The organism is Telluria mixta (genome assembly GCF_029223865.1).
Lineage (GTDB): Bacteria > Pseudomonadota > Gammaproteobacteria > Burkholderiales > Burkholderiaceae_D > Telluria > Telluria mixta.
Genome location: NZ_CP119520.1, coordinates 6,288,877 through 6,346,096, shown reverse-complemented (window position 1 = coordinate 6,346,096; position 57,220 = coordinate 6,288,877). Strand labels below are relative to the sequence as shown.

49 protein-coding genes and 2 pseudogenes (2 of these 51 running past the window's edge) are annotated in these 57,220 nt (G+C 66.8%); 19 read left to right on the top strand and 32 right to left on the bottom strand.

The genetic code is table 11. The features are described 5' to 3' along the window. The 3 genes from phaR to P0M04_RS27930 form a co-directional block, all read left to right on the top strand. Window positions 1-96, top strand: the 3' portion of a protein-coding gene (gene phaR, locus P0M04_RS27940; RefSeq protein ID WP_056131689.1) for a polyhydroxyalkanoate synthesis repressor PhaR. It extends 459 nt beyond the left edge of the window; 96 of the gene's 555 nt are visible here — the last part of the coding sequence; the start codon falls outside the window, past its left edge; its stop codon occupies window positions 94-96. A gap of 174 nt (window positions 97-270) precedes the next feature. After that, window positions 271-1,674, top strand: a complete 1,404-nt coding sequence (gene rimO, locus P0M04_RS27935; RefSeq protein ID WP_259451085.1) for a 30S ribosomal protein S12 methylthiotransferase RimO — start codon at window positions 271-273, stop codon at window positions 1,672-1,674. 25 nt (window positions 1,675-1,699) lie between these two features. After that, the gene (locus P0M04_RS27930; RefSeq protein ID WP_259451086.1) at window positions 1,700-2,869 is read left to right on the top strand and encodes a cystathionine beta-lyase; all 1,170 of its coding nucleotides are present in this window, start codon (window positions 1,700-1,702) and stop codon (window positions 2,867-2,869) included. Here P0M04_RS27930 and P0M04_RS27925 read toward each other — a convergent pair whose 3' ends face one another. Together P0M04_RS27925 and trxC are read right to left on the bottom strand one after the other, a co-directional pair. Beyond that, on the bottom strand, window positions 2,870-3,232 hold the full coding sequence (locus P0M04_RS27925; RefSeq protein WP_259451087.1) for a DUF4870 family protein: 363 nt from the start codon (window positions 3,230-3,232) through the stop codon (window positions 2,870-2,872). A gap of 46 nt (window positions 3,233-3,278) precedes the next feature. Then, a pseudogene (gene trxC / locus P0M04_RS27920) lies at window positions 3,279-3,721 on the bottom strand (thioredoxin TrxC). A gap of 114 nt (window positions 3,722-3,835) precedes the next feature. Here trxC and P0M04_RS27915 point away from each other — a divergent pair. From P0M04_RS27915 to P0M04_RS27905, 3 genes are read left to right on the top strand one after another with little or no spacing between them, the layout of a single operon-like run. Further along, window positions 3,836-4,621, top strand: a complete 786-nt coding sequence (locus tag P0M04_RS27915) for a DUF72 domain-containing protein (RefSeq protein WP_259451089.1) — start codon at window positions 3,836-3,838, stop codon at window positions 4,619-4,621. Continuing rightward, window positions 4,585-5,319: a Mut7-C RNAse domain-containing protein gene (locus tag P0M04_RS27910; protein WP_259451090.1), complete on the top strand. Its 735-nt coding sequence runs from the start codon at window positions 4,585-4,587 to the stop codon at window positions 5,317-5,319. Before P0M04_RS27915 ends, P0M04_RS27910 begins: the two co-directional genes overlap by 37 nt. A gap of 36 nt (window positions 5,320-5,355) precedes the next feature. Continuing rightward, window positions 5,356-5,769 carry a hypothetical protein gene (locus tag P0M04_RS27905; RefSeq protein ID WP_259451091.1) on the top strand — a complete coding sequence of 138 codons (414 nt, stop codon included), beginning with the start codon at window positions 5,356-5,358 and terminating at the stop codon, window positions 5,767-5,769. On the opposite strand, the gene P0M04_RS27900 is transcribed toward P0M04_RS27905, so the two are convergent. From P0M04_RS27900 to P0M04_RS27875, 6 genes are all read right to left on the bottom strand, one after another. Then, window positions 5,766-6,176 carry a hypothetical protein gene (locus tag P0M04_RS27900; RefSeq protein ID WP_259451092.1) on the bottom strand — a complete coding sequence of 137 codons (411 nt, stop codon included), beginning with the start codon at window positions 6,174-6,176 and terminating at the stop codon, window positions 5,766-5,768. The genes P0M04_RS27905 and P0M04_RS27900 overlap by 4 nt on opposite strands. A 181-nt stretch (window positions 6,177-6,357) precedes the next feature. Continuing rightward, the gene (locus P0M04_RS27895; RefSeq protein WP_259451093.1) at window positions 6,358-6,705 is read right to left on the bottom strand and encodes a hypothetical protein; all 348 of its coding nucleotides are present in this window, start codon (window positions 6,703-6,705) and stop codon (window positions 6,358-6,360) included. Beyond that, a complete protein-coding gene (locus P0M04_RS27890) occupies window positions 6,702-7,151 on the bottom strand; it encodes a GNAT family N-acetyltransferase (RefSeq protein ID WP_259451094.1) in 450 nt (149 codons plus the stop codon). The genes P0M04_RS27895 and P0M04_RS27890 overlap by 4 nt, the downstream gene beginning before the upstream one ends. Next, window positions 7,129-7,773, bottom strand: coding sequence for an ABC transporter ATP-binding protein (locus P0M04_RS27885; protein WP_259451095.1), 645 nt, complete (start codon window positions 7,771-7,773; stop codon window positions 7,129-7,131). Before P0M04_RS27885 ends, P0M04_RS27890 begins: the two co-directional genes overlap by 23 nt. Before the next feature lie 9 nt (window positions 7,774-7,782). Beyond that, the gene (locus P0M04_RS27880) at window positions 7,783-8,922 is read right to left on the bottom strand and encodes a DUF6136 family protein (RefSeq protein ID WP_259451096.1); all 1,140 of its coding nucleotides are present in this window, start codon (window positions 8,920-8,922) and stop codon (window positions 7,783-7,785) included. A 129-nt stretch (window positions 8,923-9,051) separates the two neighbouring features. Beyond that, entirely contained in the window at window positions 9,052-10,200 is a 1,149-nt protein-coding gene (locus P0M04_RS27875) for a sugar diacid recognition domain-containing protein (protein ID WP_259451097.1), read from the bottom strand. A 209-nt stretch (window positions 10,201-10,409) separates the two neighbouring features. Here P0M04_RS27875 and P0M04_RS27870 point away from each other — a divergent pair, with 209 nt between their 5' ends. Genes P0M04_RS27870 through P0M04_RS27860 form a run of 3 tightly spaced genes read left to right on the top strand, consistent with a single transcriptional unit; the run spans window position 10,410 to window position 14,112 of the window. Beyond that, a complete protein-coding gene (locus tag P0M04_RS27870; protein ID WP_259451098.1) occupies window positions 10,410-11,747 on the top strand; it encodes an MFS transporter in 1,338 nt (445 codons plus the stop codon). A gap of 9 nt (window positions 11,748-11,756) precedes the next feature. Continuing rightward, complete coding sequence (locus P0M04_RS27865) at window positions 11,757-12,896, top strand: glycerate kinase (RefSeq protein WP_259451099.1); 1,140 nt, start codon at window positions 11,757-11,759, stop codon at window positions 12,894-12,896. Window positions 12,897-12,945: 49 nt separating this feature from the next. After that, complete coding sequence (locus P0M04_RS27860) at window positions 12,946-14,112, top strand: aminotransferase class V-fold PLP-dependent enzyme (protein WP_259451100.1); 1,167 nt, start codon at window positions 12,946-12,948, stop codon at window positions 14,110-14,112. Here P0M04_RS27860 and P0M04_RS27855 read toward each other — a convergent pair. The 5 genes from P0M04_RS27855 to P0M04_RS27835 all read right to left on the bottom strand — a co-directional run bounded on the left by P0M04_RS27855 (window position 14,091) and on the right by P0M04_RS27835 (window position 19,623). Further along, a complete protein-coding gene (locus P0M04_RS27855) occupies window positions 14,091-14,813 on the bottom strand; it encodes an ABC transporter ATP-binding protein (protein WP_259451101.1) in 723 nt (240 codons plus the stop codon). The two genes, P0M04_RS27860 and P0M04_RS27855, sit on opposite strands and share 22 nt — an antisense overlap. Before the next feature lie 9 nt (window positions 14,814-14,822). After that, window positions 14,823-16,769, bottom strand: a complete 1,947-nt coding sequence (locus tag P0M04_RS27850) for a branched-chain amino acid ABC transporter ATP-binding protein/permease (RefSeq protein ID WP_259451102.1) — start codon at window positions 16,767-16,769, stop codon at window positions 14,823-14,825. 2 nt (window positions 16,770-16,771) lie between these two features. After that, complete coding sequence (locus P0M04_RS27845; protein ID WP_259451103.1) at window positions 16,772-17,662, bottom strand: branched-chain amino acid ABC transporter permease; 891 nt, start codon at window positions 17,660-17,662, stop codon at window positions 16,772-16,774. Window positions 17,663-17,826: 164 nt separating this feature from the next. Continuing rightward, window positions 17,827-18,984, bottom strand: a complete 1,158-nt coding sequence (locus P0M04_RS27840) for an ABC transporter substrate-binding protein (protein WP_259451104.1) — start codon at window positions 18,982-18,984, stop codon at window positions 17,827-17,829. A 231-nt stretch (window positions 18,985-19,215) separates the two neighbouring features. Then, a complete protein-coding gene (locus P0M04_RS27835) occupies window positions 19,216-19,623 on the bottom strand; it encodes a hypothetical protein (protein WP_259451105.1) in 408 nt (135 codons plus the stop codon). Between the two features lie 229 nt (window positions 19,624-19,852). On the opposite strand from P0M04_RS27835, the gene P0M04_RS27830 reads away from it, so the two are divergent. From P0M04_RS27830 to P0M04_RS27820, 3 genes are read left to right on the top strand one after another with little or no spacing between them, the layout of a single operon-like run. Beyond that, window positions 19,853-20,698 (top strand): EamA family transporter, encoded by an 846-nt coding sequence (locus tag P0M04_RS27830; protein WP_259451106.1) that lies wholly within the window; start codon window positions 19,853-19,855, stop codon window positions 20,696-20,698. 36 nt (window positions 20,699-20,734) lie between these two features. Next, a complete protein-coding gene (locus tag P0M04_RS27825) occupies window positions 20,735-21,718 on the top strand; it encodes an aldo/keto reductase (RefSeq protein ID WP_259451107.1) in 984 nt (327 codons plus the stop codon). A 1-nt stretch (window position 21,719) separates the two neighbouring features. After that, entirely contained in the window at window positions 21,720-22,730 is a 1,011-nt protein-coding gene (locus tag P0M04_RS27820; protein WP_259451108.1) for a ThuA domain-containing protein, read from the top strand. Here the strand turns inward: P0M04_RS27820 and P0M04_RS27815 are convergent. The 6 genes from P0M04_RS27815 to P0M04_RS27790 form a co-directional block, all read right to left on the bottom strand. Beyond that, window positions 22,687-25,038 (bottom strand): TonB-dependent receptor plug domain-containing protein, encoded by a 2,352-nt coding sequence (locus P0M04_RS27815; RefSeq protein WP_259451109.1) that lies wholly within the window; start codon window positions 25,036-25,038, stop codon window positions 22,687-22,689. The two genes, P0M04_RS27820 and P0M04_RS27815, sit on opposite strands and share 44 nt — an antisense overlap. Window positions 25,039-25,524: 486 nt before the next feature. Next, entirely contained in the window at window positions 25,525-26,757 is a 1,233-nt protein-coding gene (locus tag P0M04_RS27810) for an SGNH/GDSL hydrolase family protein (RefSeq protein ID WP_259451110.1), read from the bottom strand. An 84-nt stretch (window positions 26,758-26,841) separates the two neighbouring features. Continuing rightward, entirely contained in the window at window positions 26,842-27,690 is an 849-nt protein-coding gene (gene serB / locus P0M04_RS27805) for a phosphoserine phosphatase SerB (RefSeq protein ID WP_259451111.1), read from the bottom strand. A gap of 23 nt (window positions 27,691-27,713) precedes the next feature. Then, window positions 27,714-31,163: a transcription-repair coupling factor gene (gene mfd, locus P0M04_RS27800; protein ID WP_259451112.1), complete on the bottom strand. Its 3,450-nt coding sequence runs from the start codon at window positions 31,161-31,163 to the stop codon at window positions 27,714-27,716. Window positions 31,164-31,302: 139 nt separating this feature from the next. Then, window positions 31,303-31,617, bottom strand: a complete 315-nt coding sequence (locus P0M04_RS27795; protein ID WP_259451113.1) for a hypothetical protein — start codon at window positions 31,615-31,617, stop codon at window positions 31,303-31,305. A gap of 181 nt (window positions 31,618-31,798) precedes the next feature. After that, window positions 31,799-34,168, bottom strand: coding sequence for a penicillin-binding protein 1A (locus P0M04_RS27790; RefSeq protein WP_307727259.1), 2,370 nt, complete (start codon window positions 34,166-34,168; stop codon window positions 31,799-31,801). A 180-nt stretch (window positions 34,169-34,348) separates the two neighbouring features. On the opposite strand from P0M04_RS27790, the gene P0M04_RS27785 reads away from it, so the two are divergent. Next, window positions 34,349-36,616 (top strand): OPT family oligopeptide transporter, encoded by a 2,268-nt coding sequence (locus P0M04_RS27785; RefSeq protein ID WP_259451114.1) that lies wholly within the window; start codon window positions 34,349-34,351, stop codon window positions 36,614-36,616. Here P0M04_RS27785 and P0M04_RS27780 read toward each other — a convergent pair whose 3' ends face one another. Then, window positions 36,617-37,510 (bottom strand): LysR substrate-binding domain-containing protein, encoded by an 894-nt coding sequence (locus P0M04_RS27780; protein WP_259451115.1) that lies wholly within the window; start codon window positions 37,508-37,510, stop codon window positions 36,617-36,619. Window positions 37,511-37,646: 136 nt separating this feature from the next. On the opposite strand from P0M04_RS27780, the gene P0M04_RS27775 reads away from it, so the two are divergent. Continuing rightward, window positions 37,647-38,576, top strand: a complete 930-nt coding sequence (locus tag P0M04_RS27775; protein WP_259451116.1) for an NAD-dependent epimerase/dehydratase family protein — start codon at window positions 37,647-37,649, stop codon at window positions 38,574-38,576. Window positions 38,577-38,627: 51 nt separating this feature from the next. Here the strand turns inward: P0M04_RS27775 and P0M04_RS27770 are convergent, their stop codons facing one another. Continuing rightward, window positions 38,628-40,130: a peptide MFS transporter gene (locus P0M04_RS27770; protein ID WP_259451117.1), complete on the bottom strand. Its 1,503-nt coding sequence runs from the start codon at window positions 40,128-40,130 to the stop codon at window positions 38,628-38,630. A 234-nt stretch (window positions 40,131-40,364) separates the two neighbouring features. Between P0M04_RS27770 and ppnN the strand changes: the two genes are divergently transcribed. After that, the gene (ppnN, locus tag P0M04_RS27765; protein ID WP_259451118.1) at window positions 40,365-41,735 is read left to right on the top strand and encodes a nucleotide 5'-monophosphate nucleosidase PpnN; all 1,371 of its coding nucleotides are present in this window, start codon (window positions 40,365-40,367) and stop codon (window positions 41,733-41,735) included. A 172-nt stretch (window positions 41,736-41,907) separates the two neighbouring features. Here the strand turns inward: ppnN and lysS are convergent. From lysS to prfB, 3 genes and pseudogenes are all read right to left on the bottom strand, one after another. Further along, window positions 41,908-43,454, bottom strand: a pseudogene (lysS, locus tag P0M04_RS27760) (lysine--tRNA ligase). Window positions 43,455-43,478: 24 nt separating this feature from the next. Then, window positions 43,479-44,132: an HAD family hydrolase gene (locus tag P0M04_RS27755; RefSeq protein ID WP_259451120.1), complete on the bottom strand. Its 654-nt coding sequence runs from the start codon at window positions 44,130-44,132 to the stop codon at window positions 43,479-43,481. Window positions 44,133-44,136: 4 nt separating this feature from the next. Next, window positions 44,137-45,241 (bottom strand): peptide chain release factor 2 gene (prfB, locus tag P0M04_RS27750; RefSeq protein WP_259451121.1). Its coding sequence is split into 2 segments (ribosomal slippage): window positions 44,137-45,159 and window positions 45,161-45,241, totalling 1,104 coding nucleotides; the frame shifts between segments, so codons are not numbered across the junction. A gap of 111 nt (window positions 45,242-45,352) precedes the next feature. Between prfB and P0M04_RS27745 the strand changes: the two genes are divergently transcribed. Beyond that, window positions 45,353-47,329, top strand: a complete 1,977-nt coding sequence (locus P0M04_RS27745; RefSeq protein WP_259451224.1) for a bifunctional 2',3'-cyclic-nucleotide 2'-phosphodiesterase/3'-nucleotidase — start codon at window positions 45,353-45,355, stop codon at window positions 47,327-47,329. Next, window positions 47,326-47,664, top strand: coding sequence for an SEL1-like repeat protein (locus tag P0M04_RS27740; RefSeq protein ID WP_259451122.1), 339 nt, complete (start codon window positions 47,326-47,328; stop codon window positions 47,662-47,664). The genes P0M04_RS27745 and P0M04_RS27740 overlap by 4 nt, the downstream gene beginning before the upstream one ends. Here the strand turns inward: P0M04_RS27740 and P0M04_RS27735 are convergent, their stop codons facing one another. The 4 genes from P0M04_RS27735 to P0M04_RS27720 all read right to left on the bottom strand — a co-directional run bounded on the left by P0M04_RS27735 (window position 47,665) and on the right by P0M04_RS27720 (window position 49,963). Next, a complete protein-coding gene (locus tag P0M04_RS27735; RefSeq protein WP_259451123.1) occupies window positions 47,665-48,408 on the bottom strand; it encodes a GAF domain-containing protein in 744 nt (247 codons plus the stop codon). Window positions 48,409-48,507: 99 nt separating this feature from the next. Beyond that, on the bottom strand, window positions 48,508-48,828 hold the full coding sequence (locus tag P0M04_RS27730) for a DUF2288 domain-containing protein (protein WP_259451124.1): 321 nt from the start codon (window positions 48,826-48,828) through the stop codon (window positions 48,508-48,510). Window positions 48,829-48,841: 13 nt separating this feature from the next. After that, window positions 48,842-49,525 carry an RES family NAD+ phosphorylase gene (locus P0M04_RS27725; RefSeq protein ID WP_259451125.1) on the bottom strand — a complete coding sequence of 228 codons (684 nt, stop codon included), beginning with the start codon at window positions 49,523-49,525 and terminating at the stop codon, window positions 48,842-48,844. After that, window positions 49,526-49,963: an antitoxin Xre/MbcA/ParS toxin-binding domain-containing protein gene (locus P0M04_RS27720; RefSeq protein ID WP_259451126.1), complete on the bottom strand. Its 438-nt coding sequence runs from the start codon at window positions 49,961-49,963 to the stop codon at window positions 49,526-49,528. It lies immediately after the preceding gene. Window positions 49,964-50,137: 174 nt separating this feature from the next. On the opposite strand from P0M04_RS27720, the gene P0M04_RS27715 reads away from it, so the two are divergent. Together P0M04_RS27715 and P0M04_RS27710 are read left to right on the top strand one after the other, a co-directional pair. Next, window positions 50,138-50,563: a YybH family protein gene (locus tag P0M04_RS27715; RefSeq protein WP_259451127.1), complete on the top strand. Its 426-nt coding sequence runs from the start codon at window positions 50,138-50,140 to the stop codon at window positions 50,561-50,563. A gap of 104 nt (window positions 50,564-50,667) precedes the next feature. Beyond that, a complete protein-coding gene (locus P0M04_RS27710; RefSeq protein WP_259451128.1) occupies window positions 50,668-52,506 on the top strand; it encodes a rhamnogalacturonan lyase in 1,839 nt (612 codons plus the stop codon). 102 nt (window positions 52,507-52,608) lie between these two features. Here P0M04_RS27710 and recJ read toward each other — a convergent pair whose 3' ends face one another. The 4 genes in view from recJ to P0M04_RS27690 are tightly spaced (at most 44 nt apart) and all read right to left on the bottom strand, a layout consistent with a single transcriptional unit that may run on beyond the window. Continuing rightward, window positions 52,609-54,258: a single-stranded-DNA-specific exonuclease RecJ gene (gene recJ / locus P0M04_RS27705; protein ID WP_259451225.1), complete on the bottom strand. Its 1,650-nt coding sequence runs from the start codon at window positions 54,256-54,258 to the stop codon at window positions 52,609-52,611. 44 nt (window positions 54,259-54,302) lie between these two features. Further along, window positions 54,303-55,367: a hypothetical protein gene (locus P0M04_RS27700; protein WP_259451129.1), complete on the bottom strand. Its 1,065-nt coding sequence runs from the start codon at window positions 55,365-55,367 to the stop codon at window positions 54,303-54,305. A gap of 24 nt (window positions 55,368-55,391) precedes the next feature. Next, a complete protein-coding gene (locus tag P0M04_RS27695; protein WP_259451130.1) occupies window positions 55,392-56,225 on the bottom strand; it encodes a ferritin-like domain-containing protein in 834 nt (277 codons plus the stop codon). Window positions 56,226-56,241: 16 nt separating this feature from the next. Beyond that, window positions 56,242-57,220: the 3' portion of a hypothetical protein gene (locus tag P0M04_RS27690; RefSeq protein ID WP_259451131.1), read on the bottom strand. It continues 242 nt past the right edge of the window; the window shows 979 of its 1,221 coding nt (coding positions 243-1,221); its start codon lies beyond the right edge, outside the window; it ends in the stop codon at window positions 56,242-56,244.

Sequence of the window (57,220 nt, the reverse complement as noted above, 5' to 3'; positions counted from 1 at the left end):
AAGAATCTGTTCCTGCAGATGCAGGAGCAGATGCAGAGCCAGAGCAAGGCGATGTTCGGCGCGTTCCCGTTCGGCGTGCCGCCGGAGAAGAAATAAGTAGCCTCCGTCGTCCCCGCGAAGGCGGGGACCCAAGTTTGAATGCGCTCCCGCAGCGCGAAGAAAATTGGGCCCCTGCCTCCGCAGGGGCGACGTTCGAAGGCCACCGATTTCCCTCCGCCCCCGCTTCCTGTACAATCGCGGATTGCCCTGAACGTTTGCCGCAATCCGACAATGCAAGAACTCCGCCGTAATCCCCTCCCTGCCACCCTTGATGCCACCGGCACCGCGACGCCGCCCAAGGTCGGTTTCGTCTCGCTCGGCTGCCCGAAAGCGCTCGTCGACTCCGAACAGATCCTCACGCAGCTGCGCGCGGAGGGTTACGAGACCGCCAAGTCGTATGCCGGCGCGGACCTCGTGATCGTCAACACCTGCGGCTTCATCGACGCGGCCGTGCAGGAATCGCTGGATGCGATCGGCGAGGCGCTGGCTGAAAACGGTAAAGTGATCGTCACCGGTTGCCTGGGCGCCAAGAAAGATGCGTCGGGCAGCGACATCATCACCAAGGTGCACCCGAAGGTGCTCGCGGTGACCGGCCCGCATGCCGTGGCCGAAGTGATGGAATCCGTGCACACGCACCTTCCCAAGCCGCACGACCCGTTCATCGACCTGGTGCCGGACCACGGCGTCAAGCTCACGCCCAAGCACTACGCCTACCTGAAGATTTCGGAAGGCTGCAATCACCGCTGCAGCTTCTGCATCATCCCGTCGATGCGCGGCGACCTCGTGTCGCGTCCCATCCACGACGTGCTGCAGGAAGCGGAGAACCTGTTCAAGGCCGGCGTGAAGGAACTGCTCGTGATCTCGCAGGACACGAGCGCGTACGGTGTGGACGTCAAGTTCCGCACCGGCTTCTGGAACGGCCGCCCCGTCAAGACGCACATGACGCAGCTGACGGAAGCGCTGGGCCAGATGGCGAAGCAGTACGGCGCGTGGGTGCGCCTGCACTACGTGTACCCGTACCCGCACGTGGACCAGGTGATCCCGTTCATGGGCGAGAACGTCGTGCCTTACCTCGACATCCCGCTGCAGCACGCGCATCCGGACGTCCTGAAACGCATGAAGCGCCCGGCCAGCGGCGAAAAGAACCTCGACCGCATCCAGGCATGGCGCAAGATGAACCCGGACCTGACGATCCGCTCCACGTTCATCGCCGGCTTCCCGGGCGAGACGGACGCGGAATTCGAATACCTGCTGGACTTCCTGAAGGAAGCGCAGATCGACCGCCTGGGCTGCTTTGCATACTCGCCGGTCGAAGGCGCGACGGCGAACGACATCGCGAATCCGGTGCCGGACGAGGTCAAGGAAGAGCGCCGCGCGCGCGTGATGCTGCTGCAGGAAGAGATCTCCGCGCAACGCCTGCAGGCGAAGGTCGGCAAGACGATCCGCGTGCTCGTCGACGAAGTGGGCCCGCGCGAAGCGGTCGGGCGCTCGGCTGCGGATGCGCCGGAAATCGACGGCGTCGTCCACATCAAGCGCGCCCTCACGCCGGGCAAGGCCAAGCCGGCCGTGGGCGAGTTCATCGAGGTGGTCGTGACGAAGGCGGATGCGCACGACCTGTGGGCGACGGTCGCCTGATCGCCGCGGGCGGAGAGGCAGCGACGTGACGAAGAAGTCGATCCAGACCGCGCTCACCCACAGCGACTACCGCCCGCCGGAAGGCTTCGCCGCCTACCCGACGCCGATCCACCACGCGTCCACGGTCCTGTTCAAGGATGTGGCCAGCCTGCGCTCGGGCGACTGGCGCAGCAAGCAGGCCTATACCTACGGCCTGCACGGCACGCCGACGACCTTCACGCTGGAAGCGCGCCTGGCGGCCATCGAAGGCGGCACGCACTGCCTGCTGGCGCCGTCCGGCCTCGCCGCGATCTCGATGATCCTGCTCGCGCTGCTGAAGGCGGGCGACGATGTCCTGCTGCCCGATAACGTCTACAACCCCACGCGCGAGCTGGGACGCTGGCTGGCGACCGATTATGGAGTCTCTGCGCGCTTCTACGATCCCCTCGCGGGCGCGGGCATTGCAGAGTTGATCCAGCCGAACACGAAGCTGATCTGGACCGAGGCGCCGGGCTCCGTGTCGATGGAAGTGCCGGACCTGCCCGCGATCGGCGCGGCAGCGAAACAGAAGGCGCCGGGTATTCTTGTCGCGCTGGACAACACGTGGGCCGCGGGCCTCGCGCTGCGCGGCTTCGACGTCGGCGCCGACATCGTCATGCAGGCGCTGACCAAATACCAGTCGGGCGGTTCGGACGTGCTGATGGGCGCAGTGATCACGCGCGACACGGCCATCAACGACCGCATCGCGGCGTCGCACATGCGCCTCGGCATGGGCGTGGGCGCGGACGATGCGTACCTCGTCCTGCGCGGCCTGGAAACGATGAAGCTGCGCTTCGATGCACACGATGCGTCCGCGCGCAAGGTGGCGCAATGGCTCAAGGGCCGTCCCGAAATCGCGAAGGTACTGCACCCGGCATTCGAGGACTGCCCCGGCCACGACGTGTGGCAGCGCGATTTCACGGGCGCGGGCGGCCTGTTCTCCGTGGTATTCGACGCGCGTTATTCGAGCGGGCAGGTCGACCGCTTCGTCGATGCGCTGGAACTGTTCGGCATCGGGTACAGCTGGGGCGGGACGCACAGTCTCGCGGTGCCGTACCGGATGCAGGGAATGCGGCGCAACTGGCCCGATACGGGGCCGCTCGTGCGCTTCAACATCGGCCTCGAAGGCACCGAGGACCTCATCGCCGACATCGGGCAGGCCCTCGGCAAGCTTTGATCACACCGGCATCGCGCGATTGTTGTTCAGGTCGAGGAACCCGCGGATGATCCGGTAGGCCATCCATACCCAGGCGCCTGCACCGACGAGCCACGCGATCGGAATCCCGATGATCGTGATGGCAAGCACCACGGCGACCGCCATCCAGATCAGGTAGAACCAGAACGACCGGATCATCCACGTGTGGTGGCTGTACACCATCGTCCCCGCCGTGTCCGGCCGCCGGATGTAATTCACGATCAGCACCAGGATCGACAGCATGCCGAGCGAAAAGAAAAAGGTGAGCGCGTGCGCGACGTACAGGATGCGGGCGAACTGCTTGGCATCCTCGAGGCCGCGTTCGTAGACGAGTTCCTGGGCCATGATCTCTCCGGGTTTTAGATTGCCATTACGATAACCGATCGGCCGCTCAGGCGGCGCGCGCCGTCTGCTGCACCCACGCGACGAGCCGGTTCGCATCCATCGCCCCAGCCTGGCGTGCGATCTCGCGGCCGCCCTGGAACAGCGCGATGGTCGGGATGCTGCGGATGTTGTAGCGCGCGGCCAGGTCCTGCGACGCTTCCGTGTCGACCTTCAGCAGCCGTACGTGCGGCTCCAGCCGGCCAGCGGCCTGGGCGTACGCGGGCGCCATCATGCGGCAGGGGCCGCACCACGCGGCCCAGAAGTCGACGAGGACGGGGATGTCGTTGCGCCCGACGTGCTTGTCGAAACGGGGGACGAGACGTCGGTCGGCTGGGCCGTGAACAGCGCCTTCGCGCATTTGCCGCAGACGGGCTGGTCGGCCAGGCGCTCGCCCGCGACGCGGTTGACGGCGTCGCAGTGCGGACAGACGATGTGCAGGGACTCGGCCATGGTGTTTCCTCCTGTTCGTGATCGATATTCTAAGCCCGGTGGCGCGTGCGCCGTCCATCATGCTGTTCGGCATAGAATCGGATGCCGGGCGGATGCCCTCCAACATGGGTCCAGATGAGCGAATTGCAATCCACGGCAGTCAATCGGCCCCTGATCGGCTGCGCCGGCTGGGGCCTCAACAAGGAAGTGGCGGCCGCGTTCCCCGTCGAAGGCAGCCACCTCGAACGTTACGCGGCCGTGTTCCCGGCCGTCGAGATCAACTCGTCGTTCTACCGCCCGCACCAGCCGCAGACCTACGCCCGCTGGGCCGCCAGCGTGCCGGACACCTTCCGTTTCTCCGTCAAGCTGCCGAAGGCGATCACGCACGAGGCGAAGCTGCGCGACGCGGACGAGTTGCTCGACCGCTTCGTGCGCGAGGCGGGCGAACTGGGGCCGAAACTGGGCTGCGTGCTCGTCCAGCTGCCGCCCAGCGGCGCGTTCGATGCGGACACCGTCGCCGATTTCCTGCCGCGCCTGCGCGCACGCTTCCCCTGCATGCTCGCGCTGGAAGGCCGCCATCCGACGTGGTTCGGCGACACGGCGACCGCGCTGCTGCGCGAACATGGCGTCACGCGCGTGATGGCCGATCCCCCCGCCGGCCAGCCGGGACCCCATGAGCCGACGACGGCGTCGACGTACATCCGCCTGCACGGCACGCCGCGCATCTATTATTCGTCCTATCCGCCGGCGTTCCTGCGCGAGGTCGAGCAGAGGATCGCGGCGATGGCGCAGCCCGGCGCGGATCTCTGGTGCATCTTCGATAACACGGCCGAAGGCCATTCGGTGCCGAACGCACTGGACGTGCTGCGCGGCACGGACGAATCATGGTCAGCGCGACCTTCCGCTTCTACGGCGAGCTGAACGACTTCCTCGCGCGCGAGCGGCGCGGACGCTCCTTCGCGACGCCCTGCGCGCGTGCCGCCACGACCAAGCACATGATCGAGGCGCTCGGGGTGCCGCACACGGAGGTCGAGCTCGTGCTCCTGAACGGCGAACCGAGGGGCCTGGACGACATCCTGGAAGAGGGCGACCGCATCGCCGTCTATCCGCGCTTCACGTCCTTCGACGTGGCCGACGTGGCGCGGCTGGACCAGCGTCCGCCGGGCCGCGCGCGCTTCGTCGCGGATGCGCACCTCGGCGGCCTCGCGCGGCTGTTGAGAATGGCGGGGTTCGACACCATCTACCGCAATACGTTGAACGACGCCGAGGTCGAAGCGATCGCGCTCGACGATGGCCGCGCAGTGCTGACGCGCGACCGCGAACTGCTCAAGCGCCGCGGCATCGCGCACGGCTGCTACGTGCGGGCGCTGAAGGCGGAGGAGCAATTACGCGAAGTGGTCGAGCGCTTCGGCCTGGCCGAGCGCATGCGCCCGTTCACGCTGTGCCTGTCGTGCAATGCGCCGCTGCGGTCCATCGCAAAAGAAGAGGTGCTGGACCGGCTGCCGCCGCGCGTGGCTGCGACGCAGGACGAGTTCAGCACGTGCGACTGTTGCCACGGCGTGTTCTGGAAGGGCTCGCACTGGCAGCGCATGGCGGGTGTGCTGAATGAGATACACTAGCTTCCCGGACGAGCAATCCGTTGACAGCGTGAACCCATGTTGCAACAAGCATCGATACCCATCCGCACCGAATGTCCCCCCGGCGCCTGCGTCTGCGAGCGCGAGATCCTGCTCGCCGATCCGGACGCGGACCTGCGCCCGCTGCGCCTCACGCGCACGGAAGAGCAAAAGCTGCTCGACCGCATCGACGCCGTCTCCAGTTACGCCGAGCTCCAGCGCCTGCAAGACCGCATCCGCGCCAACCTCGGCGTGGAATTGAGAATCACGCCCGGCCCGAACGAAGTGCGCACCTTGCGCGGCATCCTCATCGTGCTGGAAGACCGCCCCGGCCTGTGCAAGAAGGTGCGCCAATCCGTGCCGGCGGCCGTGCGCAAGGTGCTGGAGCGTCATCCCGAGATCACGTACGCGATCCTCGATGCGCACGACCTGTTCGGGGCGTCGCGGCCCTAGCGCTGCGCGAACGATGCCGAGGTGAGTACGACTTCGGCCATGCCCAGGCCTGGCACATAGCGCAACGTCATGTCGTTGTCGTCGTTGCCGTGGCTGAATTCCATGGTCACATTGCCGTCGCCGGATACGAATTTTCTGGACGAAACCGCGAGGAGCCGCAGCGGCCTGTTCCTGTCGATGGCGACGTCCACGTGGCGCATGTCGGGACGCACGTCGATGGACCAGCCGTTCGACATCTCGTACGTGCCCGCGATCTGCCGGGCCTGTTCGTTGCGCAGGCGGTAGGGCCCGTCGAGTGGTTTGACCTGGACGACGGCGACGGGGTCGTCCGTCCGCAGGGTTTGCGCCTGCGTGCCGGACGCGGGCAGGAGCAGGGCGGGAATAAGCATCAGGGACAGGTGACGCATGATCGTTCCTTCACGAAGTGCATGGAGACTTCGGTCAGGCATCGCGTCGCAACGGCACGATGTCGGCCGCCGGTGTGGTCATCCCAGTCTAGGGCGGAGCACGCCAACCGCAAGGCGGCCGGCGCGTGTATCACGAAACAATCTGATTTCGCCGGGGACCAGATCGGCGGGAAATGACACGTTATTCGTCGAAGTCCTCGGCGAGGTTCTTCCAGCCCTTGGCTTTAGCGAACGGCGCGAATTCCTCGGGCGCTTCGAGCACGATGAGACGGCTCTCCTGCAGGCCCGGATCGCTGTGGCCGAAGTCCGGCCCCTTGTAGCCGACGGCGCGCAGCCGCTCGATGATGGCGCGCACGAGCACGGGATCCTTGTAGGCGCCGGGCTCGAGCCGGTCCTTGAATTTCACGTATACGTCGATGATCCCGTAGCCCTCGTCGAAAATGCGGATCGACTTGACGTCGAGGGTACGGCCGTTGGCGTCCTTGGCCTGGAATGGGCCGGACAGTTCAATGTCGGAATCGGTAGTCATGGCGTCAAGGATACCACCGGCCGCGCCAGCGTGTACGCGATCTCGGACTCGCCGACGGGATCGCGGCGCCAGCCCCGGGCCGCATAAAAGCGGTCCGCGCGGGTGCCGGCGCCCGTCGTCAGGCGGATCTGCGCGTGGCCTTGCGCGAACAGCCAGTCCGTCGCCTGCTCGAGCAATGCCTTGCCGAGTCCACGTCCTTCCTGGCCCGGCTGGATGAAGAGCGCCCAGATCGAAGCGTTCGCATTGTCCGCGTAGCTGAACCCGACGATCTCGCCATCCGCTTCCGCGACCCAGCCGCGGCCCGACCGTTCCAGGTAATCCTCGTACATCGCGACGGTGATCCGCGTGGGGTCGCGCAAGGCGTTCTCGGTGACGGCCAGGCGGATGCGCGACATGGCGGGGATGTCGGCGTGGGTTGCGCGTCTAAACTGCAGAGTGCACGACATGTTCACGATCCGTCAGGGTTTCGAATTCCACTACCGCCGCGCCGATCGCATCCGCGAACGCCTTGTCGTGCGTGGACATGAAGACGACCGAGCTTTCCCGCTGCGCCGCCAGCAGGTCGATGAGCACGGCGCGCGCGTCCGCATCGAGGCCGTTGGACGGTTCGTCGAGCAGCAGCACGGCGGGTTCCCCGATCCACGCTGCCGCCAGCATCAGCTTCTTTTGCGTACCCAGCGACATGGCGCCGCAGCGCGTGTCGAGATGGCGGGCGAGGCCGAAGCGCTCGACGATGTGCGTGACCTTGTCCGGGATGGCGCAGCGCTTGGCCCAGGCCACGAACGCCAGCAGTTCGCGGCCCGTGACGAACGGGTACACGGGACACTCGTCCGGCGCGTAGGACAGCCGGGATTTCGCGGCGGCCGGTTGTGCGCCCAGGGCGTGCCCGTCGATGACGATGTCGCCGCCGTCCGCCTCGTCCACGCCGGCCAGCGCGCGCAGCAGCGTCGATTTGCCGATGCCGTTCGGACCCCGCAACGCGTAAGCGCCGGCTGCGAAGTGTCCCGTTCTCCCTTGCAGGACGGGACGGGATCCATACGATTTGCTCACGTTCTCGAAGCGCAGCACGGTCTTCTCCTAAAGCAGGTACGCCATCGTCGCCGCCGTCCAGCAGCCCGCCAGCACGGTCGCCAGGACGACGGCATGCCGGTCGCTGATCAATTGGGGCGTGCGCAGTGCGCACAGCAGGGCCGCGTTCGCGGCCAGCGCCGCCGCCAGGTGCGCGGGCGGCGCGGCGCCGATGGCCCGGGCGTATGCCGTCAGCGCGGCCAGGAACGGCAGGGCGGCCGCGAGCACGGCCACGAGGTCGTACGGGCGCCACCAGTCCGCGGGCAGCGGCAGCGCGCCCACGTAGCCCATGCTTGCCCGGTGCGCGAGGTGCAGGCCGCGAAACAGGCCGCTGAACGTCAGGGCGACGCATCCCTCGGCCAGCAGCACGGTGGGAAAGCTGCGCATATCCCGGTCGAACAGGGTCACGAGGCCGATGGCCGCCGCCACGACGGCAGCGGCGCTCAAGCCTTTTGCGACCATCTCGCCGCGGCGTTCGCGTACGAGGATCGCGAGCGATATCTGCAGCGCGGCGCCATGGCGCCCGCCCAGGGTGAGCGGACTTGCACGGCGCGCGCGCGGCCGCCCTGCACGCCGCTGCGCGCGCGGGCGCGGCGCCAGGACCAGCGCAAGCAATGCCGCCGTGCCGACGAGCAGGTTCGCGGCAAGGTACAGGCGCGTGCCGAAACATGCTCCCGTCAGCATCGCCCCGGCCGCGACGCCCATCCACGCGTCAAGCCGTCGTTCCAGCACGGCCCGTTGCGCGACGAGGGCCAGCAGCGCGACGTCGCACAACAGCACGGCATGCGCGGCCGGTGCGCCGCGGCCGGCCGCGAGTCCCAGCGCGCTCGCCGTGATGAGCAGCAGCGGCGAATCGGCCAGCAGCAGTACCGCGAGATCGGCGTTGCGGCGCTGGCGCGGCGTGAACGGCAGCGATCCGGCGAAGGCCATGAACGGACCGCCCGCGATCTGGTCGCGCTGCATGGCGGCCCAGGCGACGGCAAGCAGCAGCAGGCCGAGCAGATAGCCGATCCGCCATGCGGCGCCGTGGCCCGGTGCGACCAGTGTCAGGAGCGGGCGGGCAAACGTGTCGAGGTTGCCGAATGCGGACGCGTTGGCCGACGCCAGCACGCCCATGACGAGCGTGATGGCCTGCCAGCGGCGCAGCAACAGGCGCGCCGTGCTGACGGCGTACCAGCGCAGGCGCAGGCGGAGGAGCGGTGAGCGGATGGCGGTCTCCTTGGGTCGGGGTCGCCGGATTATCGACTGGTTTTTGTTGATGCTGCAATACTTTGTCGCTTAAACCTGGCTTAGCAGCGACGACACGTACAGAAGCAGGCGGTCCTCCGCACGCGCGAGCAGCAGGCCGGTCAATTCCTCGACCCGGCGCAGCCGGTAATCGAGGGTATTCCGGTGGATGTGCAGGGCAGCGGCGGTGGCGGCCGCGCTTTCGTTGTGGGCGAACCAGGCGTCCAGCGTGCGCCGCAGGGTCGCGCCGCTGCGGTCGCGGGCGAGGCGCGCCACCGGCAGGCGCAATTGCGCGGCCTGCCAGCCGGTGTCCAGGCCCGACAGGAGTACGGGCAGCGCCAGCTCGTAATGGCTCCACACCGTACGGGCCGGATCGCGCCGGCGACCGATGCGTGCGGCCGTGCGTGCGCTCTGCCAGGACACCGCCGCCGCGTCGACGCCGCGCGCGGCCAGCCCCATCGTCAGGGTGAAGGGCAGTACGCACAGGTCCTGCACCAGCGCGGCCAGCGCAGCCTGGCGCCGCCGCGCCGCCGCTTCGACGGTGGCGGCGTCGGCTTCGAACGCATCCAGGATCACCATGTCGTACGAACCGGTGCTGGCCGACAGCAGGGCCGGCTGGCGCGCCAGCAGGGCCAGTTGCAGGCGCTGGAGCTCGCTGATCGTCTGTTCGGCGTCGGCGGGATCGGCGCGCAGCTCGAGGAGGAAGACCGCCTGCACCCGCCCGAAGTCCAGGCCGAGGCGCCGCGCCCAGGCTTCCAGCTCGGGCCGCCCGTCGGCATCGCCGCGGATCAGGTTCAGCACGAAGGCTTCGCGATAGCGGCTGTCGCGCTGCAACTCCCCGGCCAGGCTGGCCTGCTCGAGGATCATCTCGGCCGTCAGGCGCACCAGTTCGCCGAACTGGCGGACGGCGTCGGGCTCGCCGCTCAGGCCCACCGCGCCACACATCTGGCCACCCACGACCAGCGGCAGGTTGATGCCGGGCCGTGCGCCGTGCATGCGCGGTGCCGAGGCCGCGTCCACCTCGACCGTCGCACGCCGCGCCAGCGCGAGCAGGGCGCCGTCGTGCAGCTCCCCGACCCGGGCGGCGTCGCTGCTGGCCAGGATCACGCCGCGCGCATCCATCACGTTGACGTTGAACGGGATGATCCGCATCGTGCGGCTGACGATGTCCTGGGCGAGACGGGCGCTGAGTTCGAGCATGCACGCATGCTAGCCGATCGTCGCAACTGTGCCAAGCGCCAAAGACCGGCATGCGAATGTTATGCTTACATGAACACTTTTGTGCAGATGCCCAATCAGCAAGCGTAAAAAGCCGGCGTGTCTCGTGCCGCCCGCCGAGGATTTGCGGTGCCGCTTTCGTCATAATGCTGTCTGCCGCCCGACTTATGGCGGTCATCACGGAGACAAATATGAGCAACAGCATGAGCACGGGCGCGGCCCATCCGGCGGGCTTCGCCGATCCGGCCATCCTCGAACGCGGATACCGCAAGGCGACCTGGCGCCTGATCCCCTTCATCTTCATCTGCTACCTGTTCAACTACCTGGACCGGGTCAACGTCGGCTTCGCCAAGCTGGAAATGCTCGACGCCCTGAAACTCAGCGAGACCGTGTACGGGCTCGGCGCCGGCATCTTCTTCATCGGCTACGTCACCAGCGGCATACCGAGCAACCTCATCCTGCACAAGCTCGGCGCGCGCCGCTGGATCGCCGCCATGATGATCCTGTGGGGCGGCCTGTCCGCGGCGATGATGTTCGTCAGCAGCCCCGTCTCGTTCTACACGCTGCGCTTCCTCACCGGCGTGGCCGAGGCCGGGTTCTTCCCCGGCATGGTGTTTTACTTCACCAACTGGTTCCCGTCGCAGAAGCGCGGCCAGGTGATGGCCCTGTTCATGTCGGCGATTCCCGTCTCGGGCCTGGTCGGCGGCCCGCTGTCGGGCTGGATGCTGAGCCATTTCGCGACTGGCCAGGGCGGCCTGGCCGGCTGGCAGTGGCTGTTCCTGCTGCAGGGCCTGCCGACCGTGATCCTCGGCGTGGCCGTGCTGTTCTTCCTGTCCGACGGCCTGCAGCATGCGCGCTGGCTGACCAGCGATGAAAAGGCTGCGATGAAGCAGGCACTCGACGCCGACGAGCACGGCCGCCGCGCCAGCAGCCACGCCGTGCACTCTTTTTCCAGCGTACTGCGCAACGGTCATGTGTGGATGCTGGGCCTGATCTATTTCAGCATCCAGATGGGCGTCTACGCGATCAACTTCTGGCTGCCCTCGATCATCAAGGCACTGGGCTTCGACAACCCCGCGACGGTGGGCTGGCTGAGCGCCTTGCCGTATCTGTTCGCCGGCATCTTCATGGTGATCGTCGGCCGCTCGGCCGATGCCCGCCGCGAGCGCCGCTGGCACCTGGCCGTGCCGATGGCGATGGCCCTGGCCGGCCTGCTGCTGGCGGCGAATTTCTCGCACAACGTGGTGCTCGTGATGATCGGCCTGACCCTGGCCACGATGGGCGCGCTGACCGGCCTGCCGATGTTCTGGCCGCTGCCCGCCGCCTTCCTGGGCAGCGCCGCCGCGGCCGGCGGACTGGCCCTGATCAATTCGCTGGGCCAGGTGGCCGGCTTCGTCAGCCCCTTCCTGGTAGGCTGGATCAAGGACACCACCGGCAGTACCGACGTCGCCCTGTATATTCTATCGACCGTGCTGCTGGTCGGCGCGGTGCTCGTGATCCGGGTGCCGGCCCGCCTGGTCAACCGCTGAGGAACGCCCATGAAGATTGTCATCGCCCCCGATTCGTTCAAGGAAAGCCTGACGGCACTGCAGGTGGCCGACGCCATCGAGGCCGGCATGCGCGACGTCTGGCCCGATGCCAGGTACGTGAAGGTGCCCATGGCCGACGGCGGCGAGGGCACCGTGCAGGCCCTGACGGACGCGACGGGCGGGCGGCGCGTGGAGGTGCGCGTGACGGGACCGCTGGGCCAGACGGTCGATGCATTCTACGGCGTGAGCGGTGACCTTGCCGTGATCGAGATGGCGGCGGCCAGCGGCCTGGAAGGCGTGCCGCCCGACCTGCGCGATCCGCGCACGGCCACTAGCCGCGGCACGGGTGAACTCATCCGCGCGGCGCTCGATGCGGGCGCGCGGCGTTTCATACTGGGCGTGGGCGGCAGCGCGACGAACGATGGCGGCGCCGGCATGCTGCAGGCGCTGGGCGTGCGCCTGCTCGACGCGGACGGCAGGGACCTCGGTCCGGGCGGCGCGGACCTGGCGCGCCTCGACCGCATCGACGCCTCCAGGCTTGACCCGCGCGTGCGCGAGGCCGAGTTCCGGATCGCATGCGATGTCGACAACCCGCTCACCGGCCCGCGCGGCGCGTCGGCCGTGTTCGGCCCGCAGAAGGGTGCGACGCCGGCGATGGTCGCCCAGCTCGATGCCGCGCTCGCGCATTATGCGGAGGTCATCGCACGCGACCTCGATCAGGACATCGCGCAACGCCCTGGCGCGGGCGCGGGCGGCGGCATCGCGGCCGCGATGGTCGTGTTCCTGAAAGGGCAGCTCAAGCCCGGCGTCGAGATCGTGACGGAGGCCGTGGGGCTCGATGCCGCCGTGCGCGACGCGGACCTCGTCGTGACGGGAGAAGGCCGCATCGACGGCCAGACCGTGCACGGCAAGACGCCGATGGGCGTGGCGCACGTCGCGCGCCGTCATGGAAAACCCGTCGTCGCCATTGGCGGCAGTCTCGCCGTGGACGCGGATGCCGTGTACGCGCATGGCATCGAGGTCGTGGTCGCGGCGGTCGCCCGGCCGTGTTCCGTCGCGGAGGCGCTGGCCGCGGGCGCGGACAACCTGCGCCGGGCTGCACGCAATCTCGCGGCGGCGCTGGCGCTCGGGGGCCGCCTGCAGCAATGAGCGCGGCGGGCTATGATGTCGGTTGCGCCACAGCCGACAGGAGCCCGCCTTGCCCGACATCCGCCCCGACGACGAATCGTACTGGTCCACGATCCGCGCCCAGTACACGCGGTCGCCCGACTTCATCAACCTGGAAAACGGGTATTTCGGCATGCCCGCCGATCCGGTACGCGCTGCACTGAAGCGCTACCAGGACGAGGTCGACGCCGAGAACGCGTTCTTCCTGCGCAAGCGCTGGGCCGCGCGCCTCGCGCACGTGAAGGCGCTCCTCGCCGACTTCACCGGCGTCGCGCACGATGAGCTCCTGATCACGCGCAGCGCCGTCGAGTCGTTGAACATCGTGTTCCAGGGTTATCCGTTCGAACCGGGCGACGCGATCCTGATGGCGCGCCACGACTATGACTTCAGCCACGACATCGTCCGCATGGTCGCGGAGCGCAAGGGCCTGAGCGTCATCGAGGTCGACGTGCCCCACGACCTGGAAGACGAAGATGCGATCGCAGCGCTGTACGCGGACGCGATCACGCCACGCACCCGCGTGCTGCTGATCACGCACATCGTGCACCGTACGGGCCGCATCATGCCGGTCGCGCGCCTGGCCGCGCTGGCCCGCGCGCGTGGCATCGACCCCATCGTCGACGGCGCCCACGCGCTCGCGCAGCTGGACTACAGGATCCCGCAACTGGGCACGCCGTTCGCCGCGTTCAACCTGCACAAATGGGTCGGCGCGCCGCTGGGAACGGGGTTGCTGTACATCGCGCGCGAACGGATTGCCGACATCGCGCCGCTGTACGGCGACGTGACGTTCGCCCGCACCGACATCGACAAGCTGGGCGCGTTCGGTACCGTGCCCCCGGCGCCGATCATGGCGATCGAGGATGCGCTGGCGTTCCACGCGGCGATCGGCTCACGCAACAAGGAAGCCCGCCTGCGCTGGCTCGCGCGCCGCTGGATGGACCAGGTGCGCGATCTTCCGGGCGTGCGCGTCTACACGCCGCGCGATCCGCGCCTGCACGGCGCACTGGGCGCGTTCGGCATCGACGGCATCCCGGCCGCGGAGATCGTGCGGCGGCTGATGGACGAACACCGCATCTTCACCGTCATCCGCAAATTCGGCGGCACCGAGATCGTGCGGGTGACGCCGCACCTGTACAACGGCCCGGAAGACCTCGATGCGCTGGCGGCCGCGATCCGTCAGTGGGCGCCGCCCAGGTAGGCCGCGACGACCTTCGGATCGTTCTTCAGGCTCGTTGCGGGGCCGTGCACGGCGATGCTGCCGTTCTCCAGCACATAGCCGTAATCGGCCACGTTCAGCGCGGCCTGCGCGAACTGTTCGACGAGCAGCATCGTCACGCCTTCCGTCTTCAGCCGTGCGATGATGCGGAAGACTTCGTCGACGAGGATGGGCGCGAGGCCCATCGACGGTTCGTCCAGCAACACGACGTCCGGATTCATCATGACGGCGCGCGCCATGGCGAGCATCTGCTGCTCGCCGCCGGACAAGGTGCCGGCCAGCTGTGTGCGGCGTTCCTTCAGGCGCGGGAACAGTTCCAGTGCCCGTTCCAGGTCGTGCTGCACGTCGCCCTTCGGCCGTGAGCGGGTGAATCTCGGGAAGGCGCCCAGCAGCAGGTTGTCCGTGACGGTCATCGTCGCGAACACGCGCCGGCCTTCGGGCGAATGGGCGAGGCCCGCGCGCGCGATGCGGTGCGAATCCATGCCGGTGATGTCGCGGCCGGCCAGCAGCACCTTGCCGCCGCGCGGCTTGATCATGCCGGAGATGGCGCGCATGGTCGTCGTCTTGCCGGCGCCGTTGGAACCGATCAGGGTGACGAGCTTGCCCTTCGGGACTTCCAGCGAGATCCCGTGCAGCACTTCGACCTTGCCATAGGCCGCGTGCAGGTTGTCGATGATGAGCATGCGGTCTCCTCAGACGGCGGCAGTGGTGGATGCGGCCGGTTCGCCCGCGCCGCCCAGGTAGGCTTCGATCACGCGCGGATCGGACTGCACGCGTGCCGGCGTGCCTTCGGCGATCTTCTGGCCGAAATCCAGCACGGTGACGGTGTCCGAGATCGCCATCACGACGTCCATGTGGTGTTCGATAAGGACGATGGTGATGCCGTGGTCGCGGATCTTGCGGATGATGGCCATCAGCTCGCGGATGTCCGGCGCCGTCAGGCCCGCGGCCGGTTCGTCCAGCAGAAGCAGGCGCGGGTCGAGCGCCAGTGCGCGGCCGATCTCCAGCAGGCGCTGCTTGCCGTAGGGGAGGTTGCGGGCTTCCTCGTCCGCGAGGTCGGCGAGGCCGACGAACTGCAGGATCGCGGCCGCCCGCGCGCGCGCCGCCAGTTCCTCGCGCCGGCGGCGCGGCGTGTGCAGCATGGCGTCGAACACGTTCGAGCGGAAGCTGTGGTGCAGGCCGACGAGGATGTTTTCCGTCGCCGTCATCTCGCCGAACAGCTGCACGTTCTGGAACGTCCGCGCGATGCCGCCCAGCGCGATCTGCGCCGGCGTGCGGCCCGTGATGCCGCCGCCGGCAAAGAACACCTGGCCGGCCGTCGGTTTATAAATGCCGGTGAGGACGTTCATCATCGTGCTCTTGCCGGAACCGTTCGGGCCGATCAGGCCGTGCACGGTGCCGCGCGCGACGGTCAGGTCGACCTGGTTCAGCGCCTTCAGGCCGCCGAACTGCATCAGCACCTGGTCGACTTTCAGCAGGTCGCCGCTCGCGCCTTCCCCTTGCGGCACGCCGGCGAACGGATCGCCGCCATGGTCCGCCAGCGCGCGCGCATGTGTGCGGCCGCGCCCGAGCAGGTCGCGCAGGAAGCCCACGATGCCCTCCTGCAGGTAGTAGACGACGAACAGCGTCATGAGGCCGAAGATCGTCAGGCGCCAGTCGACCATGCTTTGCAGCTTGTACGAGACGACGGCCAGCGCCAGCGTGGCCACGACGGGCACGGCGATGCGGCGCACGGTCGTCTTGCGGCGCGCCAGCAGCAGGCCGGCCACGACGACGGCGAGGATCGCGGCGCCGACGGCGATGCGGCGGAACAGGTCGATGTCGGAGAGGAGGCTGGGCAGCATCACGACGATGACGGCGCCGATCAGCGCGCCGCTTCTCGTCTTGCGGCCGCCCATGATCACCGCCAGCAGGAACAGGATCGTCAGCTCGAAGTTGTACGTGTTGGGCGAGATGTACTGCTCGGAGTAGGCATACAGGCTGCCGGCGAGACCCGCGAAGCCGGCGCTGATCACGAACGCATAGACTTTATAACGGTAGACGGACACGCCCATGCAGTCCGACGCGATGGGACTGTCGCGCAGTGCCTCGAACGCGCGGCCGATGTGCGATTTCAGCAGCCGGTGCACGAGCAGCAGCGACACGATCATCAGCGCGGCGACGGCATAGTAGTACTCGACTTCCGTCAGTTCGTGGCCGGCGACGCTGGGCTTCGTCAGCATGATGCCCATCGGACCTTCGGTGAGGAAGGTCATCTCGTTGATGAGGATCTGCACGATGGTACCGAAGGCCAGCGTCACCATCGCGAGATACGGCCCCGTCACGCGCAGCGCGGGCAGGGCGAGGATGGCGCCGAACAGCGCGGCGCCCGCGATGCTGGCGGGGAGCGTGAGCCACCACGCGGCGCCCAGCTTCATCACGAGCACGCCGGTCACGTACGAGCCCACGCCGAACAGGCCGGCGTGGCCCAGCGACACCTGGCCCGTGTAGCCGACGACGATGTCGAGGCCGAACAGCAGGATCGCGTAGATCAGGATCGTCTCGACGAGGTGGATGTAATACGGGTTCGCGACCAGCACGGGGAACGCGGCCAGCAGCGCGATGCCTGCGACGGCCGCCCCGGCGATGAACTTGTTCATGGCTACACCTTCTTGATGGCGGCCTTGCCGAACAGGCCGGACGGCTTCACGGCCAGCACGAGCAGCAGCAGGACGAGGCCCGGCACTTCCTTGTAGCCGGTCGACAGGTAGAAGCCGGTCGCCGTCTCCGCGATGCCGAGGATGATGCCGCCGACGATGGCACCCATGCCCGACGTCAGCCCGCCGATGATCGCGACGGCGAACGCCTTCAGGCCCAGCGATGCGCCCATCGTGGCGCTGGTGAGCGTCAGCGGCGCGATGAGGGCGCCCGCGAAGGCGGCCGTCGCGGACGACAGCGCGTACGAGAACGTGATGACCATGCCTGTGTTGATGCCCATGAGGCCCGCGGCGTCGCGGTCGTTCGCGGTGGCGACGACGGCCTTGCCGTAGATGGACTTGCGGTTGAAGATCTCGACGGCGAACATGATGGCGAGCGCGCCGACGATCACGGCCACCTGCATCGGCTGCACGTTTGCGCCCAGCACGGTGAACGGTTCGGACGACAGGGGCGAGGGGAAGGGCAGCACGTCCTTGCCCCAGATGTTCTCGGCGACGTTCTTGAAGATGATGGCGAGGGCGATAGTCGACATGATCCAGCCGAATTCGGACTTGATGCGGATAGCGGGCCGCACGGCGATCCATTCGACGAACACGCCCTGCAGCGCGCCGAACGCGACGACGATCGGAATCATCAGCCAGTAGCCGAGGTAAGGTCCGCCGTGGATGGTGCCGACGAGCGACAGGCCGACGAGGGCGCCGAGCATCAGCGCCTCGCCCTGGCCGAAGTTGAGGGTGCCGGACGTGGCGAAGGTGAGCTGGTAGCCGAACGCGATGACGGCATAGATCATGCCGAGCGCGATGCCGGACACGACGAGTTGGAGCAGGATCTCCATGGTTCCTCCAGGGGCGGCACGTGGATAGAGCTCGTCGTTCCCGCGCAGGCGGGAACCCATGCTGAAGTGTCGAAGCCGGACCTCGGTCACACCGGGGAATGTCCGGGATACGGGATCCGGTTCGTCAGTATGGGTTCCCGCTTCCGCGGGAACGACCTGTTACGTTACTTGGCCTGCACGACCCGCCCGTCCTTCACTTCGCCGAACTTGGTGTTCTCGAAGTTGATGGCCTCGTGGTCCGTATGCGTGTACGGCTTGTTGTAGGTGGTGACGACGCCTTCGACCGGCGTCTTGAGGTCTTCCAGCGCGGCGGCGATCTTCGGCCCTTCCGTGCTGCCCGCCTGCTGGATCGCGGCGGCCAGCAGGTACACGGAGTCGTAACCCTGCGCGGCCGACACGGCGGACGGCATGCGGCCGCCCGGCGGGTTGTAGGCCTTGACGTAGGCGTCGATGAAGGCCTTGCGCTTCGGCGTGTCCGGGTTCTGGATGAAGGTCTGCGGCATGCGGGTGCCGTCGCCGTTCTTGCCCGCGTTGTCGATGAAGTTGGCCATCGCGAGCGTCCAGCTGCCGACGATGGGCACCTTCCAGCCCAGCTTCTGCATGCCGTTGGCGATCTGCGCCAGCTCGGGACCGATGCCGTACGTGAGGACGACGTCGGCGCCGGCCTGCTTGGCGCGCAGCAGCTGCGCCGTCATGTCGACGTCGCCGATGTTGTACTTCTCGACGACGACCGGCTTCACGCCCTTCTTGTCGAGCACCTTCTCGAGGTCTTCGCGGCCCAGCTGGCCGTAGTTGGTGGAATCGGCGAGGATCGCGGGCTTCTTGAAGCCGCGGCGCCCGATCGCTTCCTCGACGATCATCGCCGACTGGATGGTGTCGTTCGCGGAGTTGCGGAAGATGTAGTTCTCCGGCTGGTTCGCGAACTGCTTCGTGACGATGGAGCCGGTGGCCACGTTGTTCATCACGGGGATCTTCGCCTGCTGGTAGAAGCGCTGCGAGGCGAGGGCGACGCCCGTGTTGATGTAGCCGACGGTGGCGACGACGCGCTCCTTGTTGATCAGTTCCTGCGCGACCTGCACGCCGCGCTCGTTCTTCGCTTCGTCGTCGCGTTCGACCAGTTCGATCTTGCGGCCCAGCACGCCGCCCTTGGCATTGATTTCACTGACGGCGAGACGGACGCCGTCGCGCATCGACACGCCCATCGGCGCCGACCCGCCCGTGAACGGGCCGGACACGCCGATCTTGATCGGCTCGGCCGCCATGCCGGACATTGAAAAACCCAGAACTACCCCTGCAACCAATGCTTTCATCTTGAAATTCATTGACGTCTCCGTAGTCGTATTCTCGTTTTACGCTGGGGCGCCGCGGACCATTGCCGGGCCCATCGTGGGCCGATTGTAGAATGGCAATCAGACAACAGCAATCGATTGATGTGACGCGATGCAACATGCGTCATTCATGCAAATGCGTAAGGAAAGCGTCAGGGAGGAGGGGTACAGGCGAAAAAAAGGCCGCGCCGAAGCGCAGCCTTTTCAAGAACCGACCGGCGCGGGTCAGCGGTGACGCCACCCGCCGCGATGGCCCCAGCCGCCGCGATGGCCGCCGCTCCAGTGGCTCCAGCTGAAGCCGAGGCCGATCGAGATCGGCGGATACCACAGCGGGTCGGCATAGACGGGTGCCGGCGCGTAGATCGGCGCGGGCGCATACACCGGCGGCGCGACGTACACCGGCTGGGTGACGACGGTGGCCGGGGCCGGCGAATAGGTCACGCGGCCGGCGTCGCCGGACGCGGCGGCGGCGGCGCCGGTGCCGGGCGCCACCGGCGTCACGGACACGACCTGCCAGCCGTTGGGGTCGGGTTGCGAATAGGCGCGCGTGCCATAGTTGGCCGGCGCCGGGTAATAGGTGGCGCAACCGGTCAGGGCGGCGGCGCAGGAAACGATAATAGCGAGCTTGATCATGGCGGTTCTCCTCACCTGCCAACTATAAAGATTTCGCTGGCGCGTGCCTGTTGTTTTACAGGCTGTTACAGGTGTTCATGTTCCGGAAAAAGAGCGTTACCGGAACCGGTCCCATCGTAGCGCCGACGGACGGGCTCGGTTTGATGATATCGTTGCATGTTTCGCTTCACGCCGCTTTTCGATGTCCTCTTCCACGCGTTCGTCCGTTCTTCCCTACGCAGCCCTCCTGATGTCCCTCGTCTCGCTGACGACGGGCGCGTCGCTCGCCAAACACCTGTTTCCCGTCGTCGGCGCGGCCGGCGCCACCGCGATGCGCCTGACCTTTGCTGCCGTGATCCTCGCCGTCGTGTTCCGCCCATGGCGCATCGGCCTGCGCGGCGACGGGCGCGCGCTGCTGCAATACGGCCTGTCGCTGGGTGCCATGAACCTCAGTTTTTATACGGCGCTGGCCTACGTCCCGCTGGGGATCGCCATCGCCGTCGAGTTCACCGGGCCCCTCGTCGTGGCCGTGGCGACGTCGCGCCGGCGCCTGGATTTCGTCTGGATCGCGGTCGCGTGCGTGGGCCTCGCGCTGCTGCTGCCGCTGCGCGGCGATGCGCCGGCCGTCGACTGGCGCGGGATCGCGTTCGCGCTCATCGCGGGCGCCTGCTGGGCCGTGTACATCCTTGCCGGCAAGCGCGCCAGCGCCGCGTACGGTGCCGCCGCCTCGAGCTGGGGCACGGTGCTGGGCGCGCTGATCGCGGCCCCGGTCGGCATCGCGCATGCGGGCGCGGCGCTGCTGGAACCGTCCGTGCTGCTGTTCGGCGTGGCCGTCGCCGTGCTGTCCAGCGCGATCCCGTACTCGCTCGAGATGATCGCGCTGCGCCGCCTTCCGGCTAACACGTTCAGCACCCTGCTCAGCGCGGAACCGGCCATCGGTGCGCTGATGGGGCTCGTGCTGCTGGGCGAGCATCTCGACGTGTCGCAATGGCTCGCGATCGCGCTCATCGTCGCGTCGTCGATCGGCGCCGCGACGAGCGCGAGCCTGGCCGCGCGCCGCCGTCCCGCCGATGCGGAACCGCCCGTACCGGTGTAGAGTAGCGGTCCCCAACAACGACAATCGAGGAAGACGATGCAACGACGAGAACTGGGCCCCGATGGCCTGACCGTACCCGAGATCGGCCTGGGCTGCTGGCAGCTGGGCGGCGGCTGGAGCAACGACTGGAACGACGACATCGCGCAGCAGACGCTGCAGACGGCCATCGACGCCGGCGTGCGCTTCATCGACACGGCCGACGTCTACGGCGACGGCGCCAGCGAGCGCTCGATCGGCCGCTTCCTCGCGGGCCGGAATGATAGCGATATCGTCGTGGCGACGAAGCTGGGCCGGGCCGGTATTTACCCGGACGGCTACACGCGCGAGTCGCTGCGCGAAGCGACGCAGCGTTCGCTGGAGCGCCTGCAGGTGGACTCGCTGGACCTCACGCAGCTGCATTGCGTGCCGACCGACGTGATGCGCCAGGGCCACGTGTTCGACTGGCTGCGCGAGCTGCAGCAGGAAGGCTTGATCAAGCGCTGGGGTGCCAGCGTGGAATCCGTCGAAGAGGGCCTGATCTGCCTGGCGCAGGACGGCCTGACGTCGCTGCAGGTGATCTTCAACATCTTCCGCCAGAAGCCGGCCGAGGAACTGTTCCCGCGCGCGGCGGACAAGAAGGTCGGCATCATCGTGCGCCTGCCGCTCGCGAGCGGCCTGCTGGGCGGGAAGATCACGCGGGCGACGACGTTCCGCGACGACGATCACCGCAATTTCAACCGCGATGGCGCGATGTTCAACGTGGGCGAGACGTTCGCGGGACTGGAACTGGAGCGGGGCATCACTGCTACCGAGCAGGTCGCGGCGCTGGTGCCTGCCGGGATGACGATGGCGCAGATGGCCCTGCGCTGGATCCTCGACCACCCTCAGGTGTCGGTGGTGATTCCGGGCGCGAGCCGCCCGGAGCAGGTGCAGGCCAACGTGGACGCTGCGGCAGTGCAGCCGCTGGCGGCAGACCTCCACGAGAAACTCGCCGGCGTCTACCGCGCCCACGTGCGCGACTTCATCCGCGGTCCGTACTGATATGCACTCCCTGATTCGCGCCGGCGCGCTGGCCGCGCTCGTCCTGGCAACGACGATGGGCGGCGCGTCCGCGCAAGCCGTGTTCAAGGGCACCTGGGCCGGACCGCCCGCCAACGCGGGTCCCATTGCCGTCACGCCGCCGCCGCCCGGCGCCGCACCGGCATCCCCGGTGCCGCCCGGGATGCGTTCCCCTTCGCCCAAGCACGTGCTGGTGCTGGGTGGGGCGCGGGGCTGGCATCACGATTCGATCCCGGCCGGCATGGCCGCCGTCTACAACTGGGGCCGCGCGACGCATTGGTGGGATACCGAGATGCGCACCGAGTTCAGCCTCGTCAACGGGCGCGGCGGCCAGCCGATGACGGCCGGCTTCCAGCCCGTGGGCCTGCGCGACTTCGACGCGATCGTCGTCGTCAGCGCAACCGGGGACTGGGGATTGGACGCGGCGCAGAAGGCCGCGTTGCTCGACTTCGTGCGCGCGGGCGGGGGCCTGGTCGCGATCCACGGCGGGGTCGATGCAAATCTCGGCTGGAAGGATTACGTGGACATGGTGGGCGGCGTGTTCGTGTCCCATCCATTCAACAATCACGAGTGGTCGCTGTTCCCGTTCCCGCTGCGGACCGAGAACCGCGACACCCCGATGACGTCGTTCCTGCCGGCCCGCTGGATCCGGCAGGACGAGCTCTATGTCGTGAAGAACTTCTCGCGCGCCGACACGGAGGTCCTGCTCAGCATGGACGGCGAACGGCTGGACATGACGCGCATCCCGGACCAGCTGCCGCCCGACCGCGACATCCCCGTCGCCTGGATCAAGCAATACGGCAAGGGACGGGTGTTCGCGTCCACGATCGGGCACGCGAAGGAGGCCTTCGACGATCCCGATGTGGCGCGCATGTACACGGAAGCCATCCGCTGGGCGCTGCGCCTGTCCGGAGACGACGCGCGCCCGCATCCCGCGCTGGTTCCCCCGCTTACAGCGCCACGTCCAGGCGGGCCGACCACGAACGGCCGTTGATGCCGAACGGGCAGGTCTCCCAGCAATAGGTGAAGCCCAGCTGCGGGAACGGCGCGGCCTTGACCGGATCCCACTTGGTCGGGAACGTGTTGAAGATGTTGTTGGAGCCGACGGTCAGGCTGGTCGATTTGCTGAAGTTGTAGCGCACCGTGGCATCCACGATCCACTTGCCTTCCCAGGTCTGCACGAACGGGGCGGTGAAGCCCTGGCCCTGCACTTCGCCGTACCAGTTGGCGCGCACGTTGCCGTTCCACTGGCCGTGCGTCAGGTCGGCCGCCAGCACGTGGTGCTGGCGCGGCTGGCCGCGTTCGATCAAGGTCACCTGCGAGTCGTCGAACAGCTGGGCGCCCGTCAGCACCGGCGAATCCGAATGGCGGCCCGTCACCGACGTGCGGTTGAAGTCCAGCTGCGCGGACAGCACCAGCGTCGTGGCCGGCCAGCGCGTCGTGTGCTCGGCGACGATGTCCAGGCCCTTGGTTTCGGTGTCGATCGCGTTCGTGAAGAACTGCGCCTGGCCGACCTTGAGCGGATCGAGGATCGCCTTGATCGGGCACGCTGCCGTCGTCGCGCAGGCGCCCGATTCCGGTGCGATGTTCGACGAGAACACGATGCGGTTGTCGATGTCGATGCGCCACAGGTCGGCGGTCACCGAGAAGTTCGAGGCCGGGCGCAGGATGATACCCACGCTGCCGTTCTTCGACGTTTCTTCCTTCAGGTTCGGGATGCCGAAGGCCTTGGTGACGGCGCTGCCTTCGCGTGCGGTCAGCGTCTCGGTCAGCACGCCGGCGCCGTTCAGGTTCGTCGACACGGAGCTGTAGAACTTCTGCTGCACGCTCGGTGCGCGGAAGCCCGTCGACAGGGTGCCGCGGAAGCCCACCTGGCGGCTCGGGTCATAGCGCAGCGACAGCTTGCCGGTGGTCGTGCTGCCGAAGTCCGAATACTTTTCCCAGCGCGCGGCGGCGCCGACCAGCAGTTGCGGCGTGATGTTGTATTCGGCGTCGGCGTACAGCGCGATGTTGTGGCGCGCATCGTCGACGGCGGTGCCGGGCGTGTAGCCGGGGAAGCCCTGCGTGCCCGACGCGGCCGCGCCGCCCGTCTGGTCCTTGATCACGATGGCCGGGTTGTTCGTGCGGCCGTACTGGTACGAGACCGGATCGCCCGCGACGATCGCATAGCCGTCGCGGCGCCATTCGAAGCCGGTGGCGAAGTTGATCTTGTTGCCCATGACGTCCAGCGGGCCGCGCAGGTCGGCGTTGAACGTCGTCTGCTTGAATTTCAGCTTGCCGGTATCGGCTTCCAGCGGCGACTCTGCGTAGATGCCGCCGCCCGGTTTCGGTTCGTACCAGTAGCTGACGTTGATCGTGCTCTTTTCGTGGAAATCCAGCTCGCTGCGACCGTGGTTGAGCGAGACGTCGACCTTCCAGTCGTTGACCAGGTCGCGGCGGTACCCGACGGCCAGCGACGCGTCCTTGACCGTGGTGCGGATGTTCGGCAGGAAGCCGTTCGGATACACGGTCGGCACGTTGCGGCCGTCGCCCGTGGAGCGGAAGAAGCCGGCCGAATCGCCCGTGCGGTGCGACACGCCGCCGAAGGTGTAGAACTCGCCCTGGCTCGACACGGGCACCGCCGAGTTCCACCAGAAGTACTTGTCTTTCGCGAGGCTGTCGCCGATGCGCTGCGTGACGCGCGGCGGATCGACGCGCAGCGAGTCCACGCCCGCGCGATTGGTCTCGCCGCGGTGGCGGGCTTCGGCCGTCAGGTTGATGTAGCCGCCGTCGCCGATCGTCCAGCCCTTGTTGACGCTGCCCTGGCGCAGCTCGCCGCCGCCTTCGGTCGTGCCGCCGACGGTGCCCGAGAGCTGCGTCTCGTTGGTCTGGTTCTTCAGCACGATGTTGATCACGCCGGCGATCGCATCGGAGCCGTACTGTGCGGCGGCGCCGTCGCGCAGCACCTCGATGCGCTGGATCGCCGACATCGGGATCGCGTTGATGTCCGTACCGGCCGAGCCGCGGCCGATGGTCTGCTGCACGTTGACGAGCGCCTGCTGGTGGCGGCGCTTGCCGTTCACGAGCACCAGCAGCTGGTCGGGGCCCAGCGAGCGCAGGGTGGCGGGACGGATGATGTCCGTGCCGTCGCTGATGAACGTGGTCGAGAAGTTGAAGGACGGGTCGAGCGTCTGCAGCAGCTTGCCCAGTTCCACCGGACCGGCCATCGCCATGTCCTTGGCGCCGATCAGGCCGACCGGTGCGGCCGAGTCGAGGGCCGTGCGCGCCGTCGAGCGCGAGCCGAGCACGACGACGGATGCCATGCTCTTGTCCGCGGCCTGCTGTGCCTGCGGGGCGGCCGTTTCGGTTGGGGCGGGAGGCGCTGCGGGAGTGTCCTGGGACCAGGCGGGGGAGAAGGCTAGGAACAGCGAGGAAGCGAGCAAAGTACGGGTGAAGACGGGTACGGCACGGAGTTGGGTCATCCTTATTCTCTCGTCGAGGGTTGTTGTTGTGAGAACGCCCGGCTGCACCGGATGGGTGCAGTCGAGGCGTGGCCCAGTGTAACGAGCGCCCAGCCGTATTCACAATCGTCACCTGTCTATACTGTTGTGAAATTGATGCAAGCAGGGCAATCTTGCCTGTTCAGATAGACGAAATACGGCTATTCTGGGGAGGATGCCATCATTGTCGGCCATGACATGGACGTTGGCGAGCATGCGGATTCCGAATATACATATACGCGGAATGTCACAATGTTGCCGATTTGAGTGGTGAAAAACCCGGCGGCCTGCCGGGTTGGTGTTGTCAAACTATACACCGAACCATCCCAGCGGTATCGATTTCGCCATGGCCTCGTAGCCGAGATCGTTCGGATGGAGGTGATCCCCGCCGTCGTAAGCCGGCAGCAGGCGAGTGGGCCGCCCCGGATCGCGCAGCACCGCGTCGAAATCGGCCACGGCGTCCCAGGCGCCAGACGTGCGGATCCATGTGTTGGCGCGCTGGCGCACGGCGTCGCGCGCGGTCGTGAAATACGCATGGCCTTCGTACGGCAGCAGGGTCGCGCCGATGACGTACATGCCGCGCATGCGCGCCCGCGCGATCAGCTGCAGCCAGCCGGCTTGCAGGGTTTCCGCGGGGATGGGACTGGACGCGTTGCTGTAGATGATGTCGTTGATGCCGCTGAGGACGAACAGCCACCGTGCGCCGGCCGTGGCCAGCACGTCGCGGTCGAAGCGTTCCAGGACGTCCCGGCCCGACAGCAGCGCCGTCGGGTAGTCCGTCAGCAGCGAATTGGCGCTGATGCCCCGGTTGACGACCGCGACGGGTGGGCTGCCGGGAAGGGCTGCCGTGCGCAGTCGGCGCGCCAGATAGTCGGTCCAGCGGCGGTTGGCGTTGGTCGTGCTGCGCACGCCATCCGTCAGCGAGTCGCCGATGGCTACGATGGCGGACGGCGTACCGGCGGGACTCGTCACGTCGACTTCGGCCAGGAACGGCCACGACCCCAGCGTGCGTTGCACGGGCAGGGCGTTCGCCCCGGCGTAGTTGCCGGCGACGGACACGTAGTTCGTCTGCAGTGCGAGGTCGTGGATCGTCGTTGCCGGTGTGCTGGCGGGCAGCCACAGGCTGATGGCGAGGTCGGCCAGTGCCGGCACGGCGATATCGACGGGGTCGGAGATGAGCGGATCGCCCGGTGCGACGGTCGCGCCCGGCGATCCGCCGAACGTCAGGTCACGCCCGCTGCCGGCGACGAGGTTCGCGCCGCTCGATCGAATGCCGATATGGGCCGCGCCGATGCGCAGCGGCGTGCTGCCCATTTCGTTGGACAGCCGCACGCGCACGCGGTTGCCGGGGATGCTCGTGCGGACGATCAGGCGCAGCGTCTGGTTGCTGAACGTCTGCAGGCTGGCGGAAGGCGGCGGGCCGGCCGGTGCCGTGCCCCACGTGGCGCACCAGATGGTGGAGGACTGCGCGCGGGCCGCCGGCAGCATCAGGCACCCGGCCAGCGCTGGCAGGGCGTGGAGAAATGTGCGGCGGGACGGCATCGCGGCCTCCGTGATCGACGAGCAGACCCCATCAATCTACTCATGCGCGCCGCATAACCCTTGCGCCAGATCAGGAAGGAGTCGTCAGGCGAGGACGGCGAGCAGACCGTCGAGTCCCGTGAAATTCAGTGCCACGTCGGCCTGCGCACGTACGACCGGCTTGGCGCGGAAGGCGACGGACAGGCCGGATACGCCCATCATCTTGAGGTCGTTGGCGCCGTCGCCCATGACGATCGCCTGCTTCGTGGCGATGCCCAGCTCGGCGCACACGCGCTCCACGGTACGTTTCTTTTCCTCCGCGTCGACGATGCCGCCGACGACTTTACCGGTCAACACGCCGCCCGCCGCTTCCAGCACGTTCGCGTGGGTGTAATCGAGGTTCAGGCGCGTCTTGAGGCGCTCGGTGAAGAACGTGAAGCCGCCGGAGACGAGCAGCGTCTTGAGGCCCGCGGCCTGCACGGCCTGCAGCATCGCTTCGCCGCCCGGCGAGATGCGCAGGCGCTCTTCGTACACGCGCTCCAGCGCGGACGTGGCCAGGCCTTCCAGCAGCGCGACGCGGCGCGTGAGGCTTTCCGAGAAATCCAGTTCGCCCCGCATCGCGGCTTCCGTGATCGCGGACACCTGCGGCTTCAGGCCCTGCATGTCCGCGATTTCGTCGATGCACTCGATCGTGATCAGCGTGGAATCCATGTCCATCGCGACCAGCTTGAAATCGGCCAGCGTCAGGTCCGCGTCGACGAACGTCGCATCGATGCCGGCGGCGTGGGCTGCGGTCTCGACTTGCGCTTTCAGTTCCGGCGTGAAGTCGAAGCCGTCGCAACGCAGCGCGTGCGCGTGAACTTCGGCGGTGCGTGCCGGACGGGCGAGGGCGGCGATCTGTGCGAGTGCGGCCTGGGTGGCCTGCGGTCCCTGGAGGACGAGCTTCTTGGACATGATTTCGTTCTGCTTTTATCTGATTAAGCGAGGAGTTGTTTGATGGTCTGCTTGACCTGGTTCACGCGCGCGGCCAGGTCCGGCATGTTGGCCGCGATGCGCAGCTTGTCCTGGCCGGCCAGCTTGATGTGGCGGTTCTTCTGAATGAGCGTGATGATCTTGATCGGGTCGATCGGCGGCTTTTCCATGAACTGCAGGCTGGCGGCATCCGTGTGCGCGTCGATCTTGACGATGCCGACCGACTTCGCCGCGATGCGCAGGCGGTGCGTCTCGATCAGCGCCTTCACGGCATCCGGCAGCTTGCCGAAACGGTCGATGAGTTCTTCCTGCATGTCGTCGATGCGGCCCTGTTCCTCGCAGTTCGCGAGGCGTTTATAGATCGACAGGCGCTCGTGCACGTCGCCGCAGAAGTCCGCCGGGAGCAGGGCGGGCACGTGCAGGTTGATTTCCGTCGTCGACGACAGCGGTGCGCTCATGTCCGGCTCGCGCCCGGCCTTCAGCGCCTTCACCGCTTCGTTCAGCATGTCGGAGTACAGCTGGAAGCCGATTTCCAGCATCTCGCCGGACTGGTTCTCGCCCAGCACCTCGCCGGCGCCGCGGATCTCCAGGTCGTGCATGGCGAGGTAGAAGCCGCTGCCCAGTTCTTCCATCGCCTGGATCGCGTCCAGGCGGCGCTGCGCCTGCTTCGACAGCGCGAGCGCGTCGTTCACGAGCAGGTAGGCATAGGCCTGGTGGTGCGAACGGCCGACGCGCCCGCGCAGCTGGTGCAGCTGGGCGAGGCCGAATTTGTCGGCGCGGTGCATGATGATCGTGTTCGCCGTCGGCACGTCGATGCCGGTCTCGATGATGGTCGTGCAAAGCAGGATGTTGTAGCGCTGGGCGACGAAATCGCGCATCACCTTTTCCAGGTCGCGCTCGTGCATCTGGCCGTGCGCGACGGCGATGCGCGCTTCCGGCAGCAGTTCGCGCAGCATGGCCAGGCGGTTCTCGATCGTCTCGACCTCGTTGTGCAGGAAGTAGATCTGGCCGCCCCGTTTCAGTTCGCGCAGGCAGGCTTCACGGATGACGGAGCCGTCCTCGCTGCGCACGAACGTCTTGATCGCGAGGCGCTTCTGCGGCGCCGTCGCGATGACGGAAAAGTCGCGCAGGCCTTCCAGTGCCATGCCCAGGGTGCGCGGGATCGGCGTGGCGGTCAGCGTGAGCACGTCGACTTCGGCACGCAGCGCCTTCAGCGCTTCTTTCTGGCGCACGCCGAAGCGGTGTTCCTCGTCGATGATGACGAGACCCAGGCGCGTGAACTTCACGTCCGGCGACAGCAGCTTATGCGTGCCGATCACGATGTCGACGGTGCCGTCGGCCATGCCCTTGATCGCGTTGTTGATTTCCTTGCCGGTGCGGAAGCGCGACAGTTCCGCAATGCGCACGGGCCAGTCGGCGAAGCGGTCGGAGAACGTTTGCGCGTGCTGCTCCGCGAGCAGCGTGGTCGGCGCGAGGATCGCGACCTGCTTGCCGCCCATGACGGCGATGAAGGCAGCGCGCAGGGCAACCTCGGTCTTGCCGAAGCCGACGTCGCCGCACACGAGGCGGTCCATCGGCCGGCCCGAAGTCATGTCCTGGATGACGGCGGCGATGGCGGCGCGCTGGTCCGGGGTCTCGTCGAAGCCGAAGCTCTGCGCGAAGTTCTCGTAGTCGGTGGCGGAGTATTCGAACGAATGGCCCTGGCGCGCGGCGCGGCGGGCGTAGAGGTTCAGCAGCTCGGCCGCCGTGTCGCGCACCTGTTCCGCGGCTTTTCTCTTGGCCTTGTCCCACTGACCGGAGCCGAGCGTGTGCAGCGGCGCGTCGTCCGGCGCCGCGCCCGAGTAGCGCGAGATCACGTGCAGCTGCGACACCGGCACATACAGCTTCGATTCTTTCGCGTATTCCAGGTGCAGGAATTCCGTCTCGCCTTCGCCCAGGTCCATGCTGACCAGGCCCAGGTAGCGGCCGATGCCGTGGTTGATGTGCACGACCGGATCGCCGATCTTCAGTTCGGACAGGTCGCGCACCATCGACTCGACCTGCGAGCCCGCTTCCTGCTTCTTTTTGCCCGCGCGGCGGCCGGTGCCCGCGTACAGCTCCGTCTCGGTGATGAACACGAGGTGGCCGGCGCCTTCCTCCATCAGCTCGAAGCCGGCCTGCAGCGGCGCGACGCCCAGCACGACCTTCGCATCCGTCGCGCGCAGGCCGTCGAAGCCTTCGATGAGCGCGAGGTCCAGCTTGTACTCGCTGAAGTACTGCTGCAGGGTCTCGCGGCGGCCGGCCGACTCCGCGCAGATCATCACGCGCTTGCCGGCGGCCTGCATCAGGTACGAGCGCAGGTTCGCGAGCGGATCGTCGAGGCGGCGGTTGACGGCGATGTCCGGGACCGGTGCCGACAGCTCCGAAGCGCCCGCGGAAGGATCGCGCGCGATGGCCCAGCGGCCGTGCGGCTTGGCCTGCACGAAGAAGTCCTCGGCGCCGAGGAAGATCTCCTTCGGTTCCAGGATCGGGCGGTCGCGGTCGCTCTTGAGGAATTTGTAGCGCGATTCCGTGTCGAGCCAGAAGCGCTGGATCGCCGCTTCGATGTCGCCGACGAGGGCCAGGCTCGATTCGTCGGGCAGGTAGTCGAACAGCGTGGCCGTCTCGTCGAAGAACAGCGGCAGATAGTATTCGATGCCGGCCGACGCGATGCCGTTGCCGATGTCGCGGTAAATGGTCGACCGGGACGGATCGCCTTCGAAGCGTTCGCGCCAGCGGCCGCGGAAGGCGGTGCGCGATGCTTCGTCCATCGGGAATTCGCGGCCCGGCAGCAGGCGCACTTCCCTGACGGGGTACAGCGAACGCTGGGTGTCGGCGTCGAACGTGCGGATCGTCTCGATCTCGTCGCCGAACAGGTCCAGGCGGTACGGCAGCGCGGAGCCCATCGGGAACAGGTCGATCAGGCCGCCGCGCACGGAGTACTCGCCCGGCGACATGACCTGCGTGACGTGCGTGTAGCCGGCCAGCGTGAGCTGCGCCTTCAGCTTCGCTTCGTCCAGGTTTTCGCCCTGGCGGAAGAAGAACGTGTATGCGGCCAGGAACGACGGCGGCGCGAGGCGCACGAGCGCGGTCGTCGCGGGCACGACGAGCACGTCGCACTGGCCGTTGCGGACCTCGTGCAGCGTGGCGAGGCGTTCGGATACGAGGTCCTGGTGCGGCGAGAAGGCGTCGTACGGGAGCGTTTCCCAGTCCGGCAGCAGGTGGCAGGACAGCTTGCCTTCCGCGAACCATGGAATTTCATCGAGCAGGCGCTGGCCGTCGCTGGCGTTCGCGACGATCACGGTGAGCATCTGCTTCCTGGCTTTCAGCGCGAGGGCGGCGACGGCGAGCGCATAGGCATCGGCCGAGCCGTGCAGCTGGGGCAGGGCGAAACGGGTTCCGGGCTTGGGAAGGTGTTTGGTGAGGTCGAAGGGCATTGACGCGGTGCTGTTCGGGTTCGTCAGGACGAGCGTCCATTATAGTCGAACAACGTCCCGCTTGCCCTTGCACCGGGACGTACGTCCGGCCCCGGTCGGCCGGAGTCGTCCGGCCCAGGGTGGCCGGACGACGAAGGCGTCAGCGGTTGCCGCTGGTCTGGGCAGGTGCGGGGTTGGTGCCCTGGCCGGTGGCGTCCGAGTTGCCGGTGCCGACAGCGGAGGTGCCGGTCGGCGCCGAGCTGGAGGTACCCGATGCGCCGTTGCCCGAGGTGCCGGTCGTGCCGGATTCCGACGTGCCGGTCTGGCTCGAACCCGAGCTGCTGCCGCTCGACGTCGCAGCCGACGAGGAGCTGCCGCTCGCGCTGCTGTCGCTGGAGCTGGTGCCGGTCGAGCTGCATGCGGCCAGCGACATGGCCATCAGGCTGCCGATCAGAAGGGCTTGGTACTTTTTCATGTTTACTCCTTTTGTAAAAGTGACGCCATCATGGGGGCACACTTTTGCGTTCGAAATAGGATGAGTTCGAACAGGCGTGTAGGACTGGACGTACGATCTCCTCTATTTGTTGCAATGCGATTGTCGGTCTGCCAATGAAAACGGGCCGCACGCGGCGGCCCGTTCGTCGATGAGCGGCAAGTCAGAACAGCGTATTCGACGGCTGCTGTTGCTGCGGCACCGGCTGCACCGGCTGGCCCGGCTGCACCGTCCCGTCGACGGGTTGTACTGCATTCGGATCCGTCGCCTGGTCGAGGTCGATCCCGCCCATGGCCGGGGTCTCCGCGAACTCGGCATAGACCCAGTCGTCGTTCTCGCGCACCACGCCTTCCGGCGCCAGCCGCTCTTCCTGCTGCGGCCGCTTGGCTAGCGCCACGCGCATGTAGTCAATCCAGATCGGCAGCGCGACGGTGGCGCCGAATTCGCGCCCACCCAGCGATTTCGGATCGTCGTAGCCCATCCACGCGACGGCCACGACGTTGCCGCCATAGCCCGAGAACCAGCCGTCCACGGCGTCGCTCGTCGTACCGGTCTTGCCGGCGATGTCCGTGCGGCCCAGCGCCTTGGTCGCCTCGGCACCCGTGCCGTAGCGGGTCACGTCGCGCAGCATGCTGTCCGTGATGAACGCGTTGCGCGGGTCGAGCACGCGCTGCTCGTCCGTGTGTTCGGCCGGTGCCTTCGTCTCCTGGATGACCTTGCCGTCGGCATCCTCGATGCGGGCGATCAGGTAGGGCTGCACGCGGTAGCCGCCGTTGGCGAAGACGGCGTATGCGCCGGCCATCTGCAGCGGCGTCGCGGCCCCGGTGCCCAGCGCCAGCGTGTAGTTCGACGGCTGGCGCGTGAGGTCGAAGCCGAACTTGCTGATGAATTCGTGCGCATACGGCACCCCGACCGCGCGCAGCAGGCGCACGGACGGCACGTTCTTCGATTCGGCCAGCGCGCGGCGCATCGTGATCGGGCCGTCCCACTTGCCGTCGTCGTTCTGCGGCGACCACGTCTTGCCCGCGTCCTCGCCCGGCATGTCGAGCGGCGCGTCGAGGATGCGCGTGGCCGGCGAATAGCCCTTGTCGATGGCGGCCGAGTAGATGAACGGCTTCATGCCGGAACCGGGCTGGCGGTACGCCTGGGTCACGTGGTTGAACTTCTGGAAGTTGTAGTCGAAGCCGCCGACCAGTGCGTGGTAGGCGCCCGTGTCGGCATCGATGGCGACGAAGGCCGCCGCCACTTGCGGCACCTGCGTGACGCTCCAGTTGCCCTTGGCGTCCTTGGCCACGCGGATGATCGCCCCCGGCGTCAGCTTCATCTTTTCCTTGGCGCTGGACGACAGGCCGGCCTGCGCGAATTTCAGGCCGGCGCCGGTGAGGTCGACCGTGTCGCCGTCGACCGTTTCCACGCGCAACGACTTGCTCGTCGCCGACAGCACGACGGCCGGGATCAGGCCATCGCTGGCCGGACGCTTGCCCAGCGCGTCGCCGATCGCGTCTTCGCGCTCGACCGGATCGGACGGCAGCTCCATGCGGTCTTCCGGACCGCGCCAGCCGTGGCGCTGGTCGTAGGTGAGCACGTTGCGGCGCACGGAGGCGTAGGCGGCGTCCTGCTCGGGCTTCAGGATCGTCGTGTAGACCTTGATGCCCTTCGTGTACGCGTCTTCCTTGAACTGGCTGTAAACGGCCTGGCGCGCCAGTTCGGCCACGTATTCCGCGTGCGTGCCGAATTCCTGCACGCCGCGCTGGTTCACGCGCAGCGGTTCGGCCATGGCCTTTTCGTATTGCGCTTCCGTGATGTAGTTCAGCGCGCGCATGCGGCCCAGCACCGCGTGCTGGCGCTCGCGCGCCCGCTTCGGATTCGCGACCGGATTGTGGCGTGCCGGGTTTTGCGGCAGGCCGGCCAGCATGGCCATCTCGGCGACCGACAACTGGTCGAGCGTCTTGTTGAAATAGATGCGCGCGGCGCTGGAAAAGCCGTAGGCGCGCTGGCCCAGGTAGATCTGGTTCATGTACAGCTCGAGGATCTCGTCCTTCGACAGGGCGGTCTCGATCTTGTACGCGAGCGCGATCTCGTTGATCTTGCGCGACAGGCGCTTTTCGCGCGACAGGAAGAAGTTGCGCGCCACCTGCATCGTGATCGTCGACGCGCCGCCGGAGCCGAAGCCGCCGCGCAGGTTCGACCCGACGGCACCCATCATGCGCTTGAAGTCGATGGCGCCGTGCTCGTAGAAGCGGGCATCCTCGATGGCAAGCAGCGACTTCTTCATCAGGTCGGGGATTTTGTTGATCGGAACGAAGTCGCGGTGTTCTTCGCCGAACTCGCCGATCAGCACGTTGTCTGCCGTATAGATGCGCAGCGGGATCTTGGGCCGGTAGTCGGTGACGGCATCCAGCGCCGGCACGTTGGGCAGCACGCGGAACACGACGTAGCCGGCGATCCCGGCGATGAACAGGACGAGGATGGCGGCCGCGACGGCCAGGATGGGGAGCAGGAAGCCGCGCTGGCGGCGGGGGATAGTTGCCAAAACTGAACTCTCTTGATGCGGGTCCTGAAACCCGTTTGTGGCCGTAAGTACGGGCGATGTGGGAAATTATAATCCGCTTTTCTTAACGTACGGCATGTGAGATAGTCACGCTTTCAAGGGCTGCACGGCGATCCCGGCAGTCCTGTCTGTTAATACCCACGCCTGAAGGAAATCCCTCCGATGCCCTACGATCCCCACCCGCCCGCGGTCAAACCGTATATTCCGGCGTCGGCGAACCTGCCGGAACTGACCTGGCGCGCCCTGATCATGGGCACCGTGCTCGGCATGGTCTTCGGCGCGTCGTCGCTGTACCTCGTGCTGAAAGTAGGATTGACCGTCAGCGCATCGATTCCCGTGGCCGTCATCGCCATCACCCTGTTCGGTCTCGCGAAGAAGATGGGCGGGCGCGAATCGACGATCCTCGAGAACAGCATCACGCAGACGGCCGGTTCGGCCGGCGAATCGCTCGCGTTTGGCCTCGGCTGCACCATGCCGGCCATCATGATCCTCGGCTTCGACCTGGAGATCTCGCGCGTGATGCTCGTGGGCGTGCTGGGCGGCCTGCTCGGCATCCTCATGATGATCCCGATGCGCCGCACGATGATCGTCGACCAGCACCGCGAACTGAAATACCCGGAAGGCACCGCTTGCGCCGAAGTGCTGAAGGCCGCGGCCACGGAAACGTCGCGCGCGGCCGCCGGCGAAGTGCGCGACGCCGACTCCGACGAAGCGAAGGAAGCCCGCCGGCGCGCCTTCATCATCTTCGGCGGCTTCGGTCTCGGCCTGTTGTACAAGGTACTCAATATCTCCCTGAAGCTGTGGAAGGACACCGTCAACTTCATCTTCGACGCGCCCCTGAAATCCGGTTCGGCCGGTGCCGAGATCTCGCCGGAGCTGCTGGGCGTCGGCTACATCATCGGCCCGCGCATCGCGATGATCATGGCGGGCGGCGGCGTGCTGTCCTATCTGCTCCTGATCCCGATGATCAAGTTTTTCGGCGATTCCCTGACGGTGCCGGTGGCGCCGGGCACGATGCTGATCCGCGACATGAGCCCGGACGACGTGCGCAGCGCCTACGTGCTGTACATCGGCGCGGGTGCCGTGGCGGCCGGCGGTCTGATTTCGCTCGTGCGCTCGCTGCCCACGATCTGGAATGGCCTCAAGGGTGGCCTGGCGGGCATCGGCAAGAATGCGGGTAAAGGCGCGACGGTCGATTCCTCGCTGCGTACCGAGCAGGACATGCCGCTGAAATGGGTGGTCATCGGCTGCCTGGGCATCATCGCCGTGATCACGTTCGCGACGCCGCTGCACATGAACGTCCTGGGCGCGCTGCTGATCCTCGTGTTCGGCTTCCTGTTCTCGACCGTGTCGTCGCGCCTGACGGGCGAGGTGGGCTCGTCGTCGAACCCGATCTCCGGCATGGCGGTGGCGACCCTGCTGTTCACGTGCCTGATCTTCCTCGTGATGGGCTGGACGGGCGGTCGATACTACGTGACGGCGCTGTCGGTCGGCGCCATCGTCTGCATCGCCGCCAGCAACGCCGGCACGACGTCGCAAGACCTCAAGACGGGCTTCCTCGTCGGCTCGACGCCGAAGCTGCAGCAGTACGCGATCCTGGCCGGCGCGCTCGCGTCCGCGCTGATCCTCGGTCCGATCCTGCTGAAGCTGAACGACGCGGGCACCGTGTACGTGCCGGCTGCGCAGGTCGCGCCGCACATCAGGACCGACGCAGCGAAGCTGACGGACACCGCGCAGCTGCAGGGCCCGCAGGCCGCGTCGGACCACGCCACGTATAAAGTCTGGCAGAAGACGGACACGGTCGGCGGCCCCGCCGGCAAATACCTCGTGCGCGCCGACGGTTCGCTCGCTTATCTCGTCGACCCGGGCATCAACGGCCAGTACCACACGCGTCCGGACGGCACGGAGGTCAAGAAGTTCGATGCGCCGAAGGCCGTGCTGATGTCCTACATCATCAAGGGCATCCTCGACCACCAGCTGCCATGGACCCTCGTGCTGTTCGGCGTGATGGTGGCCGTCGTGCTGGAGATGTCCGGCGTCGCGTCGCTCGCGTTCACGGTGGGCGTCTATCTGCCGCTCGTGTCGACGTTGCCGATCGCGATCGGCGGTATCATCCGCTGGATGGTCGACCGCCGCAACAACGCGCTGCCGCAGTACCAGGGCCTGAACGAGGAAGAATTGCAGGCCGCGGGCGACCGCAGCTCGGGCACGTTGCTGGCGTCCGGCTACATCGCGGGCGGCGCGCTGGCGGGCATCATCATCGCCATCACGGCCGGCGTGATGACGGATTTCGACGATGCGATGGCCAAGTGGGCCGAGGCCGCGAATCCGTTCTTCGCGGGCGCCAGCGCGGATCTGTTGTCGATCCTGCCGTATGCGGCGATCTGCGTGCTGCTGTATGTCGTAGGTCGAGAGAAAGCCCGCAAATAATCAGGCGATCGTCGCCTTCATCGCCGCCATTTCCGCGAGAATCCACTCGCGGAAATGCTGGACCTTGGTCATCGCCTCCTTGTGCGGATTGACGAGCAGGCGATACCCATACCCGAACGGTGCGCTGCGGCACGCGAGCTGCAGCAGCGTGCCCGCGCGGATGTCCTCGAACGCGATCCCGTACGGCACGAGACCGATCCCCTGGCCCGCGACGGCCGCCTGCGCCAGCACGCCCCAGTGGCTGTACGTCCGCGAAAAGTCGTAGTCGCCTTTCAGCGCGCGGTTCTCGTTCAGGAGCTGCAGCCACGATTCCGGGGTGCGTTCGCACAGCAGCGGGAAGCGGGTGAGGTCCGACAGCTGCAGGGCGTCCTGGCCCTCCGCCAGTAAATCCGGGCTGTACACGGGCACGAGCCGTTCGCGGAACAGCAGGGCAGGGTCGTCGTCGCGCACGGGGCCGTAGCGGATCGCCACGTCGACGGCATCGTCCTCGATGTCGACCGGCGTGTCGTTCGAGTCGATGCGCAGGTCCAGCTCCGGATGCAGCTTCGTGAAGCGCGACATGCGCGGCACCAGCCATTTGATCGCGAACGAGTGCGTCGTCGAGATGCGCAGCACCGCTTCCTCGTTGCCGCGCTGGAGCGCCGCCACTTTCCCGCGCAGGTCGGCCAGCATGCGCGCGACGACGATCGCCAGTTCCTGGCCCTTGGCCGTCAGCGCGATGTGGCGCGGATGCCGCACGAACAGGGGAAAGCCGATGGCTTCTTCCAGCTGCTTGACCTGCAGGCTGACGGCGGCGGGCGTCTTGTGCAGCTCGCGCGCGGCCAGCTTGAAACTGCCCCAGCGCGCGGCGCAATCGAAGTCGATCAGGCCGGAGAGGCTGCGCAGCGGCTTCATGCTCTCCCCGAGATTAAGTTTTTCTTATTCATATCGTTTATTTTTCTCGTTTGAACAATTGCCGCTCTGGTTACAGAATATAACGGATTCACCAAAACAGTGCTACGTGCCTCGCCCACAGACTAAGGAAAACTTCATGCCCAAGAATATCCTGGTGATCGGCGGTACCCGTTATATCGGCAAGCTGCTCGTGCAGCGCCTGCTGCGCGCCGGCCACCGCGTCACCATCGCGACGCGCGGCTATGCGCCCGACCCGTTCGGCGACCGGATCGCGCGCGTGCGCGTCGACCGCCGCAACGAGACCGCGATGCGCAACGCGTTCGCCCGCCTCGGCCCGTTCGACATCGTGTACGACCAGATGTGCTACAACCCGCTGGACGCGGCCATCGCCGTGCGCACGTTCGCGGGCAAGGTGGGGCGCTACGTGATGGCGTCCACCGTCGACGCCTACCGCGCCCTCGGCTACGGCCATGCGGAGCCGCTGCGCGAGAGCGACCTGGCCGTCGAGGCGCAGCCGATCGACACGGGGTATCCGTGGCACGACCCGTGCCGCGCGACGGAGTGCTATGTGGCGGGCAAGGTCCAGGCCGAGGCCTATCTCGCGCGTGACGGCTCGCTGCCCCTCGTGACGCCGCGCCTCGCGCACGTGCTGGGCGGGCCGGAGGACTTCACGGGCCGCCTCGCGCACTACGTGGAACTGGCGCGCATGAACGGCGTGCTCGAATACTCGAACCCGGATGCCGTGCTGTCGTTCCTGCCGCTGCAGGGCGCGGCCGACTTCCTCGTCTGGGTCGGCATGCAGGATTTCACGGGGCCGGTCAACGCGGCGTGCGACGGCGCGTTGTCGGCGAAGAGCCTGTACGAGCGGGTCGGCGCCGTGCTCGATACGCCAGTGCGCATGCGCCAGCGCGTGCCGCCGGCGGAAATGGGGCGGTTGTCGCCGTTCGACGTACCGGGCGCGATGGTCCTCGACACGGCGCGCGCGCAGGCGCTCGGCTACCGCTTCGGGCATTGCGAGGACTGGATCGACGATACGATCCAGCTGCATGACCTGGCGTTCGTCTAGAAACGACAACGGCGGCCCGCGGGCCGCCGTCGATGACGAAGCGGGAAGTATTTACTTCACGCCGTGCATCAGTTTCTGGATCAGCGGCGCCACCAGGAACAACAGCACGCCGGCGCCGATCAGCGCCCAGAAGCCGAACGTGTAGCCGGACAGTGCCGATTCCACGGTCATGCCTTTTTCACCCGAGACGACGGAAGCGAAGATGCCCGACAGGTTGTTGCCGATACCGGTGGACAGGAACCAGCCGCCCATGCCCAGGCCCACGAGGCGGGTGGGAGCCAGCTTGGTCACCATCGACAGGCCGATCGGCGACAGGCACAGTTCACCGATGGACTGGATTACGTACACCATGAACAGCGTCCAGAACGGGATCTTGCTGTCCGCGCCGACGAGGTGCTGCAGCGCGAACATCAGCAGCAGGAACGCGAGGCCGTTGAAGATCAGGCCCAGGCCGAACTTGCGCGGGATGGACGGGTTCTTGCGGCCCATCGCAACCCACACGGCGGCGACGACCGGCGCGCACACGATGATGGCCAGCGTGTTCACGGACTGGAACCAGCCGGTCGGGAAGGTCCAGCCGCCGAAGTCGCGGCGCACGATGTATTCGGCCAGGAAGGTGAACGAGCTGCCCGCCTGTTCGAAGAAGCACCAGAACATCACGTTGAAGAAGAAGATGACGAGCATGGCGATCGTCTTGTCGCGCACGACCGCGCCGCCGCGGATGCCTTCCACCATCAGCATGATCGCGAGGATGATGAACAGGACGGACAGCACGCCCTGCAGCTTTTCCGCGCCCAGCTTCAGCAGGAAGTACACGACCGGGATCACGAACAGCGAACCGATGATGACGCCGATGAGGCGCACCGGGTTGGCCAGCGGACCGGTGGCAGCGCCGATGCCCTTCAGCATGCGGCGGCCGATCTGGAACCAGATCAGCGACAGGATCATGCCCACGCCGGCGGCGAAGAACACGACCTTGTACGCCGGCACGCCGGTGCTGCCCGACATGCTTTGCGCGAGGGCGCCGGTCAGGATCGGGGCGAGGAAGCCGCCGCCGTTGATGCCCATGTAGAAGATCGTGAAGCCGGAGTCGCGGCGCTGGTCGTTGATGCCGTACAGCTGGCCGACCATGGCGGAGATGTTCGGCTTGAACATGCCGTTGCCGACGATGATCGTGGCGAGGCCCAGCTTGAAGATGTCCGGGTTCGGTATGGTGATGGCGAACAGGCCGGCCACCATGAACGCCGCGCCGACGAGGATCGAGCGCTGGTAGCCGATCACGCGGTCGGCGATGTAGCCGCCGAACACGGCGCCGGCGTACACCAGGGCGAGGTAGGAACCGTAGGTCAGGTTGGCGTCGGCCTGGCCCACGCCGCTGCCGCCGTAGAACTGGGCGACGATGTAGAGCACCAGGGCCCAACGGATGCCATAGAACGCGAAACGTTCCCAGAATTCGGTCATGAACAGCATCCAGAGGGGCGCCGGATGGCCCATGATCTGCTTGAATTCCGGGACCGCCTTCGGTTCGGCGGTTGAAGTAGCTGCACCGCTCATGCGGTTCCTCCCCAAATCTTTTTAAGAGTGATTGTCTTTGCCTGGCCTGCGCGTCCTGGGTAAGGACTGCGGCTGCGTCGCATTTTAGTGGAAATCGTGCATATGGGGCCAGCTTTTTCCAGCTCAGCCATATGCGGAATCGGCATAAGCGAAAACGGGGACACAAACTCCTGTGAGTTGTCGTATATTGGTGGAAAGGCCACACCGATTCACAGTAGAGAAAAGGAACACACCATGAACTACGACGTTGTCGATACGCTGATTTCTCCGGAAGGACGCCTGGAAGTCCTGTCGAAGGCCGAGGTGGCCAAGCTCCTTGATACGAGCCAGGGTGGGTTGTACCAGATCTTCCGCAAGTGCGCACTGGCGGTGCTCAACTCCGGCAGTTCGATCGACGACGGCAAGGAGCTGCTCGAACGGTACAAGGATTTCGACATCAAGATCATCCAGCGCGAACGCGGCATCAAGCTGGATATCCGCGGCGCGCCCGCTCACGCCTTCGTCGACGGCAAGATGATCAAGGGTATCCACGAGCACCTGTTCTCGGTCCTGCGCGACATCGTCTACGTGAATTTCGAAGTGACGGACAATCCGCGCTTCGACCTCACGCGCCCGGAAGGCATCACGGACGCCGTCTTCCACATCCTGCGCAACGCCAACGTGATCCAGCCGCAGCGCAATCCGAACCTCGTCGTGTGCTGGGGCGGCCACTCGATCAACCGCGTCGAGTACAACTACTCCAAGCACGTGGGCTACCAGCTCGGCCTGCGCGAACTCGATATCTGCACGGGCTGCGGCCCGGGCGCGATGAAGGGCCCGATGAAGGGCGCCACTATCGGCCACGCCAAGCAGCGCCTGCAGGGCGGCCGCTATCTCGGCATTTCGGAGCCGGGCATCATCGCGGCCGAGTCGCCGAACCCGATCGTCAACGACCTCGTGATCATGCCGGACATCGAGAAGCGTCTCGAAGCCTTCGTGCGGACGGGTCACGGCATCGTCGTGTTCCCGGGCGGTGCGGGCACGGCCGAAGAAATCCTGTACATCCTCGGCATCCTGCTCCATCCGGAAAACGCGGAAGTGCCGTTCCCGCTCGTGTTCACGGGCCCGTCGACGGCGCGCGAATACTTCGAGCAGATCGACCAGTTCATCGGCCTGACCCTGGGCGAAGCGGCACAGCGCCGCTACAAGATCATCATCGACGACCCGGATGCGGTGGCGCGCGAGATGCAGCAGGGGATCCGCCAGGTGCGCGAATTCCGCAAGTCGCGCAGCGACGCGTACTACTTCAACTGGGGCCTGCGGATCGATCCGGAATTCCAGAAGCCGTTCCGTCCCACGCACGACAACATGCGCAACCTGTCGCTGCACAAGAACCAGGAAACGCATTTGCTGGCCGCGAACCTGCGCCGCGCGTTCTCCGGCGTCGTCGCGGGCAACGTGAAGGAAGAGGGCATCCGCGCGATCGAGCAGTTCGGCAAGTTCGAGATCCACGGCGAGAACGAGATCATGGCGCCGATGGACAAGCTGCTGCAGTCGTTCGTGGAGCAGAGCCGCATGAAGTTGCCGGGCAAGGAGTATGTGCCCTGCTATCGGGTGGTTCGATAAGATAACGCAAGAACACCGTCATCCCCGCGAAGGCGGGGATCCAATTTTGCGTGCGTTGCGACTGTGCGTGCAACTTGGGTTCCCGCCTTCGCGGGAACGACGTTCTAATGCAAACAAAAGAAAAAAGGCGCGGACGACGAATCGTCCGCGCCTTTTTTGTGATGCGTGACGCTTAATCTTCCTTGCGCAGGTGCGGGAACAGCAGCACGTCGCGGATGTTCGGCGAGTCGGTGATGATCATCATGAGACGGTCGATACCGATACCGCAGCCGCCGGTCGGGGCATGCCGTATTCCAGCGCGCGGATGTAGTCGGCGTCGTAGTACATTGCTTCCTCGTCGCCCGCCTGCTTCGCCTCGACCTGCGCCAGGAAGCGCGCCGACTGGTCTTCCGGATCGTTCAGCTCGGAGAAGCCGTTGGCGATCTCGCGGCCCACCATGAACAGCTCGAAGCGTTCCGTGATGCCTTCGCGCGTGTCCGACGCGCGCGCCAGCGGCGACACTTCGACCGGGTAGTCGATGATGAAGGTCGGTTCCCACAGCTGCGCTTCCGCCGTCTCTTCGAACAGCGACAGCTGCAGCGCGCCCAGGCCCGAGATGGCGTGCGGCTTGACGCCGAACTTGGCCAGTTCCGCCTTCAGGAAGTCCATGTCGTGCAGCTGTTCGTCCGTGTAGCGCGGGGCAAACTTGTTGATCGCCTGGACGATCGTCAGGCGGTGGAACGGCTTGCTCAGGTCCAGCGCGCGGCCGCCGTACGTCAGTTCGGCGGTGCCGTGGGCGTCGATCGCGGCCTGGCGGATCACGGCTTCCGTGAAGTCCATCAGCCACTTGTAGTCGGTCCACGCGGCGTAGAACTCCATCATCGTGAATTCCGGGTTGTGGCGGATCGATACGCCCTCGTTGCGGAAGTTACGGTTGATTTCGAACACGCGGTCGAAGCCGCCCACGACGAGGCGCTTCAGGTACAGCTCCGGCGCGATACGCAGGAACATCTGCATGTCGAGCGCGTTGTGGTGCGTGATGAACGGCTTTGCAGCGGCGCCGCCCGGAATCGCGTGCAGCATCGGGGTCTCGACTTCCATGAAGCCGTGGTCCTGCATGAAGCGGCGGATCGACGAGATCGCGGCCGTGCGCGCCTTGAACGTGCGGCGCGTCTCTTCGTTCATGATCAGGTCGACGTAGCGCTGGCGGTACTTCGTTTCCTGGTCGGCGAGGCCGTGGAACTTGTCCGGCAGCGGACGCAGCGACTTGGTGATCAGGCGCAGCGTGGTGACTTTGACGGTCAGCTCGTCGGTCTTCGTCTTGAACAGCGTGCCGACGACGCCCAGGATGTCGCCCAGGTCGTAGTGGCGCAGGGCTTCCATCGCTTCCTCGCCCGTGTTGTCCAGGGTGACGTAGATCTGGATGCGGCCGTCGGCGCGCAGGCCCGACGAATCCTGCAGGGTCGCGAACGCGGCCTTCTTGCCCGCTTCGCGCTTGAGCATCATGCGGCCGGCCAGCACGACCTGCTGCGGTTCCGCTTCCAGCTGTTCGCGGGTCCAGCCGCCGAACTGCTCGGTGAGGTCGGCCGCCTTGTGCTGCGGGACGAAGTCGTTCGGAAACGCGATGCCTTTTTCGCGGATCGCGGCCAGCTTGGCGCGGCGCTCGGCGATGATCTTGTTGTCCTCGGCCGCGAGAGTCGACGGCTCGTTCTGTTGTTGTTCTTGGTTTTCGGTGCTCATGTCAGTATCGGTGTAGTTTGGAATTCAGGGGGCGCCGAGCAGCTCGCCGACGTCGAGGTCTTCGTAGTGCGCGACGACGCGGATCACGTTGTCGAATTCGCGGAAGGCATCGGCGGGCAGCGTGGTCGTGATGACGACGGCCTTCATGCCGGCGCGACGGGCCGCTTCCACGCCCATCGGCGCGTCTTCGAACACGATGCAGTCGCGCGGATCGACGCCCAGCTTCTCGGCCGCTTTCAGGAAGACGTCCGGATGCGGCTTGCCGCGCGCAACGTCGGCCGCCCCGACGACGGCGTCGAAGTGGCGGCGCAGGTCGAGGTCGTCGAGCGTGAAGACGATGTTCGCGGGCGGGGCGGACGTCGCCACCGCCAGATTCACGCCGCGCGCGCGCGCGGCCGTCACGAAGTCCTCGAAGCCCTGGATCGCGCTGCGGTGCGGGCCGTACATCTCGCGGTACAGGACGTCCTTTTCCTGCGCCAGCACGGCGATCTCGTCTTCCGGAATGTCCGGGCCGAGACGCTCGCGCAGGATCTCGCGGCCCTGCGCGCCCGCCGTCTCGCGGAAGAACGCGTCCGGATCGTACGTCTTGCCGCGGCGGGCGAAGAACGCCAGCCAGGAATCCGTATGGAACGCCATGTTGTCGACGATGGTGCCGTCCATGTCGAAGATGAAGGCCATCGGCTTAGACCCCTTGCTTCAGCGAAGCGGAGATGAAGTCGTCGAGGTCGCCGTCCAGCACGTTCTTCGTGTTGCCGGTCTCGAAGCCGGTACGCAAGTCCTTGATGCGCGACTGGTCGAGGACGTACGAACGGATCTGGTGGCCCCAGCCCACGTCGGTCTTCGAATCTTCCAGCTTCTGCTGCTCGGCCATGCGCTTGCGCAGCTCCAGCTCGAACAGCTTGGCGCGCAGCATGTCGAAGGCTTCGGCCTTGTTGCGGTGCTGCGAGCGGTCGTTCTGGCACTGCACGACGATGCCCGTCGGCGCGTGCGTCAGGCGCACTGCGGAGTCGGTCTTGTTGATGTGCTGGCCGCCGGCGCCGGATGCGCGGTACGTGTCGATGCGCACGTCGGCCGGGTTGATTTCGATTTCGATCGATTCGTCGACTTCCGGGTACACGAAGATCGACGAGAACGACGTGTGGCGGCCGTTGGCCGAGTCGAACGGCGACTTGCGCACGAGACGATGCACGCCCGTTTCGGTGCGCAGGTGGCCGTAGGCGTATTCGCCCTCGACCTTGATCGTGGCCGTCTTGATGCCGGCGACCTCGCCCTCGGACAGTTCCATCACCTCGGCCTTGAAGCCCTTGCGCTCGCAATAGCGCAGGTACTGGCGCAACAGCATCGACGCCCAGTCCTGGGCCTCGGTGCCGCCGGCGCCGGCCTGGATGTCGATGAAGCAGCTGGCGTGATCCATCGGGTTGCTGAACATGCGACGGAATTCCATCGCCTCGATGACCTTCTTGATTTCCTCGGCATCGCCTTCGACCGCTTCGATCGTGGCGTCATCGCCTTCTTCGCGGGCCATCTCGAACAGGTCGGACGCATCCGCCAGGTCGGCGCGCGCCTTTTCCAGCGTGAGGACGACGCCTTCCAGCGCCTTCTTCTCGCGGCCCATGTCCTGGGCACGTTTCTGGTCGTTCCAGATGGCGGGGTCTTCCAGTTCCTGGTTGACCTGCTCTAACTTCTCCGCTTTGCGGTCGAAGTCAAAGATACCTCCGAAGTTCGGCTTCACGGCTGGTCAGGTCGTTCAGCAGGGAGGAGAGGGCATTGATGCGTTCAGCTTCCATGGTCTGTGGCAATTTTCAGTTGGTTGAATCGAACCGGAGATTATACCTTAGTGCGCGCATGCTTTATGATGCTGGCCCATGACGCGCCACCTTTCCCATCTGTTCCGCCTGATGCCGCTCGCGGCCATGGTCTCCGGCGCCATCGCTGCGCCCGTGCCGGCGGGCACGCATGCCACGCTCGCGATCCTGGAGACGACCGACATCCATGCGAACGTCGTCGGTTACGATTATTTCAAGCTCGCGGCCGACCCGTCCTTCGGCCTGGACCGGACGGCGACCCTGATCGCCCAGGCGCGGCGCGAGTTCCCGAACACCGTGCTGCTCGATAACGGCGACACGATCCAGGGTACGGCGCTGGGCGACTACCAGGCGCTCGTGAAACCCGTGAAGTGCGGCGAACTGCTGGGCGTCCACAAGGTGATGCAACGGCTGGGCTACGACGGCGGCGGCGTCGGCAACCACGATTTCAACTACGGCCTCGGCTTTCTCGGCCAGGTGACGGGCAACCGGTTCGACGTTCCGGGCGTCCCGCGTCCGAAGAAACCCTGCGCCGGCCCCGGCTTTCCGATCGTGCTGGCCAACGTCTACAGTGTCAGGACGCGCAAGCCCCTGTTCGCCCCGTACCGCATCCTCTCGAAGCGCGTGCGGGCCGTGGACGCGGCCGGGAACCCCGTCGAGGCGACGGTCAAGGTCGGCATCATCGGTTTTACGACGCCCACGATCCTGTCCTGGGACAAGCGCTGGCTGGAGGGCCGCGTCTATACGGAAGGCGTGGTCGAGACGGCGCAGCGTTACCTCCCGGAGATGCGCAGGAAGGGCGCGGACGTGATCGTCGCGATCTCGCACGGCGGCCTGGACGCGAGCCCGTATTCGCCCACGATGGAAAACGGGAATTACTATCTGGCGCAGGTACCCGGCATCGACGCGCTGCTGCTGGGCCACGCGCATCAACAGTTCCCGAATCCTGCGAGCACCGTCGCGCAGTTCAACCTCCCGAACGTCGACAAGGCCCGCGGCACCGTATTCGGCGTGCCGACCGTAATGGCGAGTCTGTGGGGCAAGAACCTGGGCGTGATCCGCTTCGACCTGCGCCACGACGGCAAAGGCTGGACGATCGCGCGCGACCAGACGGTCGTCGAGACGCGGGCCTCGCAGCAGGCCGATAAATCGTATGTCGCGGCCGACCCGGCCGTGCTGGACCTCGTGCGCGCCGAGCACGAGGCGACGATCCGCTACGTGCAGACACCCGTCGGCAGCACCGACTTCCGCATGTCGACGTATTTTGCCGACGTGGGCGACCCGTCCGCGATCCAGGCCGTCAACGCCGCCCAGGCCGACTATGTGCGCGCCTACGTGAAGGCCAGTCTGCCGCAGTACGCAAGTTTGCCCGTACTGTCCGTGTCTGCTGCATTCAAGGCCGGCGCGGCGGGGCCGGGCGATTACACGGATGTGGCGCCCGGCAGCCTCGCGCTGAACAACGCGGCCGACCTGTACCTGTATCCGAATGCGCTGTACGCCGTGAAGGTCGACGGCGCCGCGCTGACGGCATGGCTGGAAAAGGCGGCGACCCGCTTCAACACGATCGACCCGGCGCGCACCGAACCGCAGGAACTCGTCAACAGCGGCTTCCCCAGCTATAACTTCGATACGGTCACGGACCCTGGACTCCGCTACGAGATCGACGTGACGCGCCCGCCCGGCCAGCGCATCCGCAACCTCACGTGGCAGGGCAAGCCGATCGCGAGCGGCCAGGCGTTCCTCGTCGCGACGAATAACTACCGCGCGAGCGGCGGCGGCAACTTCCCCGGTCTGGACGGCAGCAAGACGGTGATCGCGTCGCCGGACAGCAACCGCGACGTGCTCATCGCCTGGATCCGCACGCACAAGCGGCTCACGCGGACGGCCGACGGCGCCGCGCGCAGCTGGCGCTTTACGCCCGTGACGACGGCGGGGCCGGTCGTGTTCCACGCGCCGCCCGGCAAGCTGGAACTGGCCCGCGCGGCGGGACTCCAGGGCGTTACGGAACTGCGTGCGGACGACGGCCAGGGCAAAGGCTTCGCACTGTACGCGGTCGACCTGTCGAAATGAAGCGGATATTTGCGGCCATGCTGCTGGCCGCGCTGGCGCTGCCCGCGTTCGCGCACGCGGACGTCGACAACCGGCGGCATCGCCTGCAACATCGGGCGGAGGGTGGCGAACCGCATGCGATGTTCCTGCTTGCGCACATGCTGGCGGATGGCGAAGGCGGACCGCCCGATAGGGTCGCCGCACGTGCGTGGCTGGAGCGGGCGGCCGAGCTTGAGTATCCGGAAGCGTTGCAGGAACTGGCTTTGAACGAGCCGGACCCGGAGCGGGCGGACGCTCTCATGCGCGCGGCCGCGCACGCGCTGGCCCACCGCGCGCACGCGGCGGATCGGCATTGATCAGTTGCGGTTGTTGCGGCCCGTGGCCTGGATCTCGCCCGAAGCGATCTCGGCCAGGTCGATGAGGCTCTGCACTTCTGCCGCGCGCAGGCGGCGCGGTTCGCGGTCGATCACGCACAGGGTGCCCAGCGGCTGGCCCGACTTGTCGCGCAGCGGCACGCCGGCATAGAAGCGGATGTGCGGTTCCTGCAGCACGAGGGGATTCGTGCGGAAGCGCTCGTCTTCCATTGCGTCTTCGACGACGAACAGCTCGTTTTTCAGGATCGCGTGCGAGCAGAACGCCCAGTCGCGGGGCGTCTCGCGGGCAGCCAGGCCGACCCTGGCCTTGAACCACTGGCGCGTCGACGTCAGCAGGGAAATGAGGGCGATCGGCGAGCCGGTCACCATCGAGGCGAGACGCACGAGGCGGTCGAAGCGGGCTTCCTCGTCGGTGTCGACGAGGCCCGTGGCGGCCAGCGCGGCCAGGCGCGAACGCTCGTTCGCGCCGATGGGGTAGCCGGGCTGCGGCGCCGGCTGGTATTCCTTGTCCGTGCTCGGATTCGGGGTCGACCGGGCCTGGTCATCGCCATGCATCAGGCCCTGCACGAGACTCAGGCGCGTACGGCGGTGTCCGCCCGGCGTCTTCCACGATTCGATCGCGCCGCTTTCCATCCAGATCTGCACGGTGCTCGTCGCCACGCCGAGCAGGCGCGCGACTTCGCTCGTGGTCAGGATTGGATCGTCTTCTTGTAAGTTGCTTTGCATAAACTTCCTCACTTCACGCCAGTATAGCGGATTCGGAGGGTTCACATTTCCTAAAAACTAGTTGCCGTACGGGAACGTGTTTCCAAACCAACACTTTGGTTAGTGTACAGCGTGTTTCTCGGGCTGCACGAGCACGAACGGGCTCACGACCGAGGCCCACAGCCGGGTGTCGGCCGCCTGCCAGGTGCGTGCCTGCACGTCGGACACCTTGGCAACCTTGCCTTCGTTCATCCAGCGGTTGATGGCTTCCTTGTCATCATGGGCGATGCGCAGCGCGACTTCGACGAGGTCCAGCGCTTCGCTCACGTACACGACGGCGCCGTGGGCGAAATGGCGTTCGAGTTCGGACCAGTGCACGCGGGCGGTCTCGCTGTTGATCTTGTCGTGCAGTTCGGTGTCTTTGAGCGGATCGGTTTTCATGGTGGTATAGGATTCAGAGGGGTTCGATGGCGGGAAGCGGCGAACCCGCCCATGTTAACCGATATGCATGGCCCTTGCGGACATTGCCGACCAGTGCGGGGCGAAAGCATGCGAGATTCGTGCCCTCGGGCCGGCGCACGCTCGGGTAGATGACGCCCATCGACCCTGCCTCCAGCAGCTCCGCCGCCAGCGCCTGCGATGCGACATAGCTGTCGGCGGCAAGGCAGTCGTCCCACGCGTCGGCGCCGCGCAGGTCGTGGAAGCTGGCGCTGAAGTCGGCCAACAGGGCCTGGTAGTTCACGCTGTCGTCGAAGCGGCCGATTTCCTGGTATTCGACGGCCTTGTGGAACGCCACCTCGGCCAGCGCCGTCTCGACCTCGAACGCGCAATACCACGCGCCCCGTTCGCCGTCGTTGAAGCGGCTGCCTTCCGGGCGGGCATACGTGTAGGCGGCGTTGATGATACGGAAGTTCGGCACGCCGAACACGAGCTCGTCGACGCCGATGCCGGGCATCAGGCCCGATTCGCCGCGCAGGCGGTCGTTGGTGGCGTTGTCGAGGTCGAACAGGTCGCGCAGCATCCCATCGTCATCGGCCAATGGGGCCAGCACGGAGTCTTCGAGGTCGGCGAAGCGCGACGGGATCAGACGGCACGTGTCGAACTGCCGCAGCGCGGTCAGGCGGGGGATTAGTTTCACTCACAGTCCTCCGCGGCGGGCGTCGAGCAGGCGGCGCACGGTCTGCATGGCCAGCAGGCCGCCGCCCAGCATGTAGGCCAGCGGCGTGCGGCCGTTGAAGATGGGATTGGTATTCGGGAGGTGGATCCATTCGTCGGCAAGCTTGTCGCCGTACAGGAGGTGCAGGGCTTTATAGATGCCGAGCAGGTAGGAGATACGGGTGATGCGGTCGACTTCGAGCACCCGCGCGGGGTGCTTCTTCCATTCGTAGAACGAGGACGACGACAGGCCGCCGAGCAGTTCGCGCGCGTCCTCGTCGCGGATCTGCCAGGCGCCGGCGAGGCGAAAAAAACCTTTCAGGGCCGATTCCGACAGCCGTTCGCGCTCGGAGCGGGCAGACAGGTCCACGAGTACCGCCGGCTCGAACCGGCTCTTGGGGTAGGCGTAAGCGAAGCTCATGAGGAATTCTCCGGTTATGGACTATATATACTCCGCTTCCGGACATCGCGCAAGCGTCTTGTGCAAACCGTATTGCCGTGCCAGAATGCAAGGCTTGTCAAATCATCATCCTTGCAAACGACGATAAAGGGGGGCGCGATGCGTCTGCTGTCGATTGGGGTCATGTGCATCAGCATGCTGATGCTGGCTATGGCGAGCGCGGCGCGGCCGTCGCCCGACGAGCTGAAGAAACAGGTGGCGGATACCGAACGCGCCTTCGCCGCGACGATGAAGGCGCGCGACCACGCCGCGTTCACGTCCTTCCTGGCCGACGAGGCCATCTTCTTTTCCGGCCCGACCCCGCTGCGCGGGCGCGAGGCCGTCGCCAATGCGTGGCGCAAGTATTACGACGGCGAGCGCGCACCGTTCTCGTGGGAGCCGGAACAGGTGGAAGTCGTGGATTCCGGTACCCTGGCGTACAGCGGTGGACCCGTCTACGACCCGAGCGGCAAGGTGGTCGGCCGCTACAACTCGATCTGGCGGCTCGAAGCGCCGGGGCGGTGGAAGATCGTGTTCGACCGGGGCGAGGCGCCGCCTTGCAACTGCGGCAAGAAAGAATAAGCGGCCCGCTCAACATTGTGACTGCTTGCCTGGACCGAATTGACACTCCCCAGGCCAATCCAGATACTCGAACGCCCGACAACAACGACGAGTAGGCTGGAGACATGACACTAATCCGAAACGTTGCACCGCTAGGGCTGCTGGCGCTCGCCCTCACGCAATCCGCGTTTGCCGCCCAGGGCAAGCAGGTTGAAAAACTCGACCGCGGCGTCGTCGCCGTCGCCACCGGCAGCGGCGTCTTCGTCAGCTGGCGCGTGCTGGGCGTCGACGAGCCCGCCACCCGCTTCAACCTCTACCGCGACGGCGTCCGCCTGAACGACGCACCGCTCGTGGCGAGCAATTTCACGGACGCCTCCGGGACGCCGGCAGCCCGCTATACCGTACGGGCGATCGTCGACGGGCACGAAAAGAAGGACGAGGCAGCCGGCGCGACCTGGAGCCAGCCCGTCCTGCGCATTCCCGTGCAGCGGCCGGCCGGCGGCGTCACGCCGAAGGGCGAGGCCTACACGTACGACCTGAACGACGGCACGCCTGCCGACCTCGACGGGGACGGCCAGTACGAGCTGATCGTCAAATGGCAGCCGACGAATGCCAAGGACAATTCGCAGTCGGGCTATACGGGCAACACCTATGTCGACGCCTATAAACTCGACGGCACGCTGCTGTGGCGCATCGACCTGGGCCGCAACATCCGCGCCGGCGCCCACTACACGACGGTCGTCGCGTACGACTTCGACGGCAACGGCAAGGCCGAGGTGATGCTGAAGACGGCCGACGGCACGGTCGACGGCCAGGGCAAGGTGATCGGCGACGCCAGTGCGGACTACCGCAATGCCAACGGCTACATCCTGTCGGGCCCCGAGTACCTGACCGTGTTCGACGGCCGCACCGGCAGGGCGCTGGCGACCACGGACTACCTGCCTGCGCGCGGCTCGGTGGCGGCCTGGGGCGACAACTACGGCAACCGCGTCGACCGCTTCCTGGGCGGGGTCGCCTACCTGGACGGCCGCCGGCCCAGCGCGATCTTCTCGCGCGGCTACTACACCCGCGCCGTGGTCGCGGCCTGGGACTACCGCGACGGCGTGCTGTCGAGCCGCTGGGTGTTCGACACGGACAAGGAGGGCAGCGCCGTGCGCGGCCAGGGCTCGCACTGGTTCTCGGTGGCCGATGTCGACGGCGACGGCCGCGACGACATCGTCTACGGCGCGGCCGCGATCGGCAGCGATGGCCACATGTTGTACAGCACCGGGCTGTGCCACGGCGACGCGCTGCACGTCGGCAAACTCGACCCGACCCGCGCCGGCCTGCAGGCGTACATGGTGCACGAGACCCCGTCCTGCTACGGTGCCACCGGCTCCGAGATGCACGACGCGGCGACAGGGCAGATCCTGTGGGGCGTCAGCGGCAGCGGCGCCGACGTGGGGCGCGGCGTGTGCGCGGACATCGATCCGAACTACCTGGGCGAGGAATGCTGGGCGTCGCGCGGCGGCCTGATGGCGGCCAACGGCCACCAGATCTCCACGGCGCGTCCGGGGAACATGAATTTCGCCAGCTGGTGGGATGGCGACCTGGGGCGCGAACTGCTCGACGGCACCGTCATCAACAAGTGGCAGCCGGCGACGTCCACCGTGGTGCGCCTGCTCGACGGTGCGCCGTACGGGGCGGCCTCGAACAACGGCACCAAGGCGACGCCGGTCCTGTCGGCGGACATCCTCGGCGACTGGCGCGAGGAAGTCGTGTGGCGCACGGCCGACAACTCTGCACTGCTCGTGTTCACGACGACGGCGCCGACGACGGCCCGTATCCCGACGTTGATGCATGACCCGCAGTATCGGGCGCAGGTGGCGGGGCAGAATGCGGGCTACAACCAGCCGCCGCACCCGAGCTTTTACCTGGGCGAGGGCATGGGGGCGGTGACGCAGGCGCCGATTTTTACGCGCTAAGTCGTTAGCTTTAAAACCGTCATTCCCGCGCAGGCGGGAATCCATGCTGAGCTTCCGAAGTCTGTAACTCAGTATGGGTTCCCGCTTCCGCGGGAACGACGGCTATACCGGCTCCGCGTGCTCCACCAGCAACTGCACCTTGGTCACGCCGTTGTACTCGTTGGCATCGAGCCGGAACGCCACCCGCGCTCTGTCGCCCAGGGCATCGGTGTGCCCGAACCAGATGGCATCGTAGCGCCGCCCGTTCCGCTCCAGCAGCAGCTTGAGGTGCTTGTCCTTCAGGATGCGCTGGCTGACGACGCGGAATTCGTCGCAGAACACGGGCGGTGCGAAGCCCTGGCCCCAGACCTGGCCGTCCAGCAGTTCGATGAATTGCGTGCTGTAGAAATCGTCTTCCAGCGGCCCGTCCGTCTCGACGATGCGCTCCAGCTGCGCTTCCGTCAGCCACGCGCGGCCGACGGCTTCGAAGGCCTGGGCGAACGTGTCGAAGTGGTCGCCGCGGATCGACAGGCCGGCCGCCATCGAGTGGCCGCCGAACTTGTCGATCAGGCCCGGGACCTTCTTCGATACGAGGTCCAGTGCGTCGCGCAGGTGGAATCCCGGGATCGAGCGGCCGGATCCCTTGATCCAGCCGTCGCCCGCGGGCGCGAAGGTGATCGTCGGACGGTAAAACTTCTCTTTCAGGCGCGAGGCGACGATGCCGATCACGCCCTGGTGCCAGCCGTCGTCGAACACGGCGATGGTGCTGGCGTCCGCCGGATTGAAATCGTCCAGGTGCAGCAGGGCCGTGCCCTGCATGTCGGCCTCGATCTCGCGGCGCTTCAGGTTGATGTCGTTGAGCTCCTGCGCGATGGCCCAGGCGCGGCCCTCGTCGTCCGTGATCAGGCATTCGATCCCGAGCGACATGTCTTCCAGGCGGCCGGCGGCGTTCAGGCGCGGGCCGAGGGCGAAGCCGAGGTCGAACGGCGACGCGCAGCGCGCCTCGCGGCCCGCCACGCGGAACAGCGCGGCGACACCCGCGTGCATGCGGCCCGCACGCATGCGTTTGAGGCCTTGCGCGACGAGGATGCGGTTGTTCGTGTCCAGTTTCACGACGTCCGCGACGGTGCCCAGTGCAACGAGGTCGAGCAGGTTGTCGAGCTTGGGCTGCGTCTGCGCGTCGAACACGCCGCGCCGGCGCAATTCCGCGCGCAGCGCCAGCAGCACGTAGAACACGACGCCCACGCCGGCCAGGTGCTTGCTGGGGAAGCCGCATTCCGGCTGGTTCGGGTTGACGATCACGCGCGCGTCCGGCAGCGCGTCGCCCGGCAGGTGGTGGTCGGTGACGACGACGTCGATGCCGCGCGCCTTCGCCGCCGCCACGCCGTCGATGCTGGCGATGCCGTTGTCGACCGTGATGATGATATCCGGGGATTTTTCGCGCGCCGTCAGTTCGACGATCTCCGGCGTGAGGCCATAGCCGTATTCGAAGCGGTTCGGCACGATGTAGTCGACGCGCGCGCCCATCGCCGTGAGGCCGCGGATGGCGGTCGCGCAGGCGGTGGCGCCGTCGCAGTCGTAGTCGGCCACGATGGTCATCTTCTTGCCGGCCGCGATGGCGTCGGCGAGATACACGGCGGCCGCATCGATCTGGCGCAGCGCGCCGGGCGGTACCAGGGCCTGCAGTTCGACCGCGAGCTCGCGCGGATCGGACAGCCCTCGGGCAGCGTACACGCGCGCGAGGACGGGGTGGATCCCGCCCTGGCGCAGCATTTCGGATTGGCGCACGGGGCAGGGGCGGATGGTGATGCGGGTCTTCAAAGCAGTCGTTCCAGGGTCGGGCGGCGCCAGAATTTACGTTGCGCCAGCGGGGTCGTCGTCGTTTCGAGGTGGCCGTCGCGGTGGCTCAGCACGAGGCGTATTTCTTTAACGCGTCCATTTTTCAGTGCTGCCAGCAAGGGCGCAAACAGCTCGGTTTCCAGGCGCTGCATCTGCTGCAGCCAGCCGTGCCAGTCGGCCGCGATGCCGGGTGCCGCCACGTTGCCGCAGGCGAGCAGCCAGTTGTCGTCACCGTCGAGCAGCGTGTCCATTCCGGCCAGGCTGTCCAGGCGGCGGTCCGCCAGTGCCGTCAGCCAGCCGGGGGTCTCGAACGCGGCCACGCGCGGGCGCACGAGCGGCTTGCCGGAGACCTTCGCCACCAGTTGCTGGGCGTGTTCGGTGGCCATGCTGGCATTCCCCCACGGCCAGAACGAGTTGATCGGCAACTGGCCGCGCGCCTCGCGCGCCGCGTTGGCCGGGTCCGTGAACCACGTCACCTGCACGTCGTTCTGCAGCTTGCGGAAGGCTCTGGCCTGCGGGCCGGACGGCATCCAGTCCGTCAGGTTCATGTTGACGGCCGCGTCCGGACTCGCCGTCGTGATCTCGGTCCAGTCGTCGGCGCGCATGAACCAGGTGTCGTGCGTGCCCCAGGCGAGCGCGTAGCCGGCGTCCTCGAAGCACGGGCGCGCGCTGTCGAACAGGGCGCGCGCTTCCTCCTCGCGCAGGTCGAGCTGGCGCGTGTCGCCCATCTGCAGGTGCGTGCGCGCGATCTGGATATGCGTCGGGTTCACGACGAACCACATGCCGTCGTCCGGATCGAGGCCGACGCCGCGCATCGCGCTCGTCGCGACACCAGGCACGAGCCCGTGCGCGACGCCCAGCGCCCGCGCGATCCACAGCTCATGCGGGAGGACGCGCGCGTCGGTATCCAGCGGGCGGTAGCGCGCATCTGATATTTTCGACAACAGCGCGGCCAGTGCCGGCGTCTGCAGGGCGCGGGTCAGGTCGGGCGCGAATTCGGGAGCGGGGAGGGCGAACGGCAGGACGAGCGAAATATGGGCCATCCCTCTATTTTAGGCGAAATGCACTCAGATGTCCGCCCCCGGTCCCGGCGTCGTCACATCCGGCGAGGTCGTGGGCGCCGTCGTCGAATCGGGCGGCATCCCGGCCGACCCGCCCGGCGGCAGCATGCCGGGAATGGGCGTCAGCCCGATCGCTTCGTGATACCAGCCCTGCACGAGCACCAGGTGCCGGTGCTCGTCCTCCAGCGCCAGCGTGAAGCCGGCCACGAGATCGTCCTGGCCGGCCTCGCCCGCCAGCATGATCAGCGTCTCCCAGCCGGCGCGGTCGGCCAGTTCGGCCGTCAGCAGCGCGTGCAGCGACTGGGCCAGGCTCGTGCGCGGATCGTTCAACACCTGCACGACGCCCAGCGATTCGACGCCGGCGACGTCCGCGCTGGGCGTCTGCGCCGTCGGGTCGCCGCCCAGCGATTCGATGGCGTCCTTCAGCAGCAGGAAGTGGCGCGCTTCGTCGCGGCGGATATCGGCGACGTGGTCGCGCGTCATGCCGGCCGGGCCGCCCTGCATGACGTCGCATTTCGCCAGCAGCGCGTCGTAAAGACGGGTGCCCGTGCGTTCGAACGCCAGCCGCTCGCCCAGCTTGTCGAGCAGGATCTGCGGCCGGTCGCCCTTGAGCATGTGCATGCCCATGCTGACGGCGCCCGCCACCGTGCCCGGCATGGGGATCGAGCCGATGGCGCCGGCATTGATGATATAAGCCTCGCGCGCGTCCAGCAGGGCCCGCTCGTCGCCGGGGGCGCCGCGGATCGGCGCGTTGTCGCTGTCCTGCATGGCCGCGGTATCGATGGGCGACATCTGCACGCCCGTCCGGTTCATGCCCAGGTGTTCGGTCTGCTGTGCCATGGTGACTCCTTCCGGTTCAGGGCTGGACGACGCCGCCCTGGTTGGCGGGCATGGTTGTCATGAGGGCCGTCGTGCCGGCGGTGCCGTGACTGACCAGCTCCGTCCCCGGCGTCCAGACATAGCCGGCGGCCACCGCCTCGCTGGGCGAGCCGTCGCCGTTCATCTGCCGCCGGTAATCGATGCTGGCCTGGTCTTCGTGCGCCTTCGGCACGAATTGCGTGCCCAGCGCGCGCAGGTCGACTTCGCTGGCAAGCACCTGGCGCACGTAGTCGCGCTGGCTGCGGAACGGGATCGGACCGGCGAACTCCCCGACGATCTCGGCCGGATCGCGCCGCTCGTAGCGCCGGAAGGCGTCGGCGGCCATGTGGAAATGGCCCAGCTCGTAGTCGAGACACCGTTCCCAGATGGCCTTGACGTGGTGGTTCGTCTCCGTCTCGACGCAGCTGTAATAGGTGTAGCACTCGTTCGCCTCGTGCAGCATCCACTGCTCGACCCACGTTTCCGTCGGGTCCAGCAGCGATTCGTACTGGGTCACGTGCTGTTCCTCGACCGAGGCGATTTCCGCATACAGCTGGCGCGCCACCGGGTCGGCGAACGTCGGGCCCACGTTCATATAATAGTCGTGGGTCTGCGCCTCGGCCGCCGTGATCGTCAGCGCGTGCAGCTTGCTGAGCATCGTCGCCATGCTGCGGTCGTACGGAATGCGCAGGTCGTCGCGCGGGGCGCGGTGGTGCTCGGGCGTGGGGCGGCCGGGGAGGATGTCCGTATAGCTCTGCAGGATATTGTTCGCATCCTTGCCCTCCACGCGGTCGAGCAGCGCCGCGTAGCGGTACAGGTGGTCGAAGTCTTCCAGCAGGCCGAACCGGTACACGGCGGACAGGTAGTCATCCGGCTCGGCCCGGGCCACGCTCGCGGTCAGCTCGATGGCCAGCTGTTCGTAGGCGATGGTCGTCTCGAGCGGGGAGTGATCGGGCGACAGCAGCCAGTTGACCATC

Bases quoted from the DNA above. Each gene is read 5' to 3' on its own strand.
- rimO (WP_259451085.1), top strand. From the start codon at position 271: ATGCAAGAACTCCGCCGTAATCCCCTCCCTGCCACCCTTGATGCCACC.
- P0M04_RS27925 (WP_259451087.1), bottom strand. From the start codon at position 3,232: ATGGCCCAGGAACTCGTCTACGAACGCGGCCTCGAGGATGCCAAGCAG.
- P0M04_RS27915 (WP_259451089.1), top strand. From the start codon at position 3,836: ATGAGCGAATTGCAATCCACGGCAGTCAATCGGCCCCTGATCGGCTGC.
- P0M04_RS27910 (WP_259451090.1), top strand. From the start codon at position 4,585: ATGGTCAGCGCGACCTTCCGCTTCTACGGCGAGCTGAACGACTTCCTC.
- P0M04_RS27905 (WP_259451091.1), top strand. From the start codon at position 5,356: ATGTTGCAACAAGCATCGATACCCATCCGCACCGAATGTCCCCCCGGC.
- P0M04_RS27900 (WP_259451092.1), bottom strand. From the start codon at position 6,176: ATGCGTCACCTGTCCCTGATGCTTATTCCCGCCCTGCTCCTGCCCGCG.
- P0M04_RS27895 (WP_259451093.1), bottom strand. From the start codon at position 6,705: ATGACTACCGATTCCGACATTGAACTGTCCGGCCCATTCCAGGCCAAG.
- P0M04_RS27890 (WP_259451094.1), bottom strand. From the start codon at position 7,151: ATGTCGTGCACTCTGCAGTTTAGACGCGCAACCCACGCCGACATCCCC.
- P0M04_RS27875 (WP_259451097.1), bottom strand. From the start codon at position 10,200: ATGCTCGAACTCAGCGCCCGTCTCGCCCAGGACATCGTCAGCCGCACG.
- P0M04_RS27870 (WP_259451098.1), top strand. From the start codon at position 10,410: ATGAGCAACAGCATGAGCACGGGCGCGGCCCATCCGGCGGGCTTCGCC.
- P0M04_RS27865 (WP_259451099.1), top strand. From the start codon at position 11,757: ATGAAGATTGTCATCGCCCCCGATTCGTTCAAGGAAAGCCTGACGGCA.
- P0M04_RS27855 (WP_259451101.1), bottom strand. From the start codon at position 14,813: ATGCTCATCATCGACAACCTGCACGCGGCCTATGGCAAGGTCGAAGTG.
- P0M04_RS27850 (WP_259451102.1), bottom strand. From the start codon at position 16,769: ATGAACAAGTTCATCGCCGGGGCGGCCGTCGCAGGCATCGCGCTGCTG.
- P0M04_RS27845 (WP_259451103.1), bottom strand. From the start codon at position 17,662: ATGGAGATCCTGCTCCAACTCGTCGTGTCCGGCATCGCGCTCGGCATG.
- P0M04_RS27840 (WP_259451104.1), bottom strand. From the start codon at position 18,984: ATGAATTTCAAGATGAAAGCATTGGTTGCAGGGGTAGTTCTGGGTTTT.
- P0M04_RS27835 (WP_259451105.1), bottom strand. From the start codon at position 19,623: ATGATCAAGCTCGCTATTATCGTTTCCTGCGCCGCCGCCCTGACCGGT.
- P0M04_RS27830 (WP_259451106.1), top strand. From the start codon at position 19,853: ATGTCCCTCGTCTCGCTGACGACGGGCGCGTCGCTCGCCAAACACCTG.
- P0M04_RS27825 (WP_259451107.1), top strand. From the start codon at position 20,735: ATGCAACGACGAGAACTGGGCCCCGATGGCCTGACCGTACCCGAGATC.
- P0M04_RS27820 (WP_259451108.1), top strand. From the start codon at position 21,720: ATGCACTCCCTGATTCGCGCCGGCGCGCTGGCCGCGCTCGTCCTGGCA.
- P0M04_RS27815 (WP_259451109.1), bottom strand. From the start codon at position 25,038: ATGGCATCCGTCGTCGTGCTCGGCTCGCGCTCGACGGCGCGCACGGCC.
- P0M04_RS27810 (WP_259451110.1), bottom strand. From the start codon at position 26,757: ATGCCGTCCCGCCGCACATTTCTCCACGCCCTGCCAGCGCTGGCCGGG.
- serB (WP_259451111.1), bottom strand. From the start codon at position 27,690: ATGTCCAAGAAGCTCGTCCTCCAGGGACCGCAGGCCACCCAGGCCGCA.
- mfd (WP_259451112.1), bottom strand. From the start codon at position 31,163: ATGCCCTTCGACCTCACCAAACACCTTCCCAAGCCCGGAACCCGTTTC.
- P0M04_RS27795 (WP_259451113.1), bottom strand. From the start codon at position 31,617: ATGAAAAAGTACCAAGCCCTTCTGATCGGCAGCCTGATGGCCATGTCG.
- P0M04_RS27785 (WP_259451114.1), top strand. From the start codon at position 34,349: ATGCCCTACGATCCCCACCCGCCCGCGGTCAAACCGTATATTCCGGCG.
- P0M04_RS27780 (WP_259451115.1), bottom strand. From the start codon at position 37,510: ATGAAGCCGCTGCGCAGCCTCTCCGGCCTGATCGACTTCGATTGCGCC.
- P0M04_RS27775 (WP_259451116.1), top strand. From the start codon at position 37,647: ATGCCCAAGAATATCCTGGTGATCGGCGGTACCCGTTATATCGGCAAG.
- P0M04_RS27770 (WP_259451117.1), bottom strand. From the start codon at position 40,130: ATGAGCGGTGCAGCTACTTCAACCGCCGAACCGAAGGCGGTCCCGGAA.
- ppnN (WP_259451118.1), top strand. From the start codon at position 40,365: ATGAACTACGACGTTGTCGATACGCTGATTTCTCCGGAAGGACGCCTG.
- P0M04_RS27755 (WP_259451120.1), bottom strand. From the start codon at position 44,132: ATGGCCTTCATCTTCGACATGGACGGCACCATCGTCGACAACATGGCG.
- P0M04_RS27745 (WP_259451224.1), top strand. From the start codon at position 45,353: ATGCCGCTCGCGGCCATGGTCTCCGGCGCCATCGCTGCGCCCGTGCCG.
- P0M04_RS27740 (WP_259451122.1), top strand. From the start codon at position 47,326: ATGAAGCGGATATTTGCGGCCATGCTGCTGGCCGCGCTGGCGCTGCCC.
- P0M04_RS27735 (WP_259451123.1), bottom strand. From the start codon at position 48,408: ATGCAAAGCAACTTACAAGAAGACGATCCAATCCTGACCACGAGCGAA.
- P0M04_RS27730 (WP_259451124.1), bottom strand. From the start codon at position 48,828: ATGAAAACCGATCCGCTCAAAGACACCGAACTGCACGACAAGATCAAC.
- P0M04_RS27720 (WP_259451126.1), bottom strand. From the start codon at position 49,963: ATGAGCTTCGCTTACGCCTACCCCAAGAGCCGGTTCGAGCCGGCGGTA.
- P0M04_RS27715 (WP_259451127.1), top strand. From the start codon at position 50,138: ATGCTGATGCTGGCTATGGCGAGCGCGGCGCGGCCGTCGCCCGACGAG.
- P0M04_RS27710 (WP_259451128.1), top strand. From the start codon at position 50,668: ATGACACTAATCCGAAACGTTGCACCGCTAGGGCTGCTGGCGCTCGCC.
- recJ (WP_259451225.1), bottom strand. From the start codon at position 54,258: ATGCTGCGCCAGGGCGGGATCCACCCCGTCCTCGCGCGCGTGTACGCT.
- P0M04_RS27700 (WP_259451129.1), bottom strand. From the start codon at position 55,367: ATGGCCCATATTTCGCTCGTCCTGCCGTTCGCCCTCCCCGCTCCCGAA.
- P0M04_RS27695 (WP_259451130.1), bottom strand. From the start codon at position 56,225: ATGGCACAGCAGACCGAACACCTGGGCATGAACCGGACGGGCGTGCAG.